At 38.3% G+C, this 57,671-nt stretch carries 56 protein-coding genes, 2 tRNA genes and 2 rRNA genes (1 of these 60 running past the window's edge); 47 read left to right on the top strand and 13 right to left on the bottom strand.

Features of this window, described 5'->3' with window-relative positions:
- From HN643_01355 to HN643_01345, 3 genes are all read left to right on the top strand, one after another.
- A protein-coding gene (locus HN643_01355; protein ID MBT7500303.1) for a hypothetical protein crosses the window boundary here: on the top strand, positions 1 to 775 show its final stretch. The gene continues 1,043 nt to the left of window position 1, outside the view; only the last 775 of its 1,818 coding nucleotides appear in the window; the start codon falls outside the window, past its left edge; the stop codon is at positions 773 to 775.
- A gap of 39 nt (positions 776 to 814) precedes the next feature.
- Positions 815 to 1,810, top strand: a complete 996-nt coding sequence (locus HN643_01350) for a nicotinamidase (GenBank protein ID MBT7500302.1) — start codon at positions 815 to 817, stop codon at positions 1,808 to 1,810.
- Between the two features lie 116 nt (positions 1,811 to 1,926).
- Positions 1,927 to 2,712: a VWA domain-containing protein gene (locus HN643_01345; protein ID MBT7500301.1), complete on the top strand. Its 786-nt coding sequence runs from the start codon at positions 1,927 to 1,929 to the stop codon at positions 2,710 to 2,712.
- Positions 2,713 to 2,756: 44 nt separating this feature from the next.
- Here the strand turns inward: HN643_01345 and HN643_01340 are convergent, their stop codons facing one another.
- Positions 2,757 to 3,221: a hypothetical protein gene (locus HN643_01340; GenBank protein ID MBT7500300.1), complete on the bottom strand. Its 465-nt coding sequence runs from the start codon at positions 3,219 to 3,221 to the stop codon at positions 2,757 to 2,759.
- Between the two features lie 167 nt (positions 3,222 to 3,388).
- Here HN643_01340 and HN643_01335 point away from each other — a divergent pair, with 167 nt between their 5' ends.
- Complete coding sequence (locus HN643_01335) at positions 3,389 to 4,450, top strand: ADP-ribosylglycohydrolase family protein (protein MBT7500299.1); 1,062 nt, start codon at positions 3,389 to 3,391, stop codon at positions 4,448 to 4,450.
- 96 nt (positions 4,451 to 4,546) lie between these two features.
- Here the strand turns inward: HN643_01335 and HN643_01330 are convergent, their stop codons facing one another.
- From HN643_01330 to HN643_01320, 3 genes are all read right to left on the bottom strand, one after another.
- Entirely contained in the window at positions 4,547 to 5,020 is a 474-nt protein-coding gene (locus tag HN643_01330) for a hypothetical protein (protein ID MBT7500298.1), read from the bottom strand.
- A 237-nt stretch (positions 5,021 to 5,257) separates the two neighbouring features.
- Entirely contained in the window at positions 5,258 to 6,547 is a 1,290-nt protein-coding gene (gene pncB / locus HN643_01325) for a nicotinate phosphoribosyltransferase (protein ID MBT7500297.1), read from the bottom strand.
- Positions 6,540 to 7,418 carry a hypothetical protein gene (locus HN643_01320; protein ID MBT7500296.1) on the bottom strand — a complete coding sequence of 293 codons (879 nt, stop codon included), beginning with the start codon at positions 7,416 to 7,418 and terminating at the stop codon, positions 6,540 to 6,542. The genes pncB and HN643_01320 overlap by 8 nt, the downstream gene beginning before the upstream one ends.
- Positions 7,419 to 7,646: 228 nt before the next feature.
- Here HN643_01320 and HN643_01315 point away from each other — a divergent pair.
- The 12 genes from HN643_01315 (at position 7,647) to HN643_01260 (ending at position 17,612) form a co-directional block, all read left to right on the top strand.
- Positions 7,647 to 7,731 (top strand) — tRNA-Leu (locus HN643_01315).
- A gap of 95 nt (positions 7,732 to 7,826) precedes the next feature.
- The gene (locus HN643_01310; GenBank protein ID MBT7500295.1) at positions 7,827 to 8,576 is read left to right on the top strand and encodes a hypothetical protein; all 750 of its coding nucleotides are present in this window, start codon (positions 7,827 to 7,829) and stop codon (positions 8,574 to 8,576) included.
- 114 nt (positions 8,577 to 8,690) lie between these two features.
- Positions 8,691 to 9,158 carry a hypothetical protein gene (locus HN643_01305; protein ID MBT7500294.1) on the top strand — a complete coding sequence of 156 codons (468 nt, stop codon included), beginning with the start codon at positions 8,691 to 8,693 and terminating at the stop codon, positions 9,156 to 9,158.
- 18 nt (positions 9,159 to 9,176) lie between these two features.
- Positions 9,177 to 9,674 carry a hypothetical protein gene (locus HN643_01300; protein MBT7500293.1) on the top strand — a complete coding sequence of 166 codons (498 nt, stop codon included), beginning with the start codon at positions 9,177 to 9,179 and terminating at the stop codon, positions 9,672 to 9,674.
- 421 nt (positions 9,675 to 10,095) lie between these two features.
- Positions 10,096 to 13,067: ribosomal RNA gene (locus HN643_01295) — 23S ribosomal RNA — on the top strand.
- A gap of 87 nt (positions 13,068 to 13,154) precedes the next feature.
- Positions 13,155 to 13,262 (top strand): 5S ribosomal RNA (gene rrf / locus HN643_01290).
- A gap of 185 nt (positions 13,263 to 13,447) precedes the next feature.
- On the top strand, positions 13,448 to 13,876 hold the full coding sequence (locus tag HN643_01285) for a DUF192 domain-containing protein (GenBank protein MBT7500292.1): 429 nt from the start codon (positions 13,448 to 13,450) through the stop codon (positions 13,874 to 13,876).
- 1 nt (position 13,877) lies between these two features.
- Positions 13,878 to 14,420, top strand: a complete 543-nt coding sequence (locus tag HN643_01280; protein ID MBT7500291.1) for a hypothetical protein — start codon at positions 13,878 to 13,880, stop codon at positions 14,418 to 14,420.
- Positions 14,417 to 15,175 carry an NTP transferase domain-containing protein gene (locus tag HN643_01275; GenBank protein MBT7500290.1) on the top strand — a complete coding sequence of 253 codons (759 nt, stop codon included), beginning with the start codon at positions 14,417 to 14,419 and terminating at the stop codon, positions 15,173 to 15,175. The genes HN643_01280 and HN643_01275 overlap by 4 nt, the downstream gene beginning before the upstream one ends.
- Before the next feature lie 28 nt (positions 15,176 to 15,203).
- A complete protein-coding gene (locus HN643_01270; protein MBT7500289.1) occupies positions 15,204 to 15,572 on the top strand; it encodes a four helix bundle protein in 369 nt (122 codons plus the stop codon).
- A gap of 23 nt (positions 15,573 to 15,595) precedes the next feature.
- On the top strand, positions 15,596 to 16,855 hold the full coding sequence (locus HN643_01265; protein ID MBT7500288.1) for a DNA helicase UvrD: 1,260 nt from the start codon (positions 15,596 to 15,598) through the stop codon (positions 16,853 to 16,855).
- Positions 16,856 to 16,859: 4 nt separating this feature from the next.
- Positions 16,860 to 17,612, top strand: coding sequence for a hypothetical protein (locus HN643_01260; protein ID MBT7500287.1), 753 nt, complete (start codon positions 16,860 to 16,862; stop codon positions 17,610 to 17,612).
- Positions 17,613 to 17,712: 100 nt separating this feature from the next.
- On the opposite strand, the gene HN643_01255 is transcribed toward HN643_01260, so the two are convergent.
- From HN643_01255 to HN643_01245, 3 genes are all read right to left on the bottom strand, one after another.
- Entirely contained in the window at positions 17,713 to 18,036 is a 324-nt protein-coding gene (locus HN643_01255) for a hypothetical protein (GenBank protein MBT7500286.1), read from the bottom strand.
- A 220-nt stretch (positions 18,037 to 18,256) separates the two neighbouring features.
- Entirely contained in the window at positions 18,257 to 18,802 is a 546-nt protein-coding gene (locus HN643_01250) for a hypothetical protein (protein ID MBT7500285.1), read from the bottom strand.
- Positions 18,799 to 19,959, bottom strand: a complete 1,161-nt coding sequence (locus HN643_01245; GenBank protein MBT7500284.1) for a hypothetical protein — start codon at positions 19,957 to 19,959, stop codon at positions 18,799 to 18,801. The genes HN643_01250 and HN643_01245 overlap by 4 nt, the downstream gene beginning before the upstream one ends.
- A 166-nt stretch (positions 19,960 to 20,125) precedes the next feature.
- On the opposite strand from HN643_01245, the gene HN643_01240 reads away from it, so the two are divergent.
- The 3 genes from HN643_01240 (at position 20,126) to HN643_01230 (ending at position 21,536) form a co-directional block, all read left to right on the top strand.
- A tRNA-Ala gene (locus tag HN643_01240) sits at positions 20,126 to 20,202 on the top strand.
- A 109-nt stretch (positions 20,203 to 20,311) separates the two neighbouring features.
- Positions 20,312 to 20,851 carry a hypothetical protein gene (locus tag HN643_01235; GenBank protein ID MBT7500283.1) on the top strand — a complete coding sequence of 180 codons (540 nt, stop codon included), beginning with the start codon at positions 20,312 to 20,314 and terminating at the stop codon, positions 20,849 to 20,851.
- 112 nt (positions 20,852 to 20,963) lie between these two features.
- A complete protein-coding gene (locus HN643_01230) occupies positions 20,964 to 21,536 on the top strand; it encodes a metallophosphoesterase (protein MBT7500282.1) in 573 nt (190 codons plus the stop codon).
- Positions 21,537 to 21,573: 37 nt separating this feature from the next.
- Here HN643_01230 and HN643_01225 read toward each other — a convergent pair whose 3' ends face one another.
- Positions 21,574 to 22,626: a hypothetical protein gene (locus HN643_01225; GenBank protein ID MBT7500281.1), complete on the bottom strand. Its 1,053-nt coding sequence runs from the start codon at positions 22,624 to 22,626 to the stop codon at positions 21,574 to 21,576.
- Entirely contained in the window at positions 22,619 to 23,803 is a 1,185-nt protein-coding gene (locus tag HN643_01220) for a hypothetical protein (protein MBT7500280.1), read from the bottom strand. The genes HN643_01225 and HN643_01220 overlap by 8 nt, the downstream gene beginning before the upstream one ends.
- Before the next feature lie 164 nt (positions 23,804 to 23,967).
- On the opposite strand from HN643_01220, the gene HN643_01215 reads away from it, so the two are divergent.
- The 14 genes from HN643_01215 (at position 23,968) to HN643_01150 (ending at position 37,687) form a co-directional block, all read left to right on the top strand.
- Positions 23,968 to 24,891, top strand: coding sequence for a hypothetical protein (locus HN643_01215; GenBank protein ID MBT7500279.1), 924 nt, complete (start codon positions 23,968 to 23,970; stop codon positions 24,889 to 24,891).
- 275 nt (positions 24,892 to 25,166) lie between these two features.
- On the top strand, positions 25,167 to 25,757 hold the full coding sequence (locus tag HN643_01210; protein ID MBT7500278.1) for a M15 family metallopeptidase: 591 nt from the start codon (positions 25,167 to 25,169) through the stop codon (positions 25,755 to 25,757).
- Between the two features lie 15 nt (positions 25,758 to 25,772).
- The gene (locus HN643_01205; GenBank protein MBT7500277.1) at positions 25,773 to 28,658 is read left to right on the top strand and encodes an isoleucine--tRNA ligase; all 2,886 of its coding nucleotides are present in this window, start codon (positions 25,773 to 25,775) and stop codon (positions 28,656 to 28,658) included.
- A gap of 902 nt (positions 28,659 to 29,560) precedes the next feature.
- On the top strand, positions 29,561 to 29,707 hold the full coding sequence (locus HN643_01200) for a hypothetical protein (GenBank protein MBT7500276.1): 147 nt from the start codon (positions 29,561 to 29,563) through the stop codon (positions 29,705 to 29,707).
- A gap of 455 nt (positions 29,708 to 30,162) precedes the next feature.
- The gene (locus tag HN643_01195) at positions 30,163 to 30,345 is read left to right on the top strand and encodes a hypothetical protein (protein ID MBT7500275.1); all 183 of its coding nucleotides are present in this window, start codon (positions 30,163 to 30,165) and stop codon (positions 30,343 to 30,345) included.
- A 1,036-nt stretch (positions 30,346 to 31,381) separates the two neighbouring features.
- Positions 31,382 to 31,936, top strand: a complete 555-nt coding sequence (locus HN643_01190) for a hypothetical protein (protein ID MBT7500274.1) — start codon at positions 31,382 to 31,384, stop codon at positions 31,934 to 31,936.
- A 100-nt stretch (positions 31,937 to 32,036) separates the two neighbouring features.
- The gene (locus HN643_01185; GenBank protein ID MBT7500273.1) at positions 32,037 to 33,377 is read left to right on the top strand and encodes an FAD-dependent oxidoreductase; all 1,341 of its coding nucleotides are present in this window, start codon (positions 32,037 to 32,039) and stop codon (positions 33,375 to 33,377) included.
- Between the two features lie 70 nt (positions 33,378 to 33,447).
- The gene (locus HN643_01180; GenBank protein ID MBT7500272.1) at positions 33,448 to 34,083 is read left to right on the top strand and encodes a DUF218 domain-containing protein; all 636 of its coding nucleotides are present in this window, start codon (positions 33,448 to 33,450) and stop codon (positions 34,081 to 34,083) included.
- Between the two features lie 31 nt (positions 34,084 to 34,114).
- Positions 34,115 to 35,062, top strand: coding sequence for an NGG1p interacting factor NIF3 (locus tag HN643_01175; GenBank protein ID MBT7500271.1), 948 nt, complete (start codon positions 34,115 to 34,117; stop codon positions 35,060 to 35,062).
- A 71-nt stretch (positions 35,063 to 35,133) separates the two neighbouring features.
- Positions 35,134 to 35,499 (top strand): hypothetical protein, encoded by a 366-nt coding sequence (locus HN643_01170; protein ID MBT7500270.1) that lies wholly within the window; start codon positions 35,134 to 35,136, stop codon positions 35,497 to 35,499.
- Entirely contained in the window at positions 35,496 to 35,789 is a 294-nt protein-coding gene (locus HN643_01165) for a hypothetical protein (GenBank protein ID MBT7500269.1), read from the top strand. The genes HN643_01170 and HN643_01165 overlap by 4 nt, the downstream gene beginning before the upstream one ends.
- A gap of 114 nt (positions 35,790 to 35,903) precedes the next feature.
- Complete coding sequence (locus HN643_01160; protein MBT7500268.1) at positions 35,904 to 36,191, top strand: hypothetical protein; 288 nt, start codon at positions 35,904 to 35,906, stop codon at positions 36,189 to 36,191.
- A 95-nt stretch (positions 36,192 to 36,286) separates the two neighbouring features.
- Positions 36,287 to 36,427 carry a hypothetical protein gene (locus HN643_01155; protein MBT7500267.1) on the top strand — a complete coding sequence of 47 codons (141 nt, stop codon included), beginning with the start codon at positions 36,287 to 36,289 and terminating at the stop codon, positions 36,425 to 36,427.
- Positions 36,428 to 36,508: 81 nt separating this feature from the next.
- Complete coding sequence (locus HN643_01150) at positions 36,509 to 37,687, top strand: MFS transporter (GenBank protein ID MBT7500266.1); 1,179 nt, start codon at positions 36,509 to 36,511, stop codon at positions 37,685 to 37,687.
- A 68-nt stretch (positions 37,688 to 37,755) separates the two neighbouring features.
- On the opposite strand, the gene HN643_01145 is transcribed toward HN643_01150, so the two are convergent.
- Entirely contained in the window at positions 37,756 to 39,276 is a 1,521-nt protein-coding gene (locus HN643_01145; GenBank protein MBT7500265.1) for a hypothetical protein, read from the bottom strand.
- A 129-nt stretch (positions 39,277 to 39,405) separates the two neighbouring features.
- Here HN643_01145 and HN643_01140 point away from each other — a divergent pair, with 129 nt between their 5' ends.
- The 8 genes from HN643_01140 (at position 39,406) to HN643_01105 (ending at position 47,542) form a co-directional block, all read left to right on the top strand.
- Positions 39,406 to 40,767, top strand: a complete 1,362-nt coding sequence (locus tag HN643_01140) for a U32 family peptidase (protein MBT7500264.1) — start codon at positions 39,406 to 39,408, stop codon at positions 40,765 to 40,767.
- 13 nt (positions 40,768 to 40,780) lie between these two features.
- The gene (locus HN643_01135; protein ID MBT7500263.1) at positions 40,781 to 41,155 is read left to right on the top strand and encodes a hypothetical protein; all 375 of its coding nucleotides are present in this window, start codon (positions 40,781 to 40,783) and stop codon (positions 41,153 to 41,155) included.
- 138 nt (positions 41,156 to 41,293) lie between these two features.
- Positions 41,294 to 41,758 carry a hypothetical protein gene (locus tag HN643_01130; protein ID MBT7500262.1) on the top strand — a complete coding sequence of 155 codons (465 nt, stop codon included), beginning with the start codon at positions 41,294 to 41,296 and terminating at the stop codon, positions 41,756 to 41,758.
- Positions 41,759 to 41,864: 106 nt separating this feature from the next.
- Positions 41,865 to 42,440 carry a Holliday junction branch migration protein RuvA gene (gene ruvA, locus HN643_01125; GenBank protein ID MBT7500261.1) on the top strand — a complete coding sequence of 192 codons (576 nt, stop codon included), beginning with the start codon at positions 41,865 to 41,867 and terminating at the stop codon, positions 42,438 to 42,440.
- 4 nt (positions 42,441 to 42,444) lie between these two features.
- Entirely contained in the window at positions 42,445 to 43,461 is a 1,017-nt protein-coding gene (locus tag HN643_01120; protein ID MBT7500260.1) for a peptidoglycan bridge formation glycyltransferase FemA/FemB family protein, read from the top strand.
- A 6-nt stretch (positions 43,462 to 43,467) separates the two neighbouring features.
- Entirely contained in the window at positions 43,468 to 44,505 is a 1,038-nt protein-coding gene (locus HN643_01115; GenBank protein MBT7500259.1) for a hypothetical protein, read from the top strand.
- A 39-nt stretch (positions 44,506 to 44,544) separates the two neighbouring features.
- Positions 44,545 to 45,624 carry a M20 family metallopeptidase gene (locus HN643_01110; protein MBT7500258.1) on the top strand — a complete coding sequence of 360 codons (1,080 nt, stop codon included), beginning with the start codon at positions 44,545 to 44,547 and terminating at the stop codon, positions 45,622 to 45,624.
- Positions 45,625 to 45,775: 151 nt separating this feature from the next.
- Complete coding sequence (locus tag HN643_01105; GenBank protein ID MBT7500257.1) at positions 45,776 to 47,542, top strand: sulfatase-like hydrolase/transferase; 1,767 nt, start codon at positions 45,776 to 45,778, stop codon at positions 47,540 to 47,542.
- A gap of 62 nt (positions 47,543 to 47,604) precedes the next feature.
- On the opposite strand, the gene HN643_01100 is transcribed toward HN643_01105, so the two are convergent.
- Together HN643_01100 and HN643_01095 are read right to left on the bottom strand one after the other, a co-directional pair.
- Positions 47,605 to 48,039 (bottom strand): hypothetical protein, encoded by a 435-nt coding sequence (locus HN643_01100; GenBank protein MBT7500256.1) that lies wholly within the window; start codon positions 48,037 to 48,039, stop codon positions 47,605 to 47,607.
- 162 nt (positions 48,040 to 48,201) lie between these two features.
- Complete coding sequence (locus HN643_01095) at positions 48,202 to 48,696, bottom strand: hypothetical protein (protein ID MBT7500255.1); 495 nt, start codon at positions 48,694 to 48,696, stop codon at positions 48,202 to 48,204.
- A gap of 130 nt (positions 48,697 to 48,826) precedes the next feature.
- On the opposite strand from HN643_01095, the gene HN643_01090 reads away from it, so the two are divergent.
- The 6 genes from HN643_01090 to HN643_01065 all read left to right on the top strand — a co-directional run bounded on the left by HN643_01090 (position 48,827) and on the right by HN643_01065 (position 57,028).
- Positions 48,827 to 49,432 carry a hypothetical protein gene (locus HN643_01090; GenBank protein ID MBT7500254.1) on the top strand — a complete coding sequence of 202 codons (606 nt, stop codon included), beginning with the start codon at positions 48,827 to 48,829 and terminating at the stop codon, positions 49,430 to 49,432.
- 45 nt (positions 49,433 to 49,477) lie between these two features.
- On the top strand, positions 49,478 to 50,782 hold the full coding sequence (locus tag HN643_01085) for a DUF4131 domain-containing protein (protein MBT7500253.1): 1,305 nt from the start codon (positions 49,478 to 49,480) through the stop codon (positions 50,780 to 50,782).
- A 64-nt stretch (positions 50,783 to 50,846) separates the two neighbouring features.
- A complete protein-coding gene (locus tag HN643_01080) occupies positions 50,847 to 51,827 on the top strand; it encodes a hypothetical protein (protein MBT7500252.1) in 981 nt (326 codons plus the stop codon).
- A gap of 89 nt (positions 51,828 to 51,916) precedes the next feature.
- The gene (locus HN643_01075) at positions 51,917 to 53,965 is read left to right on the top strand and encodes a hypothetical protein (protein ID MBT7500251.1); all 2,049 of its coding nucleotides are present in this window, start codon (positions 51,917 to 51,919) and stop codon (positions 53,963 to 53,965) included.
- A gap of 9 nt (positions 53,966 to 53,974) precedes the next feature.
- Positions 53,975 to 56,269, top strand: coding sequence for a hypothetical protein (locus HN643_01070; GenBank protein ID MBT7500250.1), 2,295 nt, complete (start codon positions 53,975 to 53,977; stop codon positions 56,267 to 56,269).
- 237 nt (positions 56,270 to 56,506) lie between these two features.
- On the top strand, positions 56,507 to 57,028 hold the full coding sequence (locus HN643_01065; GenBank protein ID MBT7500249.1) for an NYN domain-containing protein: 522 nt from the start codon (positions 56,507 to 56,509) through the stop codon (positions 57,026 to 57,028).
- Positions 57,029 to 57,088: 60 nt separating this feature from the next.
- Here HN643_01065 and HN643_01060 read toward each other — a convergent pair whose 3' ends face one another.
- Complete coding sequence (locus tag HN643_01060; protein MBT7500248.1) at positions 57,089 to 57,466, bottom strand: hypothetical protein; 378 nt, start codon at positions 57,464 to 57,466, stop codon at positions 57,089 to 57,091.
- Positions 57,467 to 57,671: the final 205 nt, after the last annotated feature.

Below are 57,671 nucleotides of genomic sequence, written 5' to 3'. Positions count from 1 at the left end.
TGATACTCTTCGCCGGGAAACCCAACAAAAAGTGATTTTGGAAAAAGCTGATCGAACAATGCGTTTTGCCTTGATGGGAGACCGTACTTTGATTGGCTCCGGTAAAAAGATTGCTGTAATTCGTAATGAAAAGGTTGAACAGATAATTCCCGTTGGTGGTCTTGGTAAGTTGCCAATGTTTACCAGTAATCAATCTGATTTTTTTACCCTCTCCGGTGATTACCTAGCTGAAAATGATCAGGAAATCGTGGGACAGATTCTGGAAAATCAGACTTGGTTCAAAGTTGGACCAGATTTCGGCTTTGGTTTTTACCGAGTCGGACTTAAGACTGTTTACTTTGTCTTTGATGCTCACAAGGGGTTTCTTAATGACAACGTGAAGTTACCTGAGATTAAAGGACAGTTGGTTGACGCGGAATGCTATTTTACTCATGATTCAGTTTTATTCACTTTGTCTCGGGTAGAAAATGGTAAGACTATTAACGTTATTTACCTTCTCGATAAGAACGGTAAGTTAATTGCTGAAAGAGAAGAGGAGGCAGACAATAGTCGATCGTTAAAGACAATTCGTGGCAAAGCACTTGGTGGTAACAATGTACTATGTGCAACTGATGAGGGTTTGCTTTTACTAAATCCTGAAAATGGTTACTTTGTTGAAGCTAAACTTTTTTCTGACACAGAAAAGTTTGTTGATGAATCATGTGAATTAATTTCAGCAGCAGGAGGAGTTTACGTAATTTCTGAAAAGGAGATTCGTCTTCTTCGCTTGAGTTAATGTTATTACTTTTACCTTTTAACTTTTTAGGAGCCTATTATGAGTAATGCTAAAATTTTTCCGTTTCCGAGTTTTTATGACGCTAGCAAGGTTGGCGATCTGTATCTTTCTCGTAAGGCGATGGTTGCTGAGGAGGCAACTGATTTTGCCAAGGTGCATGGCTTGAAGCCGTCAGTAGATGATAAATTCAAAATTGCACTTTTCGGTATTGATGTACAGAATGATTTTTGTTTGACTTCTGGTAGTTTGTCTGTCCCTGGCGCAATGGAAGACAGTGCCAGATTGTGTGAGTTCATTTACAAAAATCTGGGGCTGATCACAGAGATGCATTTTTCTCTGGATACGCACAAAGCTTACCAGATTTTCCATCCTTCTTTCTGGATTGAGAGTGCAACCGGCAAGCACCCTGCTCCGTTCACGCTCATTTCTGTTGCGGATATTAAGAGTGGCAAGTATGTGCCAGCACTTTATCCGCATGAGTGCATTGCATATTGCGAGGAGCTTGAGAAAACTGGCAAATATATGCTTTGCGTTTGGCCGTATCACACCATGCTTGGTTGTGTTGGGCATGCGATGGTTCCGGCAGTTTTTGAAGCAGCTATGTTCCATGCAGTAGCTCGTCGCAAGCAGACCAAGTTTGAGACCAAGGGTGTTCATCCTCTGACTGAGAACTATTCAGTTCTTTCGCCTGAAGTGAAGGATGTGGCTGGTCGAGTGGTTGGCCAGTTCAATACCAAGTTCTTCAAGGCTTTGATGGAAAATGATCGGATCTACATTGCTGGTCAGGCTTCCAGTCATTGCGTTAAGACCACGATTGAAGACTTGCTGCGTGAAATTAACGCTGTTGATCCTAGTCTGGTGGACAAGGTTTATATTCTGGAGGATTGCATGTCTCCGGTTCCGGCCGTGACTGATCCTAATACTGGTGCAGTTATCGTTGACTTCCCGCAGATGGCCAAGGATGCGCTGGATGATTTCCGCGCTGCGGGTATGCACGTAGTCAAGTCTACTGACGTTATCGACATCGCTGCGTAAACCTAAAAATAACAAACCCTCCTCCGACTTAAGTCGGAGGAGGGAACCGTCTTTGTCTGAGTTAATTTCTTGTGTTTAACTTTCAACTTTAATCTTTTAACTCATAGGAGATTATTATGAGTAAACCTGATATTGGTACTGTAAAAAGTGTTCTAGGTGATGCAGCTGATCATGGGATCATCTCTTTGCCATCGCGTGACCTAATGTGCGTAAGTCTTGATGATAATGTTCTCATGGGTTGCGATGGATTGGACCTTGATGAGATCGATGCAACTGAAGTTGCCTTGGTAAGTCTCTTGATTGATGACTCAAGTTCTATGTGGGATGTTGTTGGTGCGGTTATTGATGGCCAGAATGCTTTGATTGAAGCGCTGGTTGATTCCAAACAGAAGGATTCATTTTTGCTTGGAATGTGGGCCTTGAACAGAGACAACCCTTATCACTCTTATCTGAAAGTTGTGGATGCTGAAAAATTGGATAATAAAAGTTACCATCCTGGTGGTTGCACTCCTCTTTATGACAAGTGGGTTGAGACTTTGTCTGCTAATGTTACTTATGCTCAGCAGCTTCGCGACTCTGGAACAACTGTGCGTAGCATTGCTGTAGTGATTACTGATGGTCAGGATTATGGCTCTCGTCAGCACACTGCTGCGGATTGTGCAACTTTGGCCAAGGATCTTCTGGATTCTGAAACCTTTGTTCTGGCTATGGTTGGATTGGGAAATCACGGATTCAAAGATGTGGCCAAGGACATGGGTATTCCGGCTGGTGCAGTTCTTGAAGCTGGTGATACCCCGTCTGATGTTCGTCGGGTTTTCCAACTGGTTAGTCAGTCTGTGATCCGCGCATCACAGGCCAAGGTTAATCCGAAGAGTGCTCAAAACAATTTCTTTACTCCGTAAAGAAAAAGCCCCACCTTTAATAGAAGGTGGGGTTTAATATTTTTTCATGGTAACTCTTCTTCTGAGAGTTGGTAATGTGCAATCTTGCATTCTTTAGCAAACTGCTTGGCTTGTTTATGTAATTTGGCTTTGGTTAATCTGTCATAAACAACTGAGCCAAGTTTATCGCACTCGTCAAATGCATAGTAGAGGATAAGATGACCAGCTGTGACTAGATATTCTCGTTTGTCTCTTTCGGTTTCAGCTTTGTCAGCTAATTGTAAACATTCATCTGAAACAATAATTGCTGTGGTTTTTAGATCTTGGCAAAAGCAATAAGTGTTGTTGAAGTAATGAGCCCTTAGCCAGTCCAAATCATCAATGCTTTGCTTGCAATGCGTTTGCCAGTCGGCGATGTCGCAAGGTCCTGGTGGGGCTTCGCATTGTTTTTTAATGATTGAACAACCATTGAACATAAAAACATAAAAACATGAAAACATAAAAACAACAATCCAAGATGAGTTCTTCATTATTTTCTCCTTTGTTGAATGAACATATTTATACTTAATTGTATGAAAATTAAGCCAAATTGTCAATTAATATATATGTTTTTTATCATTGACTAAAAATTATTAATACTATAATATATAATGTCTATGAACGGTTCTTTGTAAAAAATAAATATATGGAGGTTCTCATGCAGGACTTGAATGAATTATTCCGCAGTAAAGTTCAGGCTTGCTTTCTTGGCGTTGCCATTGGCGATGCAATGGGCATGCCCGTTGAAACTATGACTGATGATCAGATAGAAAAAGCTGTACCAGGTGGTGTTACTGGTTTTCTTGATGCTAAGCAAACTCGTTTTGATAGCATTAGTAATTTTAAAGCTGGTGAAACTACTGATGACTGGCAGTTGACTCGAGCGTTGGCAAAATCATTGATTCGTTGTAAGGGTTATGATTTTGAGGATATGCTCAAAGAGCAGATTCGTGAAGCTAATGAAAGTACTGCTGGTTGGGGAGGCTCAACGCGGAATTCTATTTTTCAGATCCAACGTTTTTTTCAGACTGATGGTCGGGAAGGCAAGGATCCGAGAAATCATAGTAATCGACCAGCGCCGAATCAGGGTTGTGGCAATGGCGTAGCTATGAAAATTGCGCCACTGGCTATGTATGTTGCCCTAGCTAATGGTGGAGTAACTGGTGGTAAAATGATGTCTATATGTGTGGAGCAGGGTATGGCCACTCATTCAGATATTCGTGCTTCGATTGCTGCTTATGCAATTTGCTGGTTAATGTCCTCATCGGTTAAGGATGAAATGGACGTTGGTTCTAGAAAGGTAGATTTGAAGTTCAAGGCTTTGGTCAAAACGGTCAGGGCTGCTGAAAAATTGTATTCAGCTTACCATGATTATACTGATAAAATTTCAGACCGGTTACAAAAGATTCATGAGAATGGTTTGCTGTCGAATCTAAATGGCTTGATTCAACAAAACGGTTGTAGTTGTTATTCCTTGGAATCAATTCCTTTTGCCATTGCAATTTTCTTTCGTAATCCAACTAACTTCCGAGCAGGTGTACTGGAAGCAGTTAACGCTGGCGGTGACACTGATACTAATGCGGCAATTGTGGGTGCGTTAATTGGAGCCAATGTTGGGTTGGAATCAATACCTGTGGAATGGCAGGAGTTTAATCGAACTTTCCGAGACGCTAAAGCGTTGGGAGTTGAATTCTTTGACACGTTTGCTGGAAGGAAATAAAAACATAAAAGTCTTGGTAACTACCAGGACTTTTTATAATTGTATAATAATGAAAAACCGCATCAACATTAAGATGTTGATGCGGTTCATGGTTGTCTAGCGGTGAGGATTGAATCTCCTCAGTCCACTGTGGATGCTGGCGGCTTCGTGCAGTTGCACACTTACTTCCAGCATTTCTTCCAACGACTCAACCAAGTACACGTTCTTGAGCCGTTGCTTCTTCAGATGTTGCTTGACCAGGGCGCGGGCCCTGATAGAGTCTTTCCGTGCAATCGGGTCATCCAAGCTTTCATCCAGGTCCATGTCGATCAGGATGACAAAGTCGCGCCGGTCATCCAGGCGAATGGCCTGGAGAATGGAGAAACCAACCTCTGCCAATGAACCAGAGCCATAGGACTCTTTGGTTACAGGGAACAGGATGATTTCATCGTTTGCCAGATGTTCAGCTTCCACCTCGGCCATGCTGGGATCCCAGTCTTCAACCACTGGGTTGAAAAAGGCGATACCTTCTTGTTCATAGCGTTTCATGAAAGTATCCCGCCAAACACTGCCACCACAAGTTCCAAACAGGCCAATTGTTACGGTACTCATAAAAGAACTCCTTCCCTACTTTTTAGATATCTAGTCTAAGGTAGTAGGTACCTAGTAAACGATTAATAATTACAACATACTTTTCACATAAAGTCAACTGTTTTGTGTAGTTTTTGTTTTAATTTACCACAATCTGGTCCCTTTGGGAAAACAAAGTCGTTTGTTTGTGACAAAAAAACCCTACTTCCAAGTGTGAAAGTAGGGTTATGTTTAAGTTTAAGCTGCTAAACCAATGTCATACTGAGTATTGGTAATAGCCTCTGGCGGACCGTGGTGTTTGGCTGGATTGTCGGACAGTTTGACTACGTAGATCCAGCGTTCAGTTCCTAACCATCGACATTTGCTGATTTTGATCACAATGGATAGGGGCTTAAATCCAACGTCATTGGATAAGAATGTTCCGATACCAAAGGATACGCCGATACGGCCATAGAACTTTTCGTGAAGTTCAACGGCCAGCTTGTCATCCAGTCCATCGCTAAAGACGATGGCCTTGCTTTTGGGGTCAATTCCCAGCCTTTCGTAATGTTTGATTATCGCTTCACCAAATTCAAATGGACAGCCACTGTCGTGACGAACTCCAGTGAAAAGCTCAGCGTAACGCTTACCAAAAGCCTCAAGGAAGTTCGCAGTGGTGAAAGTGTCGGTAAGGGCAATGCCCAGTGCACCATCGTACATACGAACCCAGGATTCTAAACCCATTTCGTTGGCCATGCGAGTACCAAACATCGCTTGGTGTGCCATGAACCATTCATGAGCATGAGTACCGAACGCCTTGAGTCCATTCTTGAAAGCAATATAGCAATTGCTCGTACCAAGGAAGTTGTCAGGAATGGTCTGTGCCATATAGAGACAAACTGCTTCCTGGGTCAGGTAAGAAACTCGACGACGGGTACCAAAGTCGATGTAAGTGAAGCCAGGACGATTGAAGTTGAAGGTCTTGTTGACCAGGTTGGTCTCAAAAGTTTCAACGTTCGGAGTCTGTCCGGTCATGTGGAAGTACAGCTCGCTGACAATCGCCAGGATGGGAACTTCCCACAGGATCGTACGATACCAGGGGCCGTTTACTTTGATAAAAAGGCGCCCCTTTCTGTCTTGTCGAACTGTAACTTCACTCGGGTCATAGCGATAGCTACTGAGAAAATCAAGATAGCTTCGCTTGAACCAGGACATGCTTTCAAAGCCTTTTCGTTCCCAGTCTTGGAGACGCATATTGCCCATGAGTCGGACCTGGCGCGTAACTGCATCGGCAAAGCCTTCTGGGTAAACCGTACCTTTCCGATCGTTAAAGTCGTACTCTACATCCAGATCGCAAAAGTTCTTTGAGCCATTGAAAGACTGTCCGAGATAGGCGCCCTGTTGCATCGTGAACTTGTACACATCTTCATCGGAAATTCCCTGAATGATCGGCTTGATTCCGGCAATGATTGCCTTGACTTCATCAGGTGTGTAGAGAATCTTCTTGATCTTTTTGCGCTCTTCTTTGAGGCGCTTCATGTCAAGCATTTTGGCCTCCGTTTTCTTGAGCTTTCTTTTTCCAAGCTCTTAGGTTTTGTTCCATTTTCTTGACTTTGTCCTGATGCGTTTCACCAGGCTTGAAGCCCAGGGTAACCGTCAATTCAGACTTGCGGATAGTAACTTTTCGTACATCGGTGTAGGCTTCATTATCCGCAATAATCATGTGTTGACGCTTTTCATCTTCCAGAACTTCAATGACAACTTCACTGGTATCAGGCACTTGAATCGGTTTGAATGGAATCGGAAACGGAGATGCAATGGTAATGCCAAAAACCTTAGCGTTGGGAGAAAAAACTTTTCCACCGGCTGCTCGGTTGTAGGCAGTCGAACCACCTGCAGAGCAAACAATTACAGCGTCACCCATGGCGAAAGTTTCCCGATCATCAAAGACCTGAGGAATAATGTTTTCACCATTCACAAAAACTCTGTGTTTTGCGGTTTGAACCCCAGAGGTTTTTGTGTATAGGTCGTTAAAAGCCAGAGTCTTATCAATTGAGCCATCAAGGTATTCAATTTCAATATCCAGCAAAGGGAATTTGATCCAGACGGCAGCTTCAATCGCTGCACGAATATCATCGTTATCACCGTGGTTATTGAGAAGAAATCCATATGTTCCCATATTGATTCCGTAAATCGGAATTCCTAGATGGGCAAACTCTTTTGCTCTTTCAATCTGAGGACCATCACCGCCAACCACTCCAATGTATTCTGACTGATGTGGCAAATAGTTGATGCCAATTTGCTTTCGAATTTTTGCAGCTTTTGCTGCTAGTGTTTCAATGTATTTTTGAAAGCTTTCCTCTTTTGTGTGCACATTGCGAGGTTTGAACCAAACAAGTGCAATTTTTTTGTCAGCCATTAGGGGCTCCTTATAAAAAAGTTGTCAAAGTTCCTACTAAGTGTATTATACACACTAAACTATCATCTGTCAAGCCCTTTTGGGTCTAAAACATTATATTTTAGCTTAATTTACAAAATTTGTCAAGGTCTTACCTTGTTTTGTTAGTAAAATAACCTTAAATATTGACTAACTAATTGGGGTATGATATTCTTGGAGGGTAAAAATTGCAAATAACACGTTCATGATGGGCGGGTGGTGAAATTGGTAGACACGCCAGTCTTAGGAACTGGTGGCTTCGGCCGTGAAGGTTCAAGTCCTTTCCCGCCCACCATGAGCGTGTTATTTTTTTTCATAATTTTAGACTTTACAAAACATATATAAGTGCTAAATTACCTACGTGGGTGTTCCTTTAAATGGAGGGGGAGCGTGAATAAGCCGTACATCGGAATTACTGGATTCGTGAGCCGGCAGGAAGTTGAAGCAATGTTGGCCTTGATGCCAGCGGAAGGTAGACACAAATTAATGGTTGGCGTTCTGGTCAGCTCAAAGTCTTTATGTGGAGTTGCAAACAGGTGGCCTAATCGTTATTCGGAGGTAGAGGAAATTCAAAGTATTTTCGTGGATCATCCGTGTGCCTTGAATTTGATTCATTTCAATTTTAAAAAAGATCTGGGCGGCAAACTGTCTGATGAAATGGCAATTTTAATGAATATTGCTGGCCCAGCCTGTCATGGTTTTCAATTGAACATTCCTTGGCCAAGTCTTGATGAACTTAGACTATTCAGAAATGAGTATCCTAACGTTGTAATTGTTTTACAGATTGGATCAAGAGCTTTTGAAAGAGTAAGAAACCCAGACGTGATGGCTAGTTTGATTAATGCCTACTCCCGGCACATTGATTATGTGCTACTTGATCCAAGTTGTGGATTTGGTCAACCATTAAATCAAGCACAGTTACTTTATTATCTTGAATCAATTTACCAACCAAGTTTGGGAATTGGTTATGGGGTAGCTGGTGGTTTGTCCGCGGGAACTTTTCATTTGATTCCTGAAATCGTGAAAAGGTATCCAGATATTTGTATTGATACGGAAGGGCTTTTGCGTGACGAAGAAGACAGACTCAATTTAGATGAAGCAGGTGATTATTTGCGAGAAGCTTTGAGAGTACAGAAATAAAAAACAGCTCCGCCGCTATAATGTAGCAGGCGGGGTTTTTGTTGACAAAAGAGTATATTTTATATAATGTAAATTCTTAACGGTTCATTTTCAATTTGTAATTCGGAGGTTTAAGTGAGAGTCTTTCACGTAGATGATCCGCTGGTTGATGATGCGGAAAAAAGAATTTTTCTAGCTGGGCCAACTCCAAGGCCTTGGGTTGAACCAATTGTTTCGTCTTGGCGACCAGAAGCAATTAGGCTTTTTGAACAATTTGGGTTTGATGGAAATATTTTTATTCCTGAGAGTCGTGATCTAGAAACATTTAATTGGGAGTATCAAGTTGACTGGGAAGACGAACAGATGAATGCAGCAGATTGCATTTTGTTCTGGATTCCGCGTGTGCTTGAAACCATGCCTGGTTTTACAACTAATGTAGAATGGGGACGTTGGGAGAATTCTGGTAAGGTTGTCCTTGGTTCTCCACCTGAAGCGAAGAAGATGGGTTACATTCGCCATTATGCGAAAAAGCATGGCGTACCAATTGCAGATACTTTAAAAGGAACAGTTAATTTGGCAATTCAAATGGCAAATTCAATATAGATTAAAAAGGAGAAATGAATGGCAACAAAAGAAGAAACCTTACGAAAAGAGTTTGAAGAAAAATTTGTAGATCATAAATCCTTCACAGAAAAGAAGTTGGCGTTGATTGATGAAGCGAATGAATTGCGTAAAAGGATTTATCAGATAGAGGAGGATCGGACAAAGCTTGACCGTCAAGATTGGGAAGTTAGCTCGAGACTGAAAGAACTTTACAGGGATGCAGGAATTTTGCATGTCTCTATTACAGGCACTAAAAAACCGGGTGTCTACACATTGAGTTTTTTCCGTTACGTTGATGGAGAAAAAAAAGTTCATTTAACAAGAGTTGTTTCCGAATCAGAAATGCCAGCTTTGAATGGCATATTATATGGTGATTGCGAACGTATTTATGAAATGGTTGAACAGGGCTTGATTATTCTTTCCGGGGATAAGTATGTGGTTCTTGTAAACACAAAGAAAACGCCTTGGTGCTATGAAATCAGCGACGCATTAATGAATGCCAAGGCTAAAACATAGAATAAATACAAGCACTCTAAAAAGGGTGCTTTTTTCGTAAAATTAAACAAAAAAATATTGTATATAACTTGTGCATAGCTTATCCTTGACATAATTTTAAATTCCTATATAATAGAAGGCACATTGATTGAGTTAACAATTTCCCACACAAAGTATTTCGACTTGATTTTCTCCTGGGATGGATGGAAAATCAAGTCGGGATATTTTTTATTTGCAAAAGTGTCTGTTGCAAAATACAGACCAACTAACCACAAGAGCCAAAATACCGTGGGGCTAAATAAAAAATGACACCGAAGATCATTGACAATCTAAGTTAGATTTAAGTAAAAAAATGTTTTAACAATATAGCAATTTTGTCAAACGAAAAAATACGAAAAATTAAAATTATAAGACAATAATATTAGTATTATTGTGGTTATACATACTCAAGAGCATATGGTGGATGCCTAGACACTAAAAGACGATGAAGGACGTAGCAGTCTGCGATAAGCTTCGGGGAGGCGACAAGCAACCTTTGATCCGAAGATTTCCGAATGGGGAAACCCAACTAAGCAAACCTTAGTTATCTCTGCCTGAATAAAATAGGGCAGTTGAGGAAGACCTGGGGAAGTGAAACATCTCAGTACCCAGAGGAAAAGAAAATAATAATGATTCCCTTAGTAGTGGCGAGCGAATGGGGAACAGCCCAAACCTATATAACCTTATCACTTTGTGATTGTTTTGCCTTCGGGTGAGACGTGAACTGGTGGTGTAAGGCTGTCAGGCTACATGTTATTTAGGGGTAGCGAGATAATTCCTTCTGAAAACTGACATTTTCAGACAGTTACTGGTAATTTTTAGTCAAAAGAGCTGGAAAGCTCTGCCAAAGAAGGTGATAGCCCTGTAGGCGAAAAAAATTATTAGACTGTAGAATTATTCTCAAGTAGTGCAGGACACGAGAAATCCTGTGTGAATCTGCCGGGACTATCCGGTAAGGCTAAATACTTTTAGTGATCGATAGTGAACTAGTACCGTGAGGGAAAGGTGAAAAGCACCCCGGTTAGGGGGATGAAATAGTATCTGAAACCATATGTTTACAAGGAGTCAGAGCTCAAGATTCGTTCTGAGCGATGGCGTTCCTATTGCAGAATGAGCCAACGAGTTTGTGTATGTTGCAAGTTTAAGTCCGCGTAGGACGAAGGCGTAGTGAAAGCGAGGGTTAATAGCCCGATTTAGCAGCATGTACAAGACCCGAAACCGAGTGATCTAGCCATGGCCAGGGTGAAGCTCCGCGAAGGCGGAGTGGAAGCCCGAACCCACTCGCCGTGTAACACGAGGGGATGAGCTGTGGTTAGCGGAGAAATTCTAATCGAACTCGGTAATAGCTGGTTTTCTTCGAAACAGTTTTAGGACTGGCCTTTGGTGTTCCTTCTGGGGGTAGAGCACTGGTTGAGGGCGGATGGGTAACCTACCGTCTTCAGTCAAACTCCGAATACCAGAAGTTAAGAACCAAGGAGTTAGACTATGGGGGCTAAGCTCCATTAGTCGAAAGGGGAACAGCCCAGACCGCAATCTAAGGTCCCTAAATCTAGATTAAGTGTTAAAAGTGGTGAGATGACTTATACAACTAGGAGGTTGGCTTAGAAGCAGCCATCCTTTAAAGAAAGCGTAATAGCTCACTGGTCAAGTTGTCTTGCGCTGAAAATGTAACGGGGCTAAATCTAGTACCGAAGATGCGGATGCCAATGCTTTTTGCATTGGCGTGGTAGAAGAACATTCTATAGGCGTTGAAGTCGTACTCGTGAGAGGCGGTGGAGCGTATAGAAGAGAGAATGTTGGCATGAGTAGCAAAAAGTAGGGTGAGAAACCCTGCCACCGTAAACCTAAGGTTTCCTGGGCAATGATTGTCAACCCAGGGTTAGTCGGTCCTAAGGCGAGGCCGAAGGGCGTAGTCGATGGATGAGCAGGCTAATATTCCTGCACTACTGTTAGTTTCCGATGGGAGGACGTGGTCCTTGAATCGAGGCGAGCTTTTGGTTATGCTCGTTGATTATTATTAGGGTGGTTCTAGGTAAATCCGGAACCGTAAAGCCTGAACGTCGTTAAGAGGTATATCTTTCGGGATATGCCGATCTCGGTAATTTGATCACCTAGAAAAGTCTCTAGGGTTAAGCTAGTAGTATCCGTACCGTAAACCAACACAGGTAGGTGAGGCGAGTAGCCTCAGGTGGACGAGATAACCATTGTTTAGGAACTCGGCAAAACAGCTGGCCGTAACTTCGGGAGAAGGCCTCCCCCCATTCGTGGGGGGCGCAGCAAACGACCACACGCGACTGTTTACCAAAAACACAGGTCTCTGCTAAGCCGTAAGGCGATGTATAGGGGCTGACGCCTGGCCAGTGTCCGAACGTTAAGGTGAAGGGTGCAAGCTCTGATCTGAAGCGCGGATGAACGCCGGCCGTAACTATAACGGTCCTAAGGTAGCGAAATTCCTTGTCGGGTGAGTTCCGACCTGCACGAATGGCGTAACGATGTGTGGACTGTCTCAACAATGGACTCGGCGAAATTGCAAGGCGAGTAAAGATGCTCGCTACCCGCAGCCGGACGAAAAGACCCCGTGAAGCTTTACTATAACTTGATATTGGGTTAGGGATATACATGTTCAGAATAGGTGGGAGATCTTCGGATCACCAGTGAGATACCACCCTTGTATATCTTTAATTCTAATCCTATCCCGTCATCCGGGAGGGAGACAGTATCTGGTGGGTAGTTTAACTGGGGCGGTTGCCTCCCAAAAAGTAACGGAGGCGTTTACAAAGGTTGGCTTACTCCGGATGGAAACCGGGGTGAAAGTGCAAGCGCATAAGCCAGCTTTACTGCGATTCCTACAAGAAGAGCAGTTGCGAAAGCAGAAGCTAGTGATCCGACCGTACGAAATAGGACGGCGGAAGCTCAACGGATAAAAGTTACTCCGGGGATAACAGGCTAGTCTGATCCAAGAGTTCACATCGACGATCAGGTTCGGCACCTCGATGTCGGCTCGTCTCATCCTGGGGCTGGAGAAGGTCCCAAGGGTTTGGCTGTTCGCCAATTAAAGAGGCACGCGAGCTGGGTTCAGAACGTCGTGAGACAGTTCGGTCTCCTATCCGCTGTGGGCGTTGAAACTTGAGAAGGCTCTTCCCTAGTACGAGAGGACCGGGAAGGATGAACCTCTAGTGTACCAATTGTTCTACCAAGGGCATTGTTGGGTAGCTACGTTCAGTTTGGATAAACGCTGAAAGCATCTAAGCGTGAAGCCGTCTTCAAGATTAAGTTTCGTTATGAGGATCCTCGTAGACGACGAGGTTGATAGGCAGCAGGTGTAAGTGCAGCAATGCATTCAGCCGAGCTGTACTAATAATCCCAATGTATAGCCACTATAATGTTAATATTCACATTTTCGGATTACAAATTGTAATTATTATACTTGAATCAAATATTCTATTTAAACAGAGACATAGTCCTGGTGACTCTAGCGCAGGGGCCACACCTGTTCCCATCCCGAACACAGCAGTTAAGCCCTGTAGCGCCGATGATACTACACAGTGGGAAAGTAGGTCGTCGCCAGGACTATGTCTCTGTTTTTTATTTTAAATTTTGACGAGCTACTTTAAGTATGGTTTCTGATAGAGGGAAGGTCGCCCGCCTTGCCCGACTGCGTCAGGCAGTCGAGGCAGGTCGCCAGGACTATGTCTCTGTTTTTTATTTTAAAACGATTTGAAAAATTTTTCTCTGAGTGTTAAAATATAACTGTTATGTTCAGGATTATTCTTATAATTTTGATGGTGTTTTTGTTCTCAAGTTGTGGTTTTTCCCAATTCATAGACTTACGGGTTCCTTCTGGCGATCAAATAAAGGTGAAAGTATCTGTAAGTTCAAATGAGCTAGCCAAGGGCTTGAGCAAAGTCCCCAGTTTAGAAGCTTTTCAGGGCATGCTTTTTATTTTTGATAAGCCGAAGCAAGCTAATTTTTGGATGAAAGAGATGATGTTTGATTTGGACATTATTTTTTTAGACGAAAATAAAAAAGTTTTAGAAATTCGAGCAAATGAGGTTCCTTGTCAAACCATAAATGAGTGTCCAATAATTCAATCAAAAAATACAGCCATTAAATATGTCTTGGAAGTCCCAGCAGGAATGGCGACTCAATATCAAATTAATAATGATTCAATTTTAAAATGGTAATATGATAATTTTTTACAGTATCGTCTTAGGTTTCGTTGTCGTGGTCATGTTGGTGATGACTTTTTATACAGTTGCTACTTTAGTTGGTGTAATTCGTGCCAGGGGAGTGCCCTTTGTGCCTTTGACAAAAAAACAAATTGCATATTTGAATGAAAGTGTTAAACTAAAACCAGAAGATAAAGTTGTTGATCTGGGTTGTGGAGAGGGACGAGTTTTGCGATTGTTCGAAAAGCAAGGCGTCAAAGTCTTGGATGGTTATGAAGTTAACTTGTGGGCATGTTTTTTAGCGAAAGTAAAAAATAGGATTTATAAGTCTAAAGTAAATATTTATCATCAGAATTTTAATACAATAAATATAGGTAAGTATAATATTGTTTTTTGTTATTTATTAGAAGAATATTTAGTACGCCTACGTGAAAAGTTTGATAAAGAACTAAGGCCGGGCACTAAAGTTATCTGTTTTTCATTTAAGATTAAGGATTGGAGGGAGCCAGTACAAATTATAAGAAATGAAAAACACAAGATTTTTATTTACGAGATATGAGCGAACGACAAGTTGTAATTTTAGCTGGAGGTAAGGGGACTAGGATGAATAGTGAGCATCCAAAGGTTTTGGCCCCTGTTTTGGATAGGCCTATGATTGAGCATGTGTTAGACGCCGTTTATAAAGTTAATTTAGGTAGGAGACCGGTTGTAGTCGTTGGGTATAAAGGAAATTTAGTTCGTAATCAAGTCCGAGAACGAGCTGATCATGTATGGCAGCAAAATCAATTTGGGACTGGACATGCTTTAGCTTGTACTCAAGAGCATTTGAATAATTTTGTGGGCTCAATTTTAGTTTTATATGGTGATCATCCTTTGATTTCTCATAAAACAATTGAAAATTTATTTGAATTACATCACAGTGAAAGGTCAGTTCTTACTATGATGACTACGGAAGTGGAAGATTTTGATGACTGGCGTCAGACTTTTTACAACTTTGGTAGGATTTTACGTAATGGTGATAATTCTATTCAAGCAATTCGGGAAATGAAAGATTGTTTAGAGAACGAAAAGCAAGTTAAAGAGTTAAACCCAGGTTATTATTGTTTTAATTCCGACTGGCTGTGGCAAAATATTGATAAAATTAAAAATGAAAATAAACAGCAAGAATATTATTTAACAGATTTGGTGGAAATGGCAGTACAACAGAACAAAACGATTAACTCAATTAAAATTCATCCGATTGAGTGTTTAGGAATTAATACGCCGGATCATTTAGAATTAGTTGAGAAGTTGATTAGAGAGCGAACTAGTTAATTAGCGAATTGGTTAATTAGTTATTAGTATGGCAAAATCATTCAGTGAGTTGAGAATTTGGCAACAAGGTCATGAGTTGCTAATTGAAATTTATGAGATCACAAAAGGTTTTCCATCTTGGGAGAAGTTTTGTTTGATTCAGCAATTGATCAGGGCGGCAAACTCCGTCATTGCTAATATTGCCGAAAGTCAAGGGAGATATTTTTTTAAAGACAAAGTTCGAGTGTTGTATATTTCTCGTGGTGAATTGGAAGAAGTAAGAAGTCATTTGTGCGTTGCCATGAGTTTGAAATATATTTCAGAAGAAAAATGGAAACATCTTGATGATAGTTATCAAGGATTATTGGTTGGTTTGAATAGTTATATTAATAACTTGAAGAGCCAATTAACTAATTAACAAATTAACTAATTCACTGTGTCATGCGAACAATAGCCGACCTCCACATTCATTCTAAATACTCCCGTGCTACTTCACCCCAAATGGAAGTGGTGACCTTGGCTGTATGGGCAAGTAAAAAAGGGATTGGGGTAATGGCGACTGGTGATTTTACTCATCCGCAGTACTTGAAAGAACTTAAAGAAAAATTAACTGAAGATGGTTCAGGCTTGTTGGTTCTTCGGCAAGCTCAGAATGACAACCCTGTTAGGTTTATTTTAAGTGGGGAAATAAGTTGTATTTACAAAGATAAAGATAAGACAAGGCGTCAGCATGTTTGTTTATTAGTGCCGGATTTTGAAACCGTTGACAAGATAAATGCGGAATTAAATAAGCTTGGTTGTAATTTAAAATCTGATGGTCGACCTATAATTGGATTGAGTGCAAAAAGACTTGCTCAGATTTGTTTTGAGGCTAATGAAAAAACTTTGGTGATCCCGGCGCATATTTGGACTCCTTGGTTTTCCTTGTTTGGTTCCAAGTCGGGCTATGATTCAATAGAAGAATGCTATGAAGAATTAACGCCGCACATTTACGCAGTAGAAACTGGTCTTAGTTCTGATCCAGAAATGAATTGGCGACTGTCCGCTTTGGACAATTTAACTATGCTTTCTAATTCAGACGCGCATAGTCCAAAAAACATTGGCAGGGAAGCTAATGTTTTTGATTTAGAAGAAGTTAATTACGATGAAATTTATAATATTATTAAAACCAAAGATTTGAAAAAGTTTTTATATACTATTGAATTTTATCCGCAAGAGGGCAGATACCATTTTGATGGCCACAGTAAATGTAAATTCGTTTGCACTCCACAGGAAAGTAAAAATAAGCATAAGAATATTTGTCCAGTTTGTAAAAAAGAGTTAGTTTTAGGAGTTGAACATCGAGTTGATGATCTAGCGGATCGGAAACTTGGATTCAGACCGAAAAATGCAACTCCTTTCAAAAGTTTAGTCCCACTTCAAGAAATTATTGCTGAATGTTATCAAAAAGGTAAGCTCACAAAGACCGTGCAAACAGTTTTTGAAGAAATGTTAGAAAAGAAAACTGAATTTGAAATATTATTAGATCTAACTCGTAAAGAAATCGAATTAATTTCCAGTGAAATAATCGCTGAAGCAATTATCCGTGTCCGGGAAGGCAAAGTTTACACTCAACCTGGTTATGATGGGGAATATGGGACTGTGAAAGTTTTTGATGAGACGGATATTAATAAACAATTACAAAAAAATAAACAATTGTAATTTTATGCAGGAAAAATCAAGTCAAAAGGTTGAAAATGAAGAAAAGCCTCAACCAAAAAAATTAAAAATGTCAGAAGGCGCTACTTTTGTTGATGGCCGATATATAGGAACTTGTCCGCCGGAGAGAAGTTTTATGGAGTATGACAATGAAGCCGGCCTTCTTGTCGTTGGTAGAAAGAGCGAGTATTTGTTATCAAATGAAGACCTTATTGAAATTCCTCATGACTATGGTCGAATGTTAGTGGAAGATTTTTTTGCAAATAGTGAAAAGGAGATGTTGTCCGAAGATCAATTCGTGGTCAAACAGGGTAGAGTTTATCGAAATGCCAGAGCGGTGGTGAGTAGTATTATGATATATTTGGAAGCTATCGGCTCGAAAAATGCACAAAAGGGTGGAATTGAACTGCTCGATCAAGCAATGAAACAGGCACATCGAGTAAACTCAAATTATACTTTTCTGGAGTTGAAAGATGCTTTATTGAAAATTGCGCAACAGGAAGTAGACGTTGATTTGGATGATTTGGCAAAAAGTGAGGTCACCAGTCTAACTCCAGACAAACGTCAAGGCGCGGTTGTGGGATTCTTTTATAAATTTGCCAGAACTTTGGAATTTGATGCTAGTAACCAGGAAGAAATAGAAAAGAAAGTTTTTCCGGTGTTTCCATTCATGGATGAACTTATGTTTGCTTATAAAGATAAGAAAAGTTCGCAGTTTGGTGATGCGTTGCTGTCCGCATGTCGAGATTATCAAAAATAATCTTTTGAATTATATTAACGTTTGGCCTCGATTGTAGTACAATCTAGTTTATTATTGTAAACCAAAACAGCTCCGCAGTGCGGGGCTGTTTTATATAGGCTTATTTTCTCTTTCGTTTCTTTGGAGCTGCCTTTCGTTTCTTTGGAGCTGCCTTTCGTTTCTTTGGAGCAGCTTTTCGTTTCTTTGGAGCTGCCTTTTTCTTTTTAACTACTCTCTTCTTTTTCTTTGGAGCAGCCTTTCGCTTCTTTGGAGCAGCCTTTCGTTTCTTTGGAGCAGCTTTTTTCTTCTTAACTACTCTCTTCTTTTTCTTTGGAGCAGCTTTTCGCTTCTTTGGAGCAGCCTTTCGTTTCTTTGGAGCTGCCTTTCGCTTTTTTGGAGCTGCCTTTCGTTTCTTTGGAGCAGCTTTTCGTTTTTTAGCTGGCATAATAATTGTCCTCCTAAAAACTTTTTAAACAGAAATTTATTTTTGCTTAGAAAGTTTTAAAAGATTTTATTTTTATTATTTTTTATTTTTAAAATACAAATGTAGCTTTCCATTTAAATTATAGATCTTTTTCGCAAAACAAACAATAGTGATTAGCAAAAAAAAAGATTATTGGGGATAACTTTAAATCATGAAACATGAAACATGTAGCATGTAACAATTACTTTTTGTAAATAAAAAGCTTTTCAGAATTTTTTTTGTTTGGATGAAGCGTGATTATTTTATTTGGTTTTAAGTTCGGGAAAAATGTTTCATGCGTGATTATTATTGTACCAGGCTTAGCTTGTTCAAGAAATTTTTTTTCCAGTTGAGGTAGAAGAGTATGCCAGAGATAAGCGAAAAGTATATCAGCATTTTTAAAGTCAATATTGAAGAGATCGTCATGGAAAAACTGTACTTTTGTGCGAAATATTATTTGCAGCAATTTGGAGACAAAAATTCTCAGACGGTCATCTTCAATTGCTAATATTTGTAATTTGGGGAATTTTTTTTGAGTTTTGATTGATAGTCGGCCCCAGGCACTACCCAAATCATAAAATTTTTTTTCTTCCAAGTTGTTGGCTTTAATTATTTTATAAAGAAGTTCAATTGCGTTTGAGTGACTGGTGATACCGTGTCCAAAAATCAGAGAATTAAATATTATTGTAAACAAAAAAATAATTGCAATGAAAAGTAAAATCAACAGAACAATTGCTAAATAAATCATAAATAATATTTTTTAATCATTTGCAATATAGCTTTGGCTGGATTTTGCGCTTCGCCAGAAGTTGGTAAATGATGAATTTCGATGCAAGGTAGAGTATTTACTTCCAGGATTCCACAGGTTTGTTGATTCCACGGAAGAGAAATGTCTTGGCAAATAAAATCCAGGCCTAGAACTTTAATGTTTAAATTTTCAGAAAGTTTTTTAAATAAATTAAGATTTTCCTCAGAGACTTTTTGAGTAACTTCTTCTATATCACCGCCTAATTTCATGAAGGGATTTTTTTGTAAGTAAACAGTCTCGTTATTTTTCGGAATGAAATTTAAATCTGTATCTGAGTTTAGTTTTAATGGATAATAAAAAGAACCATCTCTTGCTGGGTCTGCATTTTTAATTGCAACCAGTTGATCAATGGTTAAATTCCCGTCACCAACAACGTTTGCTGGTATTTGTTTGGCACAAAATATTTTTTCATGGTCTATTATGGTTATCCGATGCACAAAACCTTCAGCTAAATACTTCTCGATCATAAAAGTTGGGGCATATTCAATTGCAAAATTGATTGCCTGTTTTAATTCATCAAGATTTTGAATATCAGTGGTTACATGTCGACTTACAGAGCCGTTTCTGGGTTTTACCACCAAAGGGAACCCTATTTGCTGGCCGTAAGACAGGGCTTTGCCTTTTTGCCAGAACCAAAATCCACGGCCAGCTGCAGCTGGAAAATTGTTTTTTTGTAAGATTTGTTTACACTTGAGTTTGTCGTCAATCTGATGAAACAATTTTCCACTTTTATGCTCAGCTAGAGGTAGGGAATTAAAGCGAATTATTTTGTCATTAAGTAGTATTTTAAAATTATTGGTTTGTTTACCTTTAGTTTTTAGAACCGAGATCTTGGCCCCATATTTAGTTGCTTCATTAATAAATAGTTGTGTGCGTAATTTTAAATCATTTATTTGTGGCTCAGCAAAGTGATTTTCGTTAAAGAATAAAAAAAACTTTTCTAGTGTCGGGTCGATTTTTTGATTAAACTTTTGACTTAAGTAAACTAATGATTTCGGAATAAAAAAATGGTTAACAATTTCATTTAGCCAATTATCTTGATGGTGCGATCTGGGCAGCTCGCAGTTGAGGCAAAATTTGTCTGATTGTTTGTCCATAGTTATTTACATTTTAGCATAATAAAGCAAGATGTGTATATCTTATTTTGAGTTTTCAACTTGACAATGTATTATGTTTTTGTTAGTATTTCTATACAACATTTCATTTTGTATGTTGTCTTGCTCACCACTCCCTAACATAGCGTTATGGTGATGTGAGCTATAAGGGCCCGTAGCTCAGTTGGCTAGAGCGCCTCGCTTGCACCGAGGAGGTCACAGGTTCGATCCCTGCCGGGTCCACCAAAAATACATCAATTAAGGTTGGTGTGTTTTTGTTTACTAACTATTGACAATACAATTTTTAGTTGTTATATTAGTCTGTTCGAAAGTGTTCATTAAATTGGGGGAAATTATGAAGCTAGAAAGTGAAAAGAAGTTCCTTTTGCATTCTTTGCCAAATGAAAAGCTCAGCTTGGGAAAGAAGATTAAGCAGTACTATCTTGATGTTGTGGGCAAGGGCAGGATTATTCGTTTACGTCGGCAGGATGACCAAGGTTTCTTGACGGTAAAGGGTGCTCGGCAAAAGAATGATCTTGGGAGAGGAATCATTTCTCGTCTGGAATTTGAAAATCACATTGATGATGTACTTTTCAATGAGCTGGTGGAAGGTTGTACTTGCTTCGTTGAAAAGGTTCGTTACGTTGTTTGCTTTGGTGGTTGGTTTTTTGAGGTCGATGTTTTTCGTGGCGAGCTTGAGGGCTTGTATATGGTCGAGATAGAATTGGGAGATGATTCAGGTGATCCGCGCCCAAATCGATTTCCAAATGAATTACCTGAATGGATGAAGGAGTGTGGAGTAATTGATGTAAGTACCGATGAGCGTTTTTCTAATGTTCATCTCGCAACTTTGAATCAGTCGCAGTTGCAAGAACTTCTGGCTGAATATTTGTAGAAAGAAATACAACGTCTTGGATAATTCCAGGACGTTTTTTTTGAATGCCTTGTTGACAAGATAATTAAATTAATATAAATTGTAATGAAAACATTTACCCTAGGAGGAAGTAATGTCAGAGACTTGGTTTTATTCTGATCCACATTTTTTTCATGAAAAGATTATTGAATATTGCAATCGTCCATTTGATAATGTTAAGCAAATGAACGAAGCAATTTTAGAAAATCTGAATGCAGTTATTAAGCCAAAAGATTTCGTCTACTGTCTGGGTGATGTGTTCTATTGGCGGATTGCCTTTGCTCGCATGGAAGCGATGTTTAGACTAATGCCAGGCAGAAAATTTTTGATCATTGGCAACCATGACAAAATGCATCAAATGAAAAAGTTGCCCTGGGAATGGATTTGCCAGCAAAAAGAGATTCGAGTGAAAAGGCAGCGAATTTTTCTCAATCACTATGCAATGCGGACTTGGAACCATGCTTTTAAGGGGTCCTGGCATTTATTTGGTCATTCACATGGCCTACTTGAGCCACATGGTTTGTCTTGTCCGATTGATGTTGATTCTTGGGAGTTTAGTCCAGTTCATTTTGACACAATTACGAAGTTGATGAGAAAGCTAGAATCGCATACTGACCAAGATGATCGAGACAATAAGATTTGGCTAGGCCAAGAGTTTTCAAAGTAATAAAAAAGCGTGAACCAATGTGGTTCACGCTATTATTTTAGGTAAGTTCTCTTTGCGCCTTTAGCGCATCACGTTCTACTAATTGAAGTAGGCGTGCAGTCGCTGCATGGGTGTCAGTAAATGGGCCACCTTCCTGGATGACTCGAGCCAAAGTGTTGGCTGCACCGATAACCAGGGAACGTGAATCATGATCATCAGCTAGATGAGCCGTTACAACCGGAGATAGAGCAAATCGTCCTTCTGGCGCAGAAGCCAGAAGTCGAGAATTTTTCAGTAGTCCATCAATCATGATTTGTGGAGTAATCTCATCGGGCAATTCTTCCTGGTGCAAATGCTCAGTTCCGGCATGAACTCCGCCAAGCCATTCAACAGTATGGAGTAAGGCATCATCAGCGGAAAGGATTTGATTGCCTTTCCCGGTCACTGCCGGAAGAGCCATTCGAAGCATGTTGCCAAGTGCCCTTGATAGGAAGGGCCGAACGCCACACTTGTCACATTGCGCAGAGTCTATGTTGAAAGCAAACATGTTGATAGAAATCTTGGTGTTGCACTGAGGACAAGTTCGGCGCATGTAGAAACCGTCAAAGTCCCAACGATCAAGATCAGGGACTAAGCCTCGTTGATCACGCAAGCGGACAATATCAGCAGGCGAAATGTCCTGAAGCAAGCTCCAGGGGTCGAAGCGACCGAGAGCAATCGGTTCTTCTCCGTCTCGATCTTCGCACAAGTGCCAGGAAATAGAACCCATCGACGTGCCGGCCATGTTGTTACCGATCAGAATCTGCGCAGCGGCCAAGTCATCACCCTTGAAAACCCCGACGGTGCGATCAGTCAACGGCGCATCAAGGTTCCAAGCATAGCGAATCGAAGTACGATCTCGATTGCGATGTGCTTTTAGGTAGTAACGCCTGAACCAACGTTGCGATTCTGGTGAAAACTTGTTTCGGTAATTCGCAATAACTTGTTCGGCGCTCCTAGCTCCAGGTGCGAGAATTAATTTACCATGGTTCAAACCTTCACCTTCAAGAGGTGGAAGTTCCACGGGCACAGCTGGCAAACGTACATCCTTCAAACGAATCAGATCATTCATGGCTAGCCTCCATTTTTTCTTGCCATAGTAATTCAATTAGTGTTTCCAGATTATAAGCATATCCGTGTAAAGCTTTCTTAAAAGCGCCAGTATTTTGGAACTCTTCAGCCTTAGTCACCTTACGGCCAAGAAACCAGTCAGATAAACTAGATAGCAACATGGTTTGATCAACGAAATGTTGCTTTGTCTCGCTCCAGTTTTTGGTAAGATACTCCCGATGTTGACTCTCTGTCATTTCGGGCATAGGCATTTTGGGTAATGAGCCACCATTTTGATAATGCGCAATTTGCTCATCAAAGAAAACTGATACAAAATCAATGAACCCATCACGAATGATTGGAATTCTTATTTTGTGAAAAAGGCTCATTTCCAAGCAAGTGATTAAATCATTAGGCTCCATCCCTAAACCCATACCATACGAATGTGATAAAGGTGCACCGCCAAGAAGTTCACCAATAATATGGGCAATCAGCGGAGTAGGAAGTACGTCAATCAGTTGAATAGCCACTGGAATATTTGTTTTGTCTTCAACGGGAAAGCGGAATTCATTTGATCTGGCTAGTTGAACGAGTAAGTTTTTAAGCAGAGCAGAAAAGGCTCCGCTATCTTTACTTAGAGAAAAACCACAACTGCTACAGTGCATCCAATCAGGGATAAACATTAGCAGATCTTGACTGTAGGCCTTTTGACATTTAGGACAAATATGAGTTCGGAAGATCCCATCAAAGTCCCAGTCTTTGATTGATGATTTTACGCCAACATGATTTGATCTGAACAGCTGTTCCAATTTACTTCGATCAGCGGGTACCAAATCAATCACATCAAAGCGGCCCATAGTGACCAGTTGATTGCAGGCAAAGTCAGAGTAAATCTCCCAGCGTACGCCAGTTAAAATACGTTCAATGTTTGCTCCAGCAATTGCTAGCTTAAGAACGTCGACATCCGGTTCACCAGGAAAAATACCCAACAGTTTGTCTTGTTTCTTGGATACTCGATTCAGTTGAGTAATTTGCCAGAGACGAGTACGATTGAAGCGGACATCATACCAGTAGATTTTTCTATCAGTACACCAATCAGCTTCGAAAATTTGCCTAAATTTCCAAAAAATACTGGGTTGTTCTTCTTCAGTTAAAGTTGTCAACGAACTAGGTTCTTTTCTTACCAGTTCAGTCGTCATTTTCAGTTCTCCTTTTTTTTATTATACATTAAATTACCAATAAACTTATCATGAATTTCTCTTTTTGTCAACAGTAGGGTTGACAGGATGGTTTTTGAGTGATAAATTAGTTTAATCTTACCGTACGTAAGAGAAATTGTTCTTAAACATAGTGGAGGTCTTCAATGAGTAACTTTCCGAATTTTGCTGGTCGAATTAGAGAAAAATATCGAATTTGGCTCCATGTTGCTTATCTGTTGAAAGAGCTTTTTGATGATCCAGAAACTTGTATTTCTTACAATAGCATTAGAGCTGTCAACCTGGTGAAAAAGTTTCTAGATAAGCACTATGATGAGAAAGTTCCTTATCATGGTCCAATCCATGTTTTGTATGGATTGTGCTATTTGCTTGAAAATCAAAAAGATTGTGATGGGAGTATTTTGTTTGATATTTGTTTGAGATGGCTTGGACATGATGCTAGTCATAATGGCAACGCAGTAGAATCTCCAGAAGAAAAAAGTTTGGGGATTTCAATAGATGAATTTAATGGAATCTTTTCTCCACTCAAGATAGGTCTTACTAGTCATTATCTTCCTGAGTATTTTAAAGATATTCTACGGACAAAATTTCCTTACACGTTGGATGAAGAATCTCCAGAAGATTGGGTCAATTTTCTTCGGGTTCTGGATACATTGCGAGTGGCAGCTGGGGCGACGAGCAGTGAGTCACTGGGACTTGATGAGCCAGCAGATCCATTTTTGATTAATATGTTCGAAAGTGGTGCTTTGTGGATGGAGTTGGGAATGACTCCAGAAGATTGGATTGTCAAAGGTCAACTTGGTTTTTTCTTCCCCCATCTTTTTGAGTGTTTGAATGGTTCAGTTTTTCAGATTATGTCAGATAAATGGGAGCATGAAGATGACCCAATTTGGGACCAATCAAATCTACCCAAGTTGAAAGCAGGTGTAGAGGCTAATCACCAACGATTGCAAGAGATTGTGGCAGATCAAAATCAATTTCAATTGTTTCTAAGATTGATTAATTGGTCAGTTCATTACGATTGTACTTTGCCAGAATATTTGGCAAAAGCAAAAGAGTTTGGCCTGTAGACTAAACATAGCGCGTTTCACAACTGAAGCGCGTTTTTTATTGACGGAAATATATTTTATTGCTATTATTAGACCACAATTACAAAAGCGTTTGATCTTAGTTATCGCTAAGAAAGTCCTTCTTTACCAAGGTTTCGAAGGACGCGCTGCCAGAAGAAAACCGAGAATGGTTAGTAGACCTGGCCGGGTAAGCCTGTAATCGCTGTGAATTAAGTGAAAAAAGCAAGATGGTACCGCCTTGAATTTAGGCTCTTGCAGAATTTCGCTTTTTTTTTATGCTTGGAACAATAGAAAATCCAATTATAGATAGTCAAATGACATCTCAAGATGCAGTTGCTTTTAATTTAAACAATGATTGTCCGGAGAGTATTTTGAACTCTCAAAAAGTTGTAAGAGTATTATATTATTCTTTTGATAATTTAATTCATGCAGGTCAAATAGTAGTGAACGAAATTGTTATAGAAGATATAAAAAAAATATTTGAGGTGATTTTGGAAAATAAATTTCCTATTGCTAAGGTTATTCCAATTTCTAATAAAAAATATTATAAAAATGGAAATTGGGATGATGAGTTATCAATGCAAGATAATAATTCATCAGGATTTAATTATCGTAAAATTATTGGTACAGATAATTTGTCAACGCACGCTTCTGGGTTAGCCGTTGATATTAATCCCAAAATTAATCCATATATCAGTCCTAAATTAATTCAACCACAAGGTGCGGTATATGATCCAACTAAACCGGGTGTTTTAACTAAAGATTGTCCGGTAGTGAAAATATTTGAATCTCTGGGTTGGCTTTGGGGAGCGGAATTGATTGGCAAGGTAGATTATCATCATTTTCAAAAAATAAGAAATAAATAATATATAATATAGAATATGGCTAAATCACAATTCGCTCAAAATGAAGAAAAATTAATAGAAAAATGGGAAGAAAAAAATATTTTCCAAAAAACTTTAGACAAAAAATCGACTAAAGGTAATTTTGTTTTTTTTGAAGGCCCACCAACTGCTAACGGTAAGCCTGGTATTCACCATGTATTAGCACGAGCGTTCAAAGATGTAATTCCACGCTACAAAACAATGCAGGGTTTTCATGTGGAAAGAAAAGCGGGCTGGGATACTCATGGGTTGCCTGTTGAACTTCAGGTTGAAAAAGAATTAAAAATTTCTGGTAAACCGGACATTGAAAAATTTGGAATTGAAGAATTTAATGTTAAATGCAAAGAAAGCGTTTGGCGATACAAAAAAGATTGGGAAGAACTGACTCGAAGAATTGCATTCTGGGTGGACATGGAAAACCCATATACAACTTATTCTAATGATTATATTGAATCATTGTGGTGGATTTTTAATCAGGCGCATGAGAAGGGTTTAGTTTACAAAGGATATAAAGTTGTCCCGCAATGCCCGCGCTGTGGAACTGCACTATCTTCTCACGAAGTTGCGCAAGGTTACAAAAATGTGGAGGAAACTTCAATCTATATCAAATTTAAAGTCAAAGATCAAAAAGACACCTTCATTCTTTCTTGGACGACAACTCCTTGGACTTTGCCGGGAAATATTGCTCTTGCGGTTGGTGAAAGTATCAGTTATGTGAAAGTTAAAGTTGAAAATGAATTTTATATTCTGGCTGAATCATTGCTTGGCGAAGTTTTTGAAGACAAGGTTGAAGTTGTTGAAAAATTAATAGGAAAAGATTTATTGGGAATAGAATATGAACCATTATTTCCTGGTGCGGTGGATGCTGGCGATAAAAAGGCCTGGTTCGTGGGTAAGGCAGATTTTGTCACTACCGAAGACGGAACTGGAATTGTGCATACTGCAGTAATGTATGGTGAAGATGATTTTCAATTTGGTCTAGAAAATGATTTACCGTTTGTTCATACTGTTGATGAAGGTGGAAAATTTGTTGAAAGCGTTCAGAAGTGGGCCGGAAAGTTTGTTAAAAGTTCTAAAGTTGAAAAAGAAATTGTTGAAGATTTAGAAGAACGTAGTTTGTTATTGAAAGAACGAATGTATGAACATGATTATCCGTTTTGTTGGCGCTGTGATAGCCCATTGCTTTATTACGCAAAGGATTCTTGGTTTATAAAAATGTCTGCGTTGAAAGATGAGTTAATAAAAAATAATGCAAAGATAAATTGGGTGCCTGACCATATTAAAACTGGAAGATTTGGTGAGTGGTTAGAAAACGTTAAAGATTGGGCTATTTCCAGACAACGATATTGGGGCACACCACTTCCGATTTGGGAATGTGATAAGTGTGAAAAGTTTGAAGTGATTGGTGACTTTGCCGAGCTTGAGAAAAAGACAGGTGCATTACCAAAAAATGGTAAGGGTGAGTTGGATTTTCATCGACCATACGTTGATACTTTAGAATATGGTTGTGGTTGTGGCGGTCAGATGAAGAGAACTTCTGATGTTTGTGATTGTTGGTTTGATGCAGGGTCAATGCCATTTGCTCAGCATCATTATCCTTTTGAAAACAAGGAATTAGTTGATAGTGGAGAGCAATATCCAGCTGAATATATTTCTGAGGCGATTGATCAAACTCGTGGTTGGTTTTATACGTTGCTGGCAGTTTCAACTTTTCTTGGTAAAGGTGCTAGTTATAAAAATGTGATTTGCCTTGGACATATTCGTGATAAAGATGGAAAGAAAATGAGTAAGTCAAAAGGAAACGTTATAGATCCATGGATGATTGCTGATAAGTATGGAGTTGATGCTCTGCGTATGCATTTGTATACAATTAATCAACCGGGAGAGCCAAAGAATTTTGATGAGAATGCAGTTAAAGATGTCCTTCGTAAGACTGTAATGTTGCTCGGTAACGTTGTTAATTTTTATGGAATGTATGGAGAAGTTAAAAGTGAAAAGTTAAAAGTGAAAAGTAAGAATGTTTTGGATGTTTGGATTGTTTCAAAGTTAAATTTACTAATTCGGGATGTGACGAAAGATTTGGAGGAATATCATGTTTTTGAAAGTGGGCGAAAGATTATGGATTTTATTGATGAGCTATCTACTTGGTATGTTCGTCGTTCACGAGATAGATTCAAAACTGAAGGAGCAGATAAAGAAAATGCAGTAGCGACTTTAAATTATGTCTTAAATGAATTTGTGAAATTAATCGCACCTTTTATGCCGTTTGCAGCGGATAGTTTTTATCAAAAGCTTGATGGCGAAAAGGAATCAGTGCATTTAGCAGAATGGCCAGTGTCTGATAAAAAATTAATTGATGAAAATGTTTTGAAAGATATGGAATTAGCTCGGCAAGTTGTGGAGCTTGGATTGTCTGCGCGTGATGAAAAACAAATTAAGGTTCGACAGCCATTACAGTATCTTCGTTATCAAGGTACAAAACTTGATAACCAATTAGAAAATATTATTGCGGAAGAACTTAATGTCAAAGAAGTAAAACACACCAAAGAGGTGAGAGAACAAGCAGATCGTGTTGTTAAAGAAGCTTCAAACGTAAAGGTGGGATTAAACATTGAATTAACGGATGAATTAAAACTTGAATGTTTAGTTCGTGAGTTAACCAGGCAAATAAACAATCTTCGTAAAAATCAGGGTTTAACTCGAACGGATCAAGTTAAATTAGTTTATTCTACAAAAGGGGAACAACTTAAAAAATTATTCGCTAATGAAGATATGGTTGAAAAATTAAAACAAGCTACATTATTAACTGAAGTTGAAGAAGGGGGCGGAGAAACCGAAGTTAAGGTTAATGATGAAACAATTAAGATAACTCTTGAAAAATAAGATAAGCATATTCTAAAAACAGCCCTGTTAAAGGGGCTGTTTTTGTTTTAGGAAAATTAAAGCGATTCTGCTCGCGATTTACGACGAAGCGTTTCAACAGTTTTCAGTGTTATGATTTAGCTAAAATTAAATAAAAAAAGTAGAAACGAGTAAACTTTTGTTGACGGTACTTGACAAGTTTTAAAATGCATGCTATACTTCTATGTTGAGTAAAAAAAAGTTTTTTGTTCTCGACCAGTACAGGCAATTTGCTTGTATTCTAGAAATAAGGATGTAGGTGTAACAACTGAACCCTTGTTTCCGGAAATATATCCCTCGCTTATATAAATGCCATTAATTCAAATTTATTTATCTGGCAACATATTACAGAGGGATTTAGAGATAAACTTAATGAGACTAGACTCATTTCCTAAAGTTCTTCGGGGCTTGGGGGATGAGATGTGGTCATTATCAATTTATGTTCTATATTGCACCGGTTGGTAGCGCGCAGCTGCTTTCCCAGGTTGAAGCCTTGGCTGACCTCACCAAACAAAGATCGATAACGTCCATTGGAGGTGATACGAGGAAGTAAAGGTTTTGTAGAACAAAATACAAAAAGTCTAGGCTACTCTTAGCGAGAACCTAGACAGGTAAATGAAAGCATTTTACCACTGCGCAAATAAACTCTTGCGTGAATAAAAATATTCGCGCACCTATCGTAGCAATTAAATAAAGCTTTGATTATTACGATGGCTGTGGAGTGCCTGATAGTTCCGTAAGGAACGATATGTCTACCCTATCCCGGGGAAGGCAGGGTATCAGGCTTGCCTGTTATCCAAATCTCCACCACATTTTCTAGCGAGAAGCTCTTCGGAGTTATCGTGAACAGGGCCCCTAATGACAGGGGGAGTCACCTTGAGAAGATGTGGTCCAAGCTCTTGGTCGGAGCAAAGGAAGTTAGTGGCTTGCCTTACGCCAATAAGGTGGAGTCGGTAAAGTTGGTGGTTGTCTGTCGTGAGTCGCAAGCTTACGGGAGGGGACCCGCTCTGCTACCAGCACAGGGAATTTAACATAAAATTCTATGTTAAAGGTAAAGGTAGAGCAAATCAGTCAGTGTCGGGCCATGCCGCAATGCGTGTTTGGCCCAGGGGAAGGGTCTTATACGATGTAAAGCGGAAGCGAGGCCAACCCCTCGCATGTGTCAAAGCCTTTGGCCGGGCGGAGATGCAAGAAACTGACTGAGGCTATAGGGGGCGCACACTCCCTTAACTTGAAACTTGGATGGAGGCCTCCTGCCTCGCCTTCGGGCGGTCAAGGCGGGTGGCCAAGAATCCAGGATGTGTGGTCAAAGCGACAGCCGTTAAGCAGCGGTGGTGGAGACTCTCTTGATCGGGAGTGAGTGTCGCACTGATGATTGTCCACCTACAGTCATCTCCCTACTTGCACAAGCTCCTAGAGCTTGTGCAATCATCAGAGTAATTAATAAAAATTGATTATTTTGATGACTCTAATAAAGGAGATAGTGATGAGAAAAGGCGAAATGATTAGTGGTTGGGATTTTGAGACCGACGAGCCTTTCAGTATTGAAGACGAGCATGAGAGGTATTTGAGAGAGGTTGCTGTTCGGGTAGACTGTCCAAAATACCCGTTTGGGCGCCCGCCTTGCCTAGGTTGTAAGGAGTGTAAGGCTCCAAGTGCAAGTAAATAGTTAGCGAGCGCATGTAGCAGGTGTTTGCGTGCTCATTAGAGTAATTATGTTTATTGATTATTGTGATGACTTTGCGAAAAGTCTAAAACCACTGGGATAGGTTGTTCGCAGCAGCCAGTACCGAGGGCAGAACTCACAAACGATTATTGTCTAACACATGACAATGGTTGTTTTCTGGGGAGCCTGAAGAGAAGAGTAATTTTTCTAACAGACTCTTAGGAGCGTTGGAAAATATTATTCTTCAGAGCTAGAGGGTCTATGGGATAAGGGCCATAGATTTGAGATTCTAGTTCACTGCGAAAAAATAGTGTGTAAGTAATTTGTTAAGTCGACATGACCAATAACTTGCAGTAAAAATTGTGTAAGGGTTGCTCAGGGGCAGGCCGGGAGCATATTGCTCAACCGGCTATGGGGTGAGACAGCACTAGTAAAAGGTAGTGTTGAGTTCATTAGGACGATCGTAGGTGTACGCAAGCACCATTACGAAAAGAACCAGCCATACACGTTCTATGGTTATAAAGGGTTCTTTAAAAAGGAAGGTAAAGTCTTAGCGACAAACCTTTCAGACAGGGGACAATGGACTTTTAGTGAGCCATTGTTGTTAAGTCATACTATTATGGGGAAAATGTCTCGGTAAAGTGGATAACCCTTGTCATTGCGTTTCTTGTGCATAAGTAACATTTACTTGTGCATTCATCAGAGCAATTAATGAAAATTAATTTTTCTGATGGCTTAACAAAAGGAGATAGCCAATGCGGAACGCGCGGAATCTGGTGGCTGAGGCGACGAGTTTTCTTCGTCAGAATGGGTTTACTGCTGGTGGTCGGGAGCGTGGAAGCGTAACCCGTGAGCAGTACCTGTTCGAGCGGGCAATGCGTTCGCAACCCACTGGGGGGATGCCCAGAATGGGAAGGGTCAAAAAGAGGTGACTCACGCAAAGATGATCCGTTGTCAGACAACGGTGACTCTCTTGAGCAGTCAATTGCAAGATTGACTTTTGAAGAGAATAAATTTAATAATACATTGGAGGTTCACCATGAATCAGCAGAAGAACGTGAGTTTTTGGTCCGGTGTGGAGATCGATGGTCAGTCGCTGGAGACCCAGGGGTTCAAGATCGGAGAAGGCTGGCAGGTTGAGCACGAGATGGTCACCTCGGAAGGTTCGTTTTTCGGCATGGTGTTTTTTCGCAAGAATAGCTTCGGTGATCGTGAGCTGGTCACAGACCAGGCAATTATTGATCAGATGAAAGCAATGTATGCTGATGATCAGATTGTTGACGCGAAGCGTGACGCCACAGCTAAGGACTTTGCTGAGAAGTTGCACGGTGGCGACGAAAGAGCTGAGTCCATGATCCGCATGCATCTGGAGTTTGAAGACAGCCTTGAACCGTATTCAATGGAGCGGGAAGGGGTAATGTTTTACCAGGTGGGCCGCAACGCCTCACACCAGTTCTACTTCGGGATGAAGGAAGGACAGGCCTACCGCTACGCTTGCGGTGAAGGTTGGGAAGATGAGGACACAGGTGAGTGGAACTTAGACGAAAGTCAATACCCAGTCGACAACTGGGACGGATACTGCGGCCACTTTTAGCCGCACCAAGAGTCTTACTACACTGTAAGGCTCTTTTTTGTTGTGGTTCGAAAATTAGTGTGGTAGTATAATAAGAGTGTTAAATAATATTATATTATTTATGGAAAAATTTGATGTGATCATTGTTGGCGGAGGGCCGGCAGGAATGTTTGCTGCATATGAATTGGTTAATCAAAAGCCAGATCTAAAGGTTTGTTTAATCGAGCTTGGTAATTTAATAAAAAATCGACAAAGAAGTGAGGTTATGTCAGGCATTGGTGGAGCTGGTTCTTTTTCTGACGGTAAATTGCATTACACACCTGTTTTAAGTCATGAAAAAATGCTACATTTATATAATGAAGCAGAATATCAAAAGTATTTGGATTATGTTGATGAATTATTTACCAGATTTGGTGTAACTGCAGAATATTATCCAAAAGATATTGATGAGGCAAATCGATTAGCAGATGACGCCAAGAAAAAAAGTATTAAATTATTTGTGCGCAAAGCGCGACATGTTGGTAGTGATAAATTACCACAGGTAATTGAGAATTTTGAAAATCATTTATTAAATAAAGGGCTGATTATAAAAGATCAAACTGAAGTGATTGATATTATTATAAGTGGAACAAGTGTAACGGGTGTGAAAACAGATAAAGGTGACATTTTTGCCGACAAAGTTATTTTAGCGCCCGGACGAATTAAGGCTCGCTGGTTACAAAAAATATCGGAAAAATATAATTTGCCATACACCTATGAAAAAGTTGAAGTGGGTGTAAGAGTAGAATTTCCAGAAGCTGTTTTAAAAAAACATGCAGATTTAATGTATGAAACGGTATTTATGATGAGGACGCCAACTTTTGATGATGTGGTAAGAACTTTTTGTCCTTGTCCAAAAGGTCATGTAGCGGCAGAACAATACAAGGATTTTGTTTGTGTGAATGGACATTCAAATTCAGATCATAATTCATTAAATTCTAATTTTGCTTTTGTGAGTGAGGTGACTTTAACGGAGCCGGTAGAAAATACAATTGCTTATGCTAAATCAATTGCCAAGTTGGCGACCACAATTGGAGGAGGTAAACCAATTGTGCAGAGAATGGCTGATTTATATAAGGGAAGGCGTAGTACTTGGGAAAGAATTAGTAAAAGTTTTGTTATTCCAAGTCTAAAAGATGTAACACCGGGTGATATTTCTATGGCTTTACCTCATAGAATTGTAAAAAACATTAAAGAAGGTTTAGAAATGTTGGATCAAGTTTTACCAGGCATTGCTTCGCCACATACTTTATTATATGCGCCAGAAATTAAACTTCGTTCTTCAAAGTTAAAAACAGAAAAAGATCTACAAACCAATATTAAGGGTTTGTATGTAGCTGGTGACGGTGCAGGTCTTTCTGGAAATATTACTGGGGCGGCGGCTACAGGTTTGATTGTCGCTCGCGGAATTTTGAATTTGTGATTTAAAGATTCAGGTTTTGAGCATTTGAATTTATTTAGAATTTAGATATTAGAGTTTAGGATTTTACAACATGGACATTGGAATAGAAAGAGGAAGCACAAATAGTGGATCAAGTGAATTCAGAAAAACAACTAGAACAATTATTTTTGTTTTATTATTATTTTGTTTGTTTGTTTTCTTGATCATGGCACGAGTTCAGTTTAAGTATGGTTCGAAAATAGTTAATCCTGAAAGTTTATCTCCACCAAACGTGGCGTTAGTATTTGGTGCAGGATTAAAAGCTCGTGGTGTTCCTGGAGTTGTGCTTCAAGATAGAGTTATATCAGCCATTAGACTTTATCAGGAGGGGCGAGTCGGTCGCTTCATAATGAGCGGAGATAATAGTACAGCTAATCATAATGAAGTTCAGGCCATGAAAAATTTTGCATTGGATAATGGTTTACCTGAAGAGATGATGTTGTTTGACCATGCGGGATTAAGTACTTACGACAGTTGTAAAAACATAAAAGAGCAGTTTGAGTTAAATAGCGTTGTTTTAATTACTCAGAAATATCATTTACGTAGAGCGTTATATATTTGTAATGAACTTGGTGTAGATGCAGTTGGGGTAATAGCTCAAAATACAGGTTACGGTAAACAGTTTAAGTTTACAGTTCGAGAATGGGGCGCAAGTTTTCAAGCGTGGTTTGATTTAATTATTAAGTGATAACATAATTCATAATTCATTATTTATTCATATGAATGTACAAGAAATTTTCAACTTAGCTTTAAAATTAGGAATTAAGTCTGATTTACGTGGAGAAAAGCGAGTTTTGCAATTACAAAAAAAGAAAAAAGAACAGTATGATAAATTACCGAAAGATAAACGTAAAGATTTCAATAGAGAAAGTTTAGATAATCCATTTTTAGATAGTGGAATTCATTTCGACAGCAAAAAAGAAGTAAAAAAGGTTCTTTGCGGAATTGATATTGATACTTCAGAAATGCTTTTGGCAAAAGAACTTGGCGGAATTGATTTAGTTATTGGACATCACCCCATTGGAAAAGCGCTAGCGAATCTTCATGATGTAATGGAAATGCAAGTTGAGGTTTTAGCAGGCTATGGAATCCCGATTAATATTGCTCAAGGATGTTTAAGAATGCGTATTGCAGAAGTTGGACGTGGAGTTAGTCCGATAAATCATTATAAAGTAGTAGATGCAGCTAGACTTCTAAAAACTAGTTTGATCAATGTACATACCCCGTGTGACAACTTAGTTGCAAACTTTTTGAAGAAAAAAATGGCGCGTAAAAAGTTCGAATATGTTAGTGAAGTTATAGAATTTTTTGAGGAGATTCCGGAATATGCGGAGGCCAAAAAACGAGGTGCAGGCCCAAAACTTTTTGCTGGCAGCCCAGAAAATTTTTGTGGAAAGATTGCACTAACAGAAATCACTGGTGGAACTAGTGGCGCAAAGGAAATTTTTGAGAAGCTAGCTCAGGCAGGAATTGGAACAATTATTGGAATGCATATGAGTGAGGAACATAAGAAAGAAGCAGAAAAACATCACCTCAATGTTGTAATTGCTGGACACATCTCTTCAGATTCAGTTGGTGTTAATTTATTTTTGGATGAATTAGAAAAAAAAGGAATTGAAGTTGTCACCTGTTCAGGATTGATGAGAGTGAAAAGATCCAATAAATAAAAAAATATAGTTGACACAATTGTTGATTTAAATTAATATATTTTATTGTTCATTGAAAGGTGGAGGGAGTCATGATAGGACCAGTACGTTGTGAGCTTCATGGTCGCAAACCAATAACTTTGTTTGGTAAAGAAAATTTTGTCCATACGAACGAAGAATTGGTGGGACTGGGTATTTTTGATAGGACTTCTAAGATTGAGCGGTATGAGTGCGTTCATTTGGGGCAGAGAGAGGAAGATGAAGCTGGAACCATCTTGGTTTCTGTGGAGTTGGAAAAGGGTGTCTGGGAAGAGTTTGTAGTGGAAAAAAGAACAGACGGCTTGATCCAGTTTCGTGACCCGGGCTTTTTGCATGTAGGAAAGCTAAACGGAAAATGGACAATCTATATCCAGCTTATAGCCTTTCGTTATCCAACGCTATCGGAGGTCCCGAGATGACAAAAGAGAAAGAACCAGTTAGCCTGGTTTTAAATTTATTAGCTTCTTTTGTTTACGCCATTGGAGTTTTTGTTCTATGTGCTTGGTTTTTTTTGCTGATTGATGCAATTTGTCTAACCATTTTTGGCGGATCAAGTCATCCTGTTTTGGCGCATGTGCTTGCTGGTAGTATTGCCTTGGTGGCCTGGATTATTGGTTACAAAACAGAACAGTCATATCATTGGTTTATGAACAAAGCCGCATTGGATGTGCAAGATGGAGAAGATGGTTTTGACGGCCCAGGAATATAATAAATACAAACGTAAACTGGCTTAAATGTGGGTCAGTTTTTTCTTGACAAAGCATAGCTTTTTATTTATGATAATCTCATCGTTGTTTTCTCATGAAATAAAGAAGGGGGGCCCATGGCAGAGATTGTCGTATTTTGTCAAGACTGTGATCTGAAGGAGTACGACCACAATTTTGATATTGCCAAAAATGGAGATATTGTCTGTGTTTGTGGTAGTACAAATGTTATAATGAGCCATTTAAGGCATCGTTGTTCTGAGTGTCAAACTGCTCCAGTTAGAGTGGCTTTCAAATTATGTGTTCCTTGTCGTGATTTTCTTAAAAAAGAGAAAGAACGATTGATAACAAGTGGGCTATTGTCCCTTCCAAGTTGCGGAAATGTCGCAGCAAGTCCACTTAAGTAGCAAAAGAAAACTGACCTTCACTAGGGTCAGTTCTTTTTTTTGAAAAAGTGTAACAATTTGGCTAATCTTACGTCATAAAGAGTAGAGGGAAACATATGAATAAAAATTGTAACAATTGTCTTAATATGCGAGGCACTGATTTTACATCAGGTGCTGATTTTGGCATCTCGCCAACTTCAGTTCAATCTGATTTGACCAGTAGTCCTATTGAGATAGTTGTATTTACTTATATATAAAATAGATTATCAAAACCTCCAATAGTACGTCCGGCCAGATCAGCTGGGCGTATTTAATTTTAAAACCTTGGAGGTTTTGTTATGACGAAGAAAATTATTCGCAGTTACTTGTTCTTTAAATTTTTGTATGGTTTTCCATTTGCTTTTCATCATGCAATTTACGTTTTGTTTTTGCTTGATAATGGCATGGACATGTACCAAGTCGGTCTGATTAATTTTTCCTTTATGGTTGCAGTGTTCTTGTTTGAAGTACCAACAGGGGTGGTGGCTGATTTTCTCGGAAGAAAGTTCTCAGTGGTTCTGGGATCCTTTATCACTGGATTGGCAACGATAGTATATTTTTTAAGCTATAGTTTCTGGTTCTTTGTTTTGTCCGAAGTGTTAGTTGCATTTGGTGTTAGTATGATCTCTGGTGCGCTCGATGCTTGGGTCAAAGATTCATTAGACATGAACGGCTATAAAGAAAAAATCGGTGGTGTGTTTTCTCACGGTGAAGTTGTCATTAGAGCAGCTTCTCTGTTGGGTGGATCATTAGGAGCCTTTGTTGCCATTAGTAGTTTGCGATTACCATTTTTAATTTCCGGTATAGGCGTTATTGTTGCTGCAGGTTTGTCAATATTTATTATTGACGAGAGTTATTTTGAAAAGCAAAAACTGGGATGGAAAAAAAGTTTCCGTGGTATGGGTGTAATAATAAAAAAAAGTGTTCACTACGGCTATCAGAACAAAAACGTTTGGCGCTTGATTATAGCAGGTAGCTTGCTAATATTAATTATTCAACCACTAAACATGAATTGGTCAATTGTTTTTGAAAAAAAGATTGGCCTTTGGATTATTTCTATTGCTTGGATTGGCATTAAACTATTCGAAATGTTAGGTAACTTTGTTTGTGGTCGATTAATCGATAGGGGTGTTTCAGAAAGGATATTGATGATTTATGGAGCAATTGAGGTTGGCGTTTTTGTTTTAGTAGCCTCAATTTTCGCATCTGGCTGGTTGATTTTATGGGCGTTTTGGCTGCATGAAATTGGCCGTGGAGTCTTTAATCCCGCTCATATGGGGTATCTCCATGAAAATATTCCGTCCAAAGAGAGGGCAACAATTGGCTCCTTCAATTCAATGATAGTCAAGGCAGGAGCAGCAATTGGTTGGCTAGGGAGTGGGTATATTTCCCAGTGGCTGGATGTATCAATTGTTTGGTTGGTGGCGGGAGTGATTTGTTTAATATTCATTCCTCGGATTCTCTGGCGCCTGAAATAAGTTTAAAAAAGAAAAGGACATAGTCTGCAATGAGACTATGTCCTTTATGGTTAGAAATATTTACTTTGTCACGAAGAAACCGCTAAGGCGTTTTCCGAGTTGTGATCGGAGTACTCAATGAGTGGTTTCAGCGTTCGGACTGTTTCCTGGCTAACTCGTTGTGGCGTCAGGATATCTAGCTTGTCCTTGATGTAAATGACAAACTTGGAAGGTCGAAACATGAATACATCAGCTCGTGGATCAATTCGTTTGAGCTGGTGATATAGATCGTCCATTCCGTTGACAACGTCATCTTGGACTCTGGTAATGCCAATGCTTTTTTTCCCAGTACCGCACTCCAGATAGGTCACTATCGCTACATCAACTTCATCGCGAAGATAGCGGCGGAGTTGGTAACGAATTACCTTGGTGGTAAAAGTAGTTTCAGGAACAACTACGTACTTAATTCCGCTATACTCAAACCAGTTTGATGTACTTAGCAGAGTGTTGATTCTTTTTCGTACGGTTTTTTTGTTGTACCAAGCTTTGAACATAATCAAGCCAGACAGAATTCTGGCAGTTAAGCTATATCCCTCACTTGGAAATAGTTCAGCCACCTCCCAGGGTCCCTTTCGAAGGGTGATTGGGATAACTTTATGATCACGTCCTTGGTTAAACTCGGCTAACATCTCAGTTAGTTGAGTTTTGAACATATCCGCTTCTTCACTCTTGTTAACCGTGGAGTTCGATGTGCGAAGCAGATTTACCAAATATACAAGTTCTTCAAAAACTGGTTCTCCTTGGATATGCTGAAAGCTTTGGAAAGCAGCTTCCGTCATGCTAGTGAAACGATCCTGGGTGGCTCTCATGTAAGAATCTTCTACTTCTCGGAAGTCAACATCATAGAGCCATTTATCTTTAGCAACAAGCTGGATAAATGTGGCAGCTACACGATCAAATATTTCAATATCCAGAGTCGGCTTGAAGTCAGCCTGTTTGGTTTCCCGTCTCTTCTTTTCGTTGTTGTACCAGGACTCCAACATCATCATACTGACAATCAGTTTGTCTCGATCTTGGAGTTCGTTACTTTCTACTTCCATGTTGGACAGTAGGTCTACAATTTGCCAAGGGCCTGATTGTTCGGTGATCAGAATAACTGGGCTATCTTCTCGTCCAGTGTTGAAAGATGTAACTTCCCCGTTGAAACTTTGTCGAGTCGAACGAGCATCGGGATCTTCTTGATTAACAGTGTTGCCACTATCAACTCGATCGGCTAGGTCCACCATCTCTGCGATGATAGGATCTTCTTGCAGTTTGGTAAATGTTTCAAACATAGTTCGAGCTGCACTTGGCCAGCGTTTTCGATCCTGATGATGATCATAATCATTTGTCCCGGGATCAAAGCGATACCCAGTGTCCAAATGAAATACGATGTCGCCAGGCTCAACCAGATGTGGTTCTAGTCTTTTGCCTGAAGGAACAAAAACATACTCCACGTCTTCAGCGCCGATTCTTTTCTTGTAAGTAAGGTGCCAAAGATAACTAATTACAGCAGAGTCTGTATCCGGTCCTCCGTGATTGACCAGTACGTATCTTGTTGTCGGTTCCATTCTTTCCCCCAAAAATAAAATGTAAATGTTCAATATTATAAGGTTCTATTATAGCTTATTTTATTAGATTTGTCAATGTTTTTCAATAAGGACTTGAATTATTGTATATTTCTGCTAAAATTAGGTTATATGAAACAAATTGAATTATTAGCCCCAGCAGGCGACTTAAACAAGCTAAAAATAGCATTTGCCTTTGGTGCAGATGCAGTTTATTGTGGTCTGCCAGATTTTTCTTTACGTGTTAGAATTAACCAGTTCGATTTGGCTAAATTAAGTGAAGGAATTGAGTATGCTCATGCTTTAGGTAAAAAGGTTTATGTAACAATTAATATCTATGCTCATAATAAGCATTTGCTAAATTTAGATAAATATATTGATAAATTAAAGCAACTAAAGCCCGATGGTTTGATTATTTCCGATCCTGGTGTGTTGTCGGTCGTGAAAAATATTTGGCCATCCTACGCTAAAGCTTCGGATGGTAAACCAGGTATTGCAATTCATTTGTCCACTCAGGCCAATTGTACAAACTGGCAATCAGCAAAATTTTGGTATGACCAGGGAGTGAAGCGAATTATTCTCGGTCGCGAAGTAACACTTGAAGAAATTAAAGAAATTCACGCTAAGGTTCCGGAAGTGGAACTGGAAACTTTTGTTCATGGCGCAATGTGCATGTCTTATTCTGGTCGTTGTTTATTGTCAAAATATTTTAATGATCGTAGTGCCAATTTAGGAGATTGCACTCAACCGTGTAGATGGCAATATAAAATTAAAAAAGAAAAAAAGAAAGAAATACAAAAAGTAATTATTGAAGAAATGAAGCGGCCGGATGATTTATTAATAATAGAAGAAGATCAACATGGTAGTTATATTATGAATTCTAAAGATTTATGTTTAGTTGAGCATTTGCAGGAATTAAAAGATGCAGGAGTAATGTCATTCAAGATTGAAGGACGCGCGAAAAGTATATATTATGTTGGCAACACTACGCGCGTTTATCGTCGCGCCATTGACGCGCTTAAGGAGCAAGAATCAAAGGGCAAATATCAAGGAAAGGGGAAGGATCAAAGAATAAAGAATAAAGATAATGAGAAATATTTAGTTGAATTGAAAAAAGCCCAAAACCGAGGATTCACAGCCGGATTTTTATTTGGTAAAGATGAGTGTGAACAAAAAATTGATAAATGTCATGAAGATTGTGATTGGGAATTTTGTGGGCAAGTAATTGAGGTCGGGGCAAAATTAAATTCTGCCCAGTCTGCCAACCACAAAATGGCATGTGTGAAAGTTCATAATCAGATCAAAGTTGGAGATGACGTTGAATTTGTGGTTCCTGTCGGAGAAAATTTAAAATATAAGGTTGAAAAAATATTAGATGAAGAGAAAAATGAAATTTCCGAAGCTCATGGTGGGCAAGATAAAAATATATATTTACCAATAGAAAAAGAATTACCAGAACATACTTTGTTAAGAAGAAAGTTGAAAATAATTTAACAGGGAGAATGAAATGAATGTTAAGGCAGTGAAAAAGAGCGGAGAGATAAGATTTTTTAATCCTACCATGCGGGACAAAACGAATGGTGTTTTTCTTCTGTATGATGATGGAAGTGGAAAGTTAACGTTGATTATTGATGAAGCGGGGCATATGTTTCATCTAGCTCCATTTTACAAAATCAAAAAAGCGCTTGGGTTTACTCTTGAACAATGCATTGGTGGTGGCCGATATCGTGAAAGATCGTTACGTACGATGAGGCAGGATGCTGCTTGGGCTGTAAATAACGATTGTTCATTAACGGACAGAGAGCGGGTGATTCCTCCTGAATTATTGAAACAAATCGCTCTGATTATTACGAATAATGCGACTTGGTACTTTGCTTCATGAAAAATAAATCTCAGCCTGCATTTTGGCTGGGATTTTTTTACTTCGTCATCCTTCGACTTGCCCGAGATTCCTCGCAAGGAAACACAAATAATCAATATTGACAAAATGATTTATAGATGGTAGGTTTAAATGTAATTAATGGCCTTTTCTCATGGACTGGAGGAACTTATCATGGTGCGAATGATTGTTTGTTGGAAATGCTTTACAGAGTACAAAGATATAGAGAACTGTTGTCCTCATTGCGGCGAGATAAAAAATGGTGGAGGCGAAAAGACAAAGCCAGATCTTCCGTTTGGAATGAAGATTATGGATAAAGCTCCATTTGCTGCGACTGGTCTTCAGGCGGGTGATGTGATTATTTATGATTATGATGATAAGGAATGTTTGCAGTTTTTTCGGGGAAGGCAAAGAATTTGGCTCTTTAAAAGTGGCCGATGGGTCAAGTCGATTTTGAGTAACCGTTTCAGGCAATATGATCCAGAATTAAAGGGTAATTTGAGGTTTACTGTGCAAGGATTTGTTCCTGTTCTTGCGGCTGTTCTTGGGCTTCGAGCAATGATAAGACCAACCAAGAAATACCCAGATAGGTGGGTATTGAAATAAAACATACAACTCCGTTGTTAGTAAACAGCGGAGTTTTTTTGTAGTTGAAATTTTAGAGAAAATACGGTATCATTGATTATGACGTAAGAATAACAAAGAATGAATTATGATTGCATTTATTAGTGGTAAAATCAAACAAAAAGATGGTACTTTCCTGGTCGTGGAGAATAACGGAATCGGATACAAGGTTTTTGTTCCAGCGGAAGTTTTGTTAAATGTAAAAATAGGTAATGACGTTGAATTGTATACATATCAGCATGTGAGAGAGGACGCATTACTACTTTTTGGATTTGTAAAATACGAAGAGCTAAAGTTGTTTGAGCAATTAATTTCAATTTCCGGGATTGGTCCTAAAACTGCTTTAGGCGTATTTACTGAAGCTAGTGTTGGTGATATTGTTTCTGCAATTGTGAATGGCGATGCTTCAGTTTTGAAACGAGTTTCTGGTATTGGAGCGAAAACTGCTGAGCGAATTGTATTAGAATTAAAAAATAAAATTACTGCTTCAGTTAAATTGGATGGCCTCAAGTCTAGGGAAGAAATGGGAGAAGATACAGAGGTGATTGAAGCTTTGGTTTCGTTGGGCTATTCAGTGTATCAATCCAAGGAAGCATTGAAAAAAGTTGATCCGAGTATAAAAGATGTGAGTGAAAAGGTGAGGGAAGTATTAAAAAATATTTAGTTATATGCAAATTCGCGAAGCCACAATTAATGATAAACAAAAATGGAATGAATTTATCCGTACCAACGAGGGAGGTTCATTTTTACAATCCTGGGAATGGAGCGAATTTATGGCGACTCAAAAAGACCAGGTCTGGCGTTTTGTAATAACTGAGGGCGATACTTGGGTAGCTTCAATATTTGTATTCAAAACAATATTAAAGATTAATCAATCAATTTTGTATTCCCCGCGTGGCCCAGTTATTAATGATCAGGCGACAGTTGGCAAAGATAAAATTCTCCAATTAATAATGCAGGAAATTGATAAATTGGCTAAGTACAATAAATGTTTGTATTTGCAAGTTGATCCATACACAAATGATCAAGAATGGGCGAATGTTTTATCAGAAAAAGGGTTTGAAAAATCTGAATCAGATATCCAGCCTCGCCACACATTAATTTTAGATATTCGTCAGAAAGAAGAAGAAATTTTAGCTGGTATGCATCAAAAAACGCGTTACAATATTAATTTAGCCAGAAAAAAGGGAGTTGAAGTTGAAGTTGACAATAGCAAGTTCAAGGAGTTTTATGAACTACTTAAAAAAACTACACAACGTCAAGGAATAACTTTTTACTCTCAAGAGTATTACAAAAAATTATTAGAATTGCCATTTGTGAAACTATATTTTGCTAAACATGAAGGTAAAGTTATTGCGGCGAACATAATGGTTTTCTGGAATGATACGGTAACATATTTATTTGGAGCTTCGGATTATGAATATCGTAATTTAATGGCCCCGCATTTACTTCAGTGGCAGGCGATTAAAGATGCAAAAGATGATGGTTTATGGTTTTATGATTTTTGGGGAGCTGCCCCAGCTGGAGCTGAGGGCAGAGAGTCCAAATGGGCAGGGTTTACCAAATTCAAAATGGGCTTTTCTCCAGATGCAGAAATTACTGAGTATATTGGCACCTATGAAAAAGTTTATATGCCCATAAAACTCGGTTTATATCGATTTATTCGAGGGCGTTTTAAAAAATAAAGAAATATGGCAAAAATTATTTACAGCTTGGCCGGCCAGGGCGCTGGTCATGGTTCCAGATCAAAAGAAATTATTGCTCATTTGGTGGGAGAGGGGCATGAATTGAAAATACTCTCGTATAATCAAGGTTATGATTTGTTAAAAAAGTTTTTTAAAGTTGAAAAGATTTTTGGTTTAACTTTTGATTACCATGATAATCAAGTCCGAATTTTGCCGACAGTATATAAGAACGCTTTACGTTTGCCACAAGCAAAAGCTAGTTTACAAAAGATTCTAAAGTTGATTAATAGTTTTAAACCGGATCTAATTATCACTGATTTCGAGCCGTTGGCTTGTATCGCTGCAAATTTAAAGAGAGTACCGTTAGTTTCTATTGATAATCAACATGCCCTAACTGATACAATCGTAAAATATCCGCGGGAACATGAAAAAGACGCAACTCTGGCTAAGGCCGTTACAAAACTTTTAATTTTTAATACGAAAATTAATCTAGTAATATCATTTTTCAAAACCAAGCCTAAGAATAAAAAAACTTTTGTATTTTCACCAATTTTGAGATCAGAAGTTTTACAAGCTAAACCAAAGCAAGGTGATTATATATTAGTTTATGTAACTTCTCCAAGTCACGATTTGGAAAAAGTATTGCTGGAGGTGAATTGCAAATTTATTTGTTATGGATTTAATAAAGAAGGCAAACAAAAAAATCTTTTATTCAAAAAACCAAGCAAAGATAAGTTTTTCCTAGATTTGGCAAATTCTAAGGCCGTAATTGCCAATACAGGGTTTACTTTAATTGGTGAAGCTTTGCATTTGGGAAAACCATATTTAGCCTGGCCAGTACGATCGCAGTTTGAACAAATTTTGAATGCTTTGTATATTGAGAAATCAGGTTATGGTTTGCATGCTGATCAACTTGATATGATTACAATTAAAAAATTCTTAAAGAGTTTACCGAAATATAGAAGAAAAGTAAAGAAATATCCTCGTCAAGATAATCGGAGAATATTAAAAAAAGTTGATCAAGTTGTTGCGACGTATAGTTAAAAAAAATAAGGCTCCTGAACCTTTGTCCCTAATAAATATATGACAGACTATTTAGATTTAGCTAAACAATTAATGGCAGTGCCTTCAGTGACACAAGATCAAGCCAAAGTAAAACTTTGTGCCCAAGTTATTATTGATTATTTGGGCGCTGATTTTCAAGTGCAAACAATTGAATCCGAAGGATTTACTTCATATGTTATAAGTCGACATTTAGTCAAAGATTTTGACGTATTTTTATATGGTCATTTGGACGTGGTTCCTGGAGAAGTCGAAAGTTTCAAGCCCAAAGTGAATGAAGGTAAATTACTGGGTCGTGGTGGATTTGATATGAAGGCGTCCATTGCTGTTGAAGTTGAATTAATTAAAAAGGTTGGTTTAAATAATTTAAAAGTTGCTTTGGTTTTAGTTCCTGATGAAGAAGTTGGTGGGCAAAATGGTTTAAATAAAGTTTTGGAAGCTGGTTATACTGCTAAAGTCGCGGTTGTTCCGGACGGGGGATTTGGTGACAGTATTGTCATTGCTGAAAAAGGTGTGAGTATTTATAAATTAAAATCTCGTGGTACTGGTGGCCATTCATCAAGGCCATGGGAAGGTGAGAATCAAGTCGAAAAGCTATACCAGTTATATCAGACATTGTTAAATGACTTACAGATAAAAAATGAATATCAAGATTTTGGATTAACTGTTAACCTTGGGGTTATGCGAGGAGGAGATAAGTTTAATTCTATCCCTGAGTGGGCAGAAATGGAGTTGGATTTTCGTTATTATTCAATGGATGATAAGGAGAAAATTAAGAGTTATTTTTCGTGCATTAATGAGCAGGGAATTGAGTGTGAGTGTGGTGTCGCAGCTGATGTTTTTAATATTGAGCCAGATAATGAATATTTGCAAGCATTTAAATCTACTGCCGAAAAGCATTTTGCCAAAGAGCTGCCATTTACAAAACAGTTTGGCTCTTCTGATGCTCGGTATTTGTCAGCCTACAATATTCCGGCAATTAATTTCCAACCAACTGGTTCTGGTAATCATAAAAAAAATGAATGGGTCTCGTTACTCGGATTAAAACGGTTTTATCAAACAGTACAAGACTTTTTATTACACTTAGATAATAATGCTTAATCAAAGGAGGTTAATAATAGCAGTAATTTTTTACTTCATATTACTTTTTTTTAATGTAATATACTTTTTTATTTACTTTTCATTATTAGATTTTAGTTTCACCTGGTTGCATTTATTTTTTGTTTCGATCGCTACTTTGAGTTATTTTTTGATGTTTAATTTTTTACGTTTTCGTTGGTGGAGGGCGCTCAGCTTATTATTTTTGGGAGCAGTATATTTAGTTTCATTGTTTAACTTTGCATATTTCGGAGTATTTAAATCTTTTGTAGATTTTAGTATGCGCCAGGCTTCTCAGCTGGACTTAAGTATGATTACTTTTTTGCAAGATTTTGCTAGCTTGGTGCCAGTTAAATTGTATGTTTTAGCAATAGTAGTATATTTGGCAGCAATATTAAACTCAATAGTATATTTACTTATTATAGATAAAAAGGTTGAGCACTTACTTTTTAATTCACAGCCATTAAAACTAATTTTTCATTATAAAAAACGCCCAATGCGTAATTTGGTGTTTTTGATTGTTGTTTTTGCGATTATTAACACAGTGGCTTTTAGCACTTGTTCATATTTATATAATAATCCTAGAGAAACCTGGTGGGATATAAAAAAACAACTTTCAGATGTGGGGTTTTTGGGTCATTTTTATTCTCAGCTTTATGCGAATGCCAAAAACAAAGATGACAATCAGGATGATGATCGCACAGCATTGCAAGTTGCTGAGGATAGTTGGTTGGAGATTAAAAAATTCAACCCAGAGACAGAGAGCCAATTATATTTACCGAAGTTCAAGGAGCGTCCAAATATTTTAGTTGTACAGTTGGAGTCGGTCGGCAGTTGGGCTGTTGATAATGATCCGTCACCAATGCCATATCTCAAAAAATTAATGCAGAACAATGTTACGATTGGCGATTTTCATGCAAATAGTTGTGAAACCATAAACGCTGAGTTTGCTTCTTTGTGTAGTTTTTGGCCAAATTCATTTGAGCCAATTGGTTATTCTCATAAAGAAAATAAATTTAACTGTTTGCCAGAAATTTTGAAGGATGATTACAATTATTCAACCCATTTTTTTCATTCTAATGTACCGGAATTTTGGGATCGTGAAACTTTGATTCCTCGGTGGGGCTTTGATAATACATATTTTGCGCCTGATTTAAGGCAAAAGTTAAATGATGACCAAGTTTTTCAGCGAGCTTTGACTGAATTAAATAAAGAATCAAAACCATTCTTCGGATATGTTTTGAGTTTTACTTCTCATGCTCCTCATGACCAGGAACAAATTGACTATCAATTAGATGCCAATAATTTAGAAATAAAACCTTTTGTCGGAAAAATTAATCCTTGGTTGGTTAACAGTTCGGAAATAAATGAAGAGCAAATGCGTTTATTCTTTGGTTTCCTGAAATCTTCTGACGACGCTTTGGAAAATTTGATGATCAGCTTGAAAAATAAAGGGTTAGATAAAAATACAATTGTGGTTATTTATAGTGATCATAGATATTATAGTTTTGATGGTAGTAATGAACAACTAGTTTTTGATTCTTATAATCAGCTTCCGATGACCATTGTTTTTCCGCAAGGGTTCAAGGGGGAAATCGTTACGCAAGCCAGTCACATGGATATTTCTCCAACTATTTTAAATTTGATTGAACAGTCTGATTATGTACCACGAGAAAATTTTTGGGGCACCAGTCTATTCACAAAACAGTACAATTCACCAATCCTAAATAAGTGCTTGGGTAAAATTTACTTCAAAAATCAGGATTTAATTATTCAGGGTAATGCTAAATCCGATATTTATAGAGTAATGACAAGTAAAGAAAATTTAAGCACGGTGGAAGAAAAGTTGTGGATTAAATTAATCAGTGACTTGGTAAAATCTACAGATGAGGTTTTGGAACAGGATGTTTTGGTTGAATAATAATCAAATAATTTATTCTGATAAAAAAACGCTCCAAAATTGAATTGGAGCGTTTGTGATTATTAACCGGTTTCAATAGCCTGAATAAGGTCTTCGCTCAGGCAGGGCTTGCGAACAATTGTGCCCCAGTTTTCAATAGCAGTTAGACCGCATTGTTCTAGTGTTTCTTCTTGTGGGGTAAAAGAAGTGAGAATCATAATCCGCAGCCGGGCGTAATTTTTTCTGATTTCTGCGGCTAGCGCATAGCCGGTGTGAACCCGTGGTTGATTACTACCTTCGGCTTCTGGCCAGTCGTCTGACTTTTTCAGATGCTCAGGTTCAATGACCACCAGATCAAAGGTTCTGTCTGGTGAACCCAGTGCGTTTAGCAGCTCAGTTGGGTCTTCAGTGAAGAACAATTTGTGCCCAAGTTCCTGGAGCTTAGCTAACGTTTTTTGTATGGCAAATTGTCCTACATCGTTGGTTCCCCACAAAATACTGAATGTTTGACCACTCATAATATCCTCCGTTTAGTCTTTTGTGCCTAGATAGTAGGCTCAATAGAGTAGATTAACAAGTTCTTTGGAGTATGTCAATAGGTTGTTTTGGTCTTATATTGTAAATAGAAAATCAAAAAAACTCAGTAAATACTAAGCATTTTTTTAAAAACAGAATAAACATTAATCAATACTAACTATCTGATATTTAATGAGTTTATTTTCTGATTGTACTTCAACAATGTCACCGATTTTTTTACCTAAAAGCAAAGTCCCCAGTGGGGAATAGCGGGAAATGATTCCTGCGCTGGGATTGGTTTCAGTTTGTCCCAGAATTTGAAAAGTTTTTGTTTGACCGTCGCTTTTGACAGTAACTTTTTGTCCCAAGTGAACTGAATCAGTGTTTTGTTTGGCTTCAATAATTGCTGAATGTTTTAGTTGCGTTTCAATTTCCTGAATTCGTCTATGGATACCACGCAAGCGGCCTTTGGCCATTTGATAAGCTGCGTTTTCTGAGAAATCACCCATCTCTGCTAACCGGGAAACTTCAGACATGGCATTTGGCAATTTTTTTTGTAACTTTTCAAGATTATTATTTAGCTCATCAAACTTTTGCTGAGTTATCAGTGGGTCAGTTGCTTTGGCTTTGGCATCATAGCGCCTGGTTGGTACTTGCATATATTTTGTTTAATGTTTATATGCCAAGCATAATGCAATTAAGCAAGTTTGGCAACTGGGACAGCCTTGACAAAACACGTTTCATAGGATAATATTTAATGAAAAGAAAGTAAATAAAAGGGAGGAAGGAATGAATATCTGGCTGGTTGTTGCTGATGAAGGTGAGATTCCTTTCGGTGCAGATAATGGGTTTGTGTCGAAAATTATTGTGACTGGGATCGGTTGTTCCAAAACCATTGAAAATTTAGGTGTTGAGCTGGAAAAAGAAGTCCCGGATATGATAATCTGTTTTGGGCTTTGCGGTTCGGTCAATAGAAATTTAAAAGTTGGCAATACTGTCATCGCAACTCAAGTACGTTACAGAAAACCAGGGACATTGATGACTCAGCGACTCGACATTGATACAACAAGGATTTTTCCAAGAACAATTAATCTGAAAAAGGGAGTTGAAAAGGGAGTTTTTCAAACTTTTCACGGAATGGTCCGGCATCGCTTCGGTATTTCACGTGGAGTTGTTGCTGTTGATCAGGAAACTTATCACGTAACTGCATTGGCGAAGAAATATAATGTGCCGGTGCTCGTGGCCAAGGTTGTTAGTGACCGAGTTCCTTTTATCCCAACAACGGTAAATAAACAGTTCCGGAAACTTAAAGTCAACTACAAATACGCTAAGGGAAGTTTGAATTTATTGTGGTTATATGTGGTTCAGAAAATCAAGACTTGTCCGACTAAGTAGAACACAGCACTCTTAATAAGGGTGCTTTTTTGTTATAATGAATTTATGAAACTTAAAAAGTCGCAAAAGTTTTTCCTGATTTGTTTTGTTATCCTACTGTTTCAATTGAGTTGGGCGATATTTTATTCTCCCAAGTTTAATGAAAAACATATTTCTTTTTATAATAATAAACAGATGACTTTTCAGGCTGTGATTTCCACAGAGCCGGATGTTCGATTGGATCACCAGAAGCTAACCGTTAAACCGACAGAACTTAGAGGAAAAGTTTTGCTTCGGACTCAATTATATCCAGAGTTTGAATATGGTGATTTATTGGAAGTTAAATGTAAATTGCAAACTCCCGAGCAAATTGAGAATTTTAAATATGATAGATATTTGGCACGTTACGGAATTTATTCAGTGTGTTATCAGCCACAAATCCGTTCATTACGAACCGGAAGCGGCAATATCCTTATTGCCGGCATACTCAAGTTAAAGTGGCTGATGCAAACAAAAATTAATCGTACAGTGGCGGAACCGCAAGCAGCTTTAGTTGGTGGGATATTGGTGGGGGCACGACAGGGGATCCCGCAGGATCTGTTAAATAAGTTCAATGTTACCGGGATAACGCATATTATCGCTATTTCTGGTTATAATATTACGATTATCGTGATTTTACTTTTGAATTTTTTCACTTCACTTTCAATTAATCGCAAAAAATCAATATGGGGGATATTAATTGCGTTATTTTTCTTTGTGATTTTAACTGGTGCCAGCGCGTCGGTGATTCGGGCCGCTATAATGGGTAGTATAGTTTTGTTGGCTAAACATTTAGGCAGAAAAAGTAAGGTAAGTAATGTTTTAATTTTGTCAGCCGTAGTGATGGCATTGTTTAATCCAAAAATTTTGATTTGGGATGCTGGTTTTCAGCTCTCATTTTTGGCAACAATAGGTTTAGTTTATTTATCTCCAAAGTTGATTAAAGGATTTAAATGGGTGCCAAGGAAATTTGGTTTGCAGGAAAATTTAACTTCAACGTTATCCGCAATAATTTTTACTCTACCGTTAATCCTATTTCAGTTCGGCCGACTTTCAATTGTGGCACCAGTTGTTAATCTGTTGGTTTTGCCAGTGATTCCAATCGCTATGTTAGTTGGTTTTTTGCAGTTTATCTCTTCATCTGTATATTTGTTTCTTGGTCAAATAATTGGTTGGTTCTCGTGGTTGGTCTTGGGGTATGTAATCAAAGTAGTCGAAATATTTTCAGCATTTAAATGGGCGTCAGTGGAAGTTAATATTAGCTGGTGGGTGATGGTTGTGATGTATTTGATTTTGTTTTATATAATTAAAAGTAATAGGAGAAAAAGATAAAATATGGTATAATTTCTATGAATAAATTAGCTTCACTTAAGAAGTTCTTATTTTGGTTTTTGTTATGCCGTTTGAAAATGATATGTTCATGCATAATCTGTATGAACAAAAATTAAAAAGAGATTTTCATAATGACAAAAGAAGCCCAGAACAAATTCAGGAATTGTTTGGTGCTTTGGGTTATGAAAATGTATCACAAACAATTTTGAATCGTTTGAGTAAATTGTCAAACATTGAAGGATTAAATCTTCAAAAACGCAATTCTCATTTTCAGGATGCAGTAGAAATTTCCGAGATTATTGATAATTTGGTTGAGGATATTGAAATGGACGAAAGTGAAATGAATGAACTGCGGTTTGCTTGCTTGGTTCATGATGTAGGCAAGTCTGGGCCAGCTGAAGCCACACCGGAAGAGCAACAAGCGTTTGTGGATGTGTTCAATTTAGATTTTAATCAAATAATTTACACAGTTAATAATCATGAAGTCACACCACAAGAATTGACTTTACAGCAAGCTTTGCAAATTAAGGTTGATGAAGGTGATTTGACTGAAGAGAGAGCGGATGAAATATTAACAAGAATTGTTTCAGCAGGAAAAAAACAACAAGAAAAAAGATTTGAAACAAAAATAGGAAAAAAAATCCGCATGGGACTTTTGTGGTCAGCGCATGTTTATTGGTCATATGATATTTTAAGAGATCAAGGTGTTGATAATCGGGTTGTGGAAGTGGCAGCTAGTCATCACATGATTGATGGCCATGATCCAGCTAGGGTAGGAATAGAAAATGTGGATCCTCAGATGGCTTCTCTGGAATTAGCTGATAAATATCAGGCCTTTCGAGTGCGCTTAGTTATTGCTGATAAATATCAGGCTTTTCGTATCCGTGGAACCAAGACCCATGAACAGACAATTGAAATTTTACGTAGTTTAGTCGAAGAAAGATTAAGTGATCAAGAAAAAGTAAAACAACTTTATTTAGCGGCAGTAGGTGAATTAGATAAACATAAAGATATTTTTGAGCAAGAATTGGAATTGAAAAACTAGTAATTTGTTAAAGTAAAAATAAATATATAATTTAAAACTTAATAAATTAGTTTATGGTTTAACATTTATTGTTTATTAAGGATAGTTTTATGCAAACAAAGACACGAACAGAGATAAAAACCAATACTAAGGCAGTTACTAAAGTAGTAGTGGCAGGAATTATTGCAGCCGTGGCAGCAGCAATGATTGGGGTTAATGCAGCTAATAATACAGGCTTGCAATTTCTTGATCGTGGGACATATAAATTTGGGACTGTTATGGTTGGTGATTTAGCTAGCAAAACTTTTGTGGTAAAAAACATGGAAAAGCGACAGCCTATTAACTTTGCTATCAAAAGTTTAGCTAAGGGTTTCACAATTAATACTAACAAGACAACTTGTAAGCATGTTTTGAAACCACGAGAAACTTGTAGGGTTACAGTTGTTTTCAAGCCACAGGAAGTTAAAAGGTATAAAGCTGAACTTAATGTAATAAGCAGAAAAGGAAGAACAAAAAAATCGCTAAGAAAAAGATTGGTAGGTTTTGGCATGTCGGCAGAAAGTGATCGGGCTTGTATAGATAGTGATGAAAAAGATAAAAATGATGTGGGATTACCATACAAGACATATAAATTTGCTAATCTGACTAAAAGAGGACATATTAGCGGTATTCATCCGACAACGGACGAGTTTTATGAAGCTGATGATAAGTGTTGGAATGAAGGACGCATATTGGAATATTTTTGTAATGAAAATACCGGTAAAGTTAGTTGGAACAGTTATGATTGTCCAGGTAGTTGTTTAGAGGGGCGATGTGTATTGGTTTCGGTTGAGCCGGAAGTGGTTCCAGCGGCGGATCCAATTATAGACCCAAATTCTGTTATAACTTTCCCAGATGAAAATTTAGAAACAATTATAAGACAAAAAATTGATAAACTTGATGAAGATATCATAGTTTCAGATGTTCAGGACATAGAAGAGTTAATTCAAGCTGGTTGTTTTGCTCAACCTTTTATCACGAAGGTGGATAAACCGGTGGCAAATTTAAGTGGTCTTGAGTATTTGTCTAAATTGAAAAAATTATGTATGGTCGGCTATAATTCCAACATCACTAATCTTGATTTGGCGCCACTGACAAATTTAGTCAATTTAGAAACGCTTGACTTGAGATTTAATGGTATTACTAATGTTAAACCATTGGAAAACTTGATTAATTTGAAATCACTTTATTTAGCGAATAATAGTGTAGTTGATATATCTTCACTGGAAAATTTAATTAAATTAAAAACGTTAGATATTTCCAGTAATAGCGGTCTTTCTGATATTTCAGTTTTAGCAAATTTCCCAGATATGTGGGTTTTGACCATTGGTCAAAACAGTATTAGTAATCTCTCTGCTTTGGCGAACTTGACTAATATTGTAGCTTTGTATGCTGAAAACAATAATATTAGTGACATTTCAGCTTTAACCAATTTATCTGAACTTAAAACACTCCGACTGGGATATAATAATATCCAGAATATTTCTGCTTTAGCCAATTTAACAAAAATAGAAGGTAGGTTGGGATTAAATAATAATTTTATTAGTAGTTTAGTCGGTTTAGAAAATAGTACTAATGTTAAATATTTAGATATTGGAGATAATGTAATTCAGTCCTTAAGCCCGATTCAAAATATAACTAAGCTAGAAAAGCTTTGGGCTGAAAATAATAATATTAATAATTTGTCAGGTTTAGATAATTTGTCTAATTTGAAAGAACTTGATTTTAGAAATAACCAAGTAACTGATGTGAGTGTTTTAGATGCTATTTCTGGACTGAATAAAGTTCAATTAAATGGAAATACAATTGTCAGTGGTTGTAGAGTGTTAGTTAGTTTAACCAAGCCAAACATCAAAGCATATATAGAGCCAGACTACAGTTATAATACCAATAATGGTATAATATATGCGGATGAGTTTCAGTGTCAGTGGGAATGTGGTGATGGTTGGATGGATTTTGATAATAATCCCAGTAACGGTTGTGAGTGTAATCCAGATTTGATTTCATATAGCGGTCTCGGAGAAATTGCTTTTGGTGCTGGTTGTTTTTGCGGTAAAACAGAAAATAATAATAATATATTATGGGATAATACATTAAAGCAATGTGTCCCTCAAAATTAATTTAAAATTATGAAAACAATGACACAAACACAAAGTAAAACTAGCACTAAATCAACCACCAAGGTTGTAGTTGCTGGAATTATTGCAGTAGCTGCTGCCGCCATGATGGCGAATAACGCAGTTAACACTGGATTGCAATTTATTGACATGGGGACCGAGAATCTCGGTTCAGTAATGGTGGGTGATTCAGTTAGTAAAACTTTTGTAGTGAAAAATGTTGAAAAACGTAGAACTATCAAGTTCAGTTTTTCTAAATTGGCAAACGGTTTTACCTTTGATAGAAATAAGACAACTTGTAAGTCTCAGCTGAGACCACAAGAAACTTGTCGAGTTACGGTTGTATTTAAACCAAAGGATGCCAAGCGGTACAAAACCTTACTTAAAGCATGGTACAAAATGGGTAGAGCCAGGAAAGTTTTGAAGAAAAGAATAATCGGAGTCGGTATTCCAGGTGAGACAGAAGGCGCTTGTCTTGATAGTGACGTAACTGACAAAAATGATGTTGGTTTGCCTATTAATTCTTATAAATTTGCTAATTTAGGAATGAAGGGGCATATCAAAGGATTACACCCAACAACTGATGAGTTTTATGAAGCGGATGACAAATGTTGGGACGAGGGAAGAATATTAGAATATTTTTGTAATGAAAAGACCGGTAAAGTAAGCTGGAATAGTTATGATTGTCCAGGTTCTTGTGTAGAAGGTGCGTGTGTATTGGCAAGTACTGAATTAAGTGTACAGCAAGATACATCTTTGCCAAATGGTACTTTGAATATGGAGAAGAATATTGTTGCAAGATTAAAATTTAATGCAAATGAAGATATTAAGGTTAACCAACTTAATTTTGAAATTAAACAAGGTTGGCCACTGATAATGAAACCTGCTTATTGGAGACTGTATCAAGATAGCGGAGATTTCTTAGTTCAAGGCCAAATCAGTGGTTCAGATCAAATTAGCTTTGATTTATCTAGTAATAATTATATTTTTCCAGCTGGAGTTGAAAAAGGTGTGTATGTGGTGTTCATTAAAGAGGGGATGATAGGAGTTAATCAGAAGTTGCAGTTAAGTATGATTGATGAGGAGTCAGTAGTTGCTTACAGCTTGAATTCTTTAGAAACTGCAAATATTATTGGAGATTTCTCTATTGATTTCCCTGAATTTACTGGAGCTGATGCTTTATCTGATATGTGTGATGATCCAGATGGTAATGATATTTATCAATCTACCACTATTCTTGGTTGGGATTATACTTTTAGCCAGCTAGTTTATAGTGATGATTATTGCGCTGAAGAAGTTAACGGCGCACAAACTGAAACTGGCGCCTGGGTAGTTGAATCACAATGTTTACCTGACGGCAGGGTTAATGGCCATTATTTTGAATGTCCATCTGGAACAGCTTGTAGTCAGGGTTCTTGTGTGGGACAGAATGGTCCTATAGTGAAGTGTACAAATGAGTATGATTGTAATGATATGAATCCATGTACACAAGAAATTTGTGATAGTAATGGTTATTGTAGTAACCCAGTTGAGCCAGGAGCAGTTTGGGTAGCTTGTGGAGAACCACAGTTATTTTGTCATGAAGATGGAAGTTGTGCAGCAGTAGAATGTCAGGACACTGACGGAGGAATTAATTTAGAGTCAGCTGGTGAAACAACAGGTGTAAATTGGAATGATAGTAGTTGGGAAACAAAGAAGGATTATTGTACTAGTTCAGGGAACGTTATTGAATATTATTGTAATGATGGATATATAGCAGTAGATAATCAAATCCCGGGAGCCCCACCTATTTCAACAGAAGGAACGGTTTGTCCAAATAATAAAACCTGTGTAAATGGTGCGTGTGTGGAACAGGTTGTTGAACAGGCAGGGATCTATGTTAGCGTTAGTTCAAATTCACCTACAGGAACAGCCACACCATCAACAGGTCTTAAAGTAGCAACTATTGATATTATGGTAACTAAGGACGTTGAGCTTTCGGAGTTAGGTTTTAACGTAAATTCTGCAGTCCCATCTAAGTTCGTTGATTGGCGAATAGAACTATCAAATAATAGTGGTGTGATGTGGCCAACATATTATAGTAATAGCCTGAAGTCAATTTTTACAACTAACATCAATTATTACTTAGCGGCAGGACAAACATACAGTTTTGATGTTTATGCGGATTCTACCATTGCCAGTACTAACGATACTATACAATTATCAATGCCAGCAAGTTATATGGTGGTTGGTAAGGACGTAGAGACCAATGAGGATGTTTTGGTGCATGATGACTTTCCTTTATATTTTGGAACATTAGTGTTTTAATAGAAAAGCAGAAAATCCCCCGACGTTTGTCGGGGGATTTTTTTATAGTTACAGATTATTGTTCAGCGAACAGTTATGGTTTTAGTTTCAGATTAATTATGATACTATAGAATAGTAAATTGTCAGATTGTTAAATTGTTTAAACAATATAGCAATATAGCCATGAACTATAACTTTGTTAAGTTCACGGCAAGCAATATAACAATATAGCAATATAACAATATAACAATATAACTTATGTCTATTTTCAAAGAACAACGAGTCGGCGTTTTGGTCGACATTCAAAACCTGTATTATAGTGGTAAGGTTTTGTACAAAAAGAAAGTTAATTTTGGCGCCATTTTAAAAGAGTCAGTTGGTGATCGAAAACTGATTCGCGCCATAGCTTATGGTATTAAAACAATGGAAGGTTTAGAAAAGAATTTTTTTGAAGCATTGGAAAAAGTTGGCTATGAAGTTAAAACAAAAGATTTGCAAATTTTTCCTGGTGGCGCTAAAAAAGGTGATTGGGATGTGGGTATTGCTATGGATGCAGTTAAGCTGTCCCAAAGTCTTGATGTAATAATTTTAGTTTCTGGTGATGGTGATTATATTCCTTTGGTTGAATATGTTCAGAACACAAACGGTTGTCGTGTTGAAGTGGTAGCTTTTGCAGAATCTGCCAGCGCTAAACTAATGGAAGTTGTTGATAGTTTTGAAAATTTGAGTGATAACAAAAGAAAATTTTTGATTCCGAATATAATTAGGAGAAAAAGATAATTATAAAAATTGGAGTAAATAAAAAACGCTCTCCCGCATGGCGGGGAGCGTTTTGGTTTTCTAGAAATACTCTTCGACGTTGCCTTCCAGTTGATCCAGATTTGGTTTTCGACCGCCGGAAGCTTGCAAACTCGGCGCAGGTGAACGGGGCACAAGCAGTTCCAGTTCTAGGATGTTGATTTTGTGAGGCGTGTTGTGCCTTTGGCGTCGCTCATAGCAAGCTTGATGCATTTGCGCGTATTCGCGTAGATCATACTTGTCGCCATCTCGATCAACAATGATCCATTCCTGGTTGCCTTCGTATCGTTCATACTTAAGGCAGAAAAAAAGGATTTGCATGGCCTTGTTTGGATTGTCAAAGTAATGGCTGATCGTTCCAACCATCTCTACAAGCCAATCAGGGTAGAGCGGCTGCACTGCTGTCTTTTTTCGACCCATTTTTCCTCCGTGATTAAAGAGAATCAAGCTACAACACATTATACATGAAGCTATTAAGTTTGTCAAGCGTGGTATAATAGAGACACGTAGCACGTAACACATAACACATAACACATAACACATAACACATAACACATAACACATAACACATAACACATAACACATAACACATAACACATAACACATAACACATAACACATCACAC

The sequence above is a fragment of the Candidatus Falkowbacteria bacterium genome (assembly GCA_018674305.1).
Taxonomy (GTDB): domain Bacteria; phylum Patescibacteriota; class Patescibacteriia; order UBA11705; family JABHMO01; genus JABMRF01.
This window is presented reverse-complemented; position numbering and strand designations above follow the sequence as displayed.

Bases quoted from the DNA above. Each gene is read 5' to 3' on its own strand.
- HN643_01105 (MBT7500257.1), top strand. From the start codon at position 45,776: ATGTTTAATTTTTTACGTTTTCGTTGGTGGAGGGCGCTCAGCTTATTA.
- HN643_01225 (MBT7500281.1), bottom strand. From the start codon at position 22,626: ATGAATGATCTGATTCGTTTGAAGGATGTACGTTTGCCAGCTGTGCCC.
- HN643_01275 (MBT7500290.1), top strand. From the start codon at position 14,417: ATGAGCGAACGACAAGTTGTAATTTTAGCTGGAGGTAAGGGGACTAGG.
- HN643_01075 (MBT7500251.1), top strand. From the start codon at position 51,917: ATGCAAACAAAGACACGAACAGAGATAAAAACCAATACTAAGGCAGTT.
- HN643_01270 (MBT7500289.1), top strand. From the start codon at position 15,204: ATGGCAAAATCATTCAGTGAGTTGAGAATTTGGCAACAAGGTCATGAG.
- HN643_01190 (MBT7500274.1), top strand. From the start codon at position 31,382: ATGAATCAGCAGAAGAACGTGAGTTTTTGGTCCGGTGTGGAGATCGAT.
- pncB (MBT7500297.1), bottom strand. From the start codon at position 6,547: ATGCTTGACATGAAGCGCCTCAAAGAAGAGCGCAAAAAGATCAAGAAG.
- HN643_01110 (MBT7500258.1), top strand. From the start codon at position 44,545: ATGACAGACTATTTAGATTTAGCTAAACAATTAATGGCAGTGCCTTCA.
- HN643_01210 (MBT7500278.1), top strand. From the start codon at position 25,167: ATGCTTGGAACAATAGAAAATCCAATTATAGATAGTCAAATGACATCT.
- HN643_01195 (MBT7500275.1), top strand. From the start codon at position 30,163: ATGAGAAAAGGCGAAATGATTAGTGGTTGGGATTTTGAGACCGACGAG.
- ruvA (MBT7500261.1), top strand. From the start codon at position 41,865: ATGATTGCATTTATTAGTGGTAAAATCAAACAAAAAGATGGTACTTTC.
- HN643_01230 (MBT7500282.1), top strand. From the start codon at position 20,964: ATGTCAGAGACTTGGTTTTATTCTGATCCACATTTTTTTCATGAAAAG.
- HN643_01260 (MBT7500287.1), top strand. From the start codon at position 16,860: ATGCAGGAAAAATCAAGTCAAAAGGTTGAAAATGAAGAAAAGCCTCAA.
- HN643_01165 (MBT7500269.1), top strand. From the start codon at position 35,496: ATGACAAAAGAGAAAGAACCAGTTAGCCTGGTTTTAAATTTATTAGCT.
- HN643_01115 (MBT7500259.1), top strand. From the start codon at position 43,468: ATGGCAAAAATTATTTACAGCTTGGCCGGCCAGGGCGCTGGTCATGGT.
- HN643_01085 (MBT7500253.1), top strand. From the start codon at position 49,478: ATGAAACTTAAAAAGTCGCAAAAGTTTTTCCTGATTTGTTTTGTTATC.
- HN643_01255 (MBT7500286.1), bottom strand. From the start codon at position 18,036: ATGCCAGCTAAAAAACGAAAAGCTGCTCCAAAGAAACGAAAGGCAGCT.
- HN643_01185 (MBT7500273.1), top strand. From the start codon at position 32,037: ATGGAAAAATTTGATGTGATCATTGTTGGCGGAGGGCCGGCAGGAATG.
- HN643_01130 (MBT7500262.1), top strand. From the start codon at position 41,294: ATGGCCTTTTCTCATGGACTGGAGGAACTTATCATGGTGCGAATGATT.
- HN643_01095 (MBT7500255.1), bottom strand. From the start codon at position 48,696: ATGCAAGTACCAACCAGGCGCTATGATGCCAAAGCCAAAGCAACTGAC.
- HN643_01170 (MBT7500270.1), top strand. From the start codon at position 35,134: ATGATAGGACCAGTACGTTGTGAGCTTCATGGTCGCAAACCAATAACT.
- HN643_01140 (MBT7500264.1), top strand. From the start codon at position 39,406: ATGAAACAAATTGAATTATTAGCCCCAGCAGGCGACTTAAACAAGCTA.
- HN643_01150 (MBT7500266.1), top strand. From the start codon at position 36,509: ATGACGAAGAAAATTATTCGCAGTTACTTGTTCTTTAAATTTTTGTAT.
- HN643_01100 (MBT7500256.1), bottom strand. From the start codon at position 48,039: ATGAGTGGTCAAACATTCAGTATTTTGTGGGGAACCAACGATGTAGGA.
- HN643_01135 (MBT7500263.1), top strand. From the start codon at position 40,781: ATGAATGTTAAGGCAGTGAAAAAGAGCGGAGAGATAAGATTTTTTAAT.
- HN643_01145 (MBT7500265.1), bottom strand. From the start codon at position 39,276: ATGGAACCGACAACAAGATACGTACTGGTCAATCACGGAGGACCGGAT.
- HN643_01300 (MBT7500293.1), top strand. From the start codon at position 9,177: ATGGCAACAAAAGAAGAAACCTTACGAAAAGAGTTTGAAGAAAAATTT.
- HN643_01280 (MBT7500291.1), top strand. From the start codon at position 13,878: ATGATAATTTTTTACAGTATCGTCTTAGGTTTCGTTGTCGTGGTCATG.
- HN643_01215 (MBT7500279.1), top strand. From the start codon at position 23,968: ATGAGTAACTTTCCGAATTTTGCTGGTCGAATTAGAGAAAAATATCGA.
- HN643_01320 (MBT7500296.1), bottom strand. From the start codon at position 7,418: ATGGCTGACAAAAAAATTGCACTTGTTTGGTTCAAACCTCGCAATGTG.
- HN643_01065 (MBT7500249.1), top strand. From the start codon at position 56,507: ATGTCTATTTTCAAAGAACAACGAGTCGGCGTTTTGGTCGACATTCAA.
- HN643_01235 (MBT7500283.1), top strand. From the start codon at position 20,312: ATGAAGCTAGAAAGTGAAAAGAAGTTCCTTTTGCATTCTTTGCCAAAT.
- HN643_01245 (MBT7500284.1), bottom strand. From the start codon at position 19,959: ATGGACAAACAATCAGACAAATTTTGCCTCAACTGCGAGCTGCCCAGA.
- HN643_01090 (MBT7500254.1), top strand. From the start codon at position 48,827: ATGAATATCTGGCTGGTTGTTGCTGATGAAGGTGAGATTCCTTTCGGT.
- HN643_01200 (MBT7500276.1), top strand. From the start codon at position 29,561: ATGTGGTCCAAGCTCTTGGTCGGAGCAAAGGAAGTTAGTGGCTTGCCT.
- HN643_01155 (MBT7500267.1), top strand. From the start codon at position 36,287: ATGAATAAAAATTGTAACAATTGTCTTAATATGCGAGGCACTGATTTT.
- HN643_01080 (MBT7500252.1), top strand. From the start codon at position 50,847: ATGCCGTTTGAAAATGATATGTTCATGCATAATCTGTATGAACAAAAA.
- HN643_01120 (MBT7500260.1), top strand. From the start codon at position 42,445: ATGCAAATTCGCGAAGCCACAATTAATGATAAACAAAAATGGAATGAA.
- HN643_01285 (MBT7500292.1), top strand. From the start codon at position 13,448: ATGTTCAGGATTATTCTTATAATTTTGATGGTGTTTTTGTTCTCAAGT.
- HN643_01175 (MBT7500271.1), top strand. From the start codon at position 34,115: ATGAATGTACAAGAAATTTTCAACTTAGCTTTAAAATTAGGAATTAAG.
- HN643_01250 (MBT7500285.1), bottom strand. From the start codon at position 18,802: ATGATTTATTTAGCAATTGTTCTGTTGATTTTACTTTTCATTGCAATT.
- HN643_01350 (MBT7500302.1), top strand. From the start codon at position 815: ATGAGTAATGCTAAAATTTTTCCGTTTCCGAGTTTTTATGACGCTAGC.
- HN643_01060 (MBT7500248.1), bottom strand. From the start codon at position 57,466: ATGGGTCGAAAAAAGACAGCAGTGCAGCCGCTCTACCCTGATTGGCTT.
- HN643_01345 (MBT7500301.1), top strand. From the start codon at position 1,927: ATGAGTAAACCTGATATTGGTACTGTAAAAAGTGTTCTAGGTGATGCA.
- HN643_01340 (MBT7500300.1), bottom strand. From the start codon at position 3,221: ATGAAGAACTCATCTTGGATTGTTGTTTTTATGTTTTCATGTTTTTAT.
- HN643_01265 (MBT7500288.1), top strand. From the start codon at position 15,596: ATGCGAACAATAGCCGACCTCCACATTCATTCTAAATACTCCCGTGCT.
- HN643_01205 (MBT7500277.1), top strand. From the start codon at position 25,773: ATGGCTAAATCACAATTCGCTCAAAATGAAGAAAAATTAATAGAAAAA.
- HN643_01160 (MBT7500268.1), top strand. From the start codon at position 35,904: ATGGCAGAGATTGTCGTATTTTGTCAAGACTGTGATCTGAAGGAGTAC.
- HN643_01335 (MBT7500299.1), top strand. From the start codon at position 3,389: ATGCAGGACTTGAATGAATTATTCCGCAGTAAAGTTCAGGCTTGCTTT.
- HN643_01220 (MBT7500280.1), bottom strand. From the start codon at position 23,803: ATGACGACTGAACTGGTAAGAAAAGAACCTAGTTCGTTGACAACTTTA.
- HN643_01070 (MBT7500250.1), top strand. From the start codon at position 53,975: ATGAAAACAATGACACAAACACAAAGTAAAACTAGCACTAAATCAACC.
- HN643_01180 (MBT7500272.1), top strand. From the start codon at position 33,448: ATGGACATTGGAATAGAAAGAGGAAGCACAAATAGTGGATCAAGTGAA.